A 57,671-nucleotide genomic window follows, 5' to 3' on the forward strand; every position below is an offset into this window, starting at 1 on the left:
GGGGGCGCGCGCGGCCCGGGGGCCGGGGGCCCCCCCCCGGGACCGGCGCCGCGCCCGACGGCCCCCGCCCCACCCCCGGGGACGGAACCGGCCTCGCACCTGCGAGAACCCCACCACCCCGCCTCCCGCCAACGGCAGCCGCCCCCTAGGATGATCCCGGCGGAGCCACACGGCCCCGCCATCGCCGAGGACGGCGACATGGGAGGAAGCCCGGTGCGATTCCGGCGCGGTCCCGCCACTGTGAACCCCGCGGAGCGACCTCCGCGACCGGGGTGAGTCAGGAACTCCCGCCGTCCTCACTGCCCGGGGCGCGGAAACCCCGAGGAAGGCCTGCCGCCGCATGATCCTGCTGCTGTCGACGTCCGACACCGATCTGCTCAGCGCCCGCGCCGCGACATCGGCGGACGGCCCCGTCCCGTACCGGTTCGCGAACCCCTCCCGCCTTCCCCTCGACGACCTCCCCGACCTCCTCGACGGCGTCGACCTGGTCGTCGTACGCCTCCTCGGCGGCCTCCGCGCCTGGCAGGAGGGCCTCGACCTGCTCCTGGCCCCCGGCCAGACCCGCCCGGTCGTGGTCCTGACCGGCGAACAGGCCCCGGATGCCCAGCTGATGGAGGCCTCCACGGTGCCGATCGGCATCGCGGCCGAGGCCCACGGCTACCTCGCGCACGGCGGCCCCGCCAACCTCGACCAGCTGGCCCGCTTCCTCTCCGACACCGTCCTCCTCACCGGCCACGGCTTCGAGCCGCCCGCCGCCTCCCCCACCTGGGGCCCCCTGGAGCGCACGGCCCGACAGCCCGAAGCCCGGCAGACCGAAGCCCAGCAGCCCGACGCCCCCCAGACGACCGCCCCGCAGACGACCGCCCCGCAGGCCACCGCCCCCAAGGTCGCCGTCCTCTACTACCGCGCCCACCAGATGAGCGGCAACACCGCCTTCGTGCACGCCCTGTGCGACGCCATCGAGGCCCACGGCGCCCAGCCGCTCCCCCTGTACGTCTCCTCCCTCCGCACCCCGGAGCCGGAGCTCCTCGCCGCGCTGGCCGGCGTCGACGCGGTCATCACCACGGTCCTCGCGGCCGGCGGCACCCGCCCCGCCACCGCCTCCGCCGGCGGGGACGACGAGTCCTGGGACGCCGGCGCCCTCGCCTCCCTCGGCGTGCCGATCCTCCAGGCCCTGTGCCTGACCGGATCCCGTACCGCCTGGGAGGACAACGACGAGGGCCTGTCCCCCCTCGACGCCGCCACCCAGGTCGCCGTGCCCGAGTTCGACGGCCGCCTGATCACCGTCCCGTTCTCCTTCAAGGAGCTCGACGAGGACGGCCTGCCCGCCTACGTGGCCGACCCCGAGCGGGCCGCCCGGGTCGCGGGGATCGCCGTACGCCACGCGCGCCTGCGCCACATCGACCGCCGCGACAAGAAGATCGCCCTGGTCCTCTCCGCGTACCCGACCAAGCACTCCCGCATCGGCAACGCGGTCGGCCTGGACACCCCGGCCAGCGCCGTCGAGCTGCTGCGCACCCTCATCGCCGAGGGCTACGACTTCGGTCCCGTACCCGAGATCCCCGGCCTGATCTCGGGCGACGGCGACGAGCTGATCCGCGCCCTGATCGAGGCCGGCGGCCACGACCAGGACTGGCTCACCGAGGAGCAGCTGGCCCGCAACCCGGTCCGCATCCCGGCCGCCGACTACAGGCGCTGGTTCGCCGGCCTCCCCGCCGACCTCCGCGCGAGCGTCGAGGAGCACTGGGGCGAGGCCCCCGGCAACATGTTCGTCGACCGGTCCTCGAACCCCGAGGGCGACATCGTCCTGGCCGCCCTGCGCCGCGGCAACCTGCTCATCCTCATCCAGCCCCCGCGCGGCTTCGGCGAGAACCCGATCGCGATCTACCACGACCCGGACCTGCCGCCCTCGCACCACTACCTGGCCGCGTACCGCTGGATCCAGGCCCGCACCGAGGACGGCGGCTTCGGCGCCGACGCGATGATCCACCTGGGCAAGCACGGCAACCTCGAGTGGCTCCCCGGCAAGAACGCCGGCCTGTCCGCCTCCTGCGCGCCCGACGCGGCCCTCGGCGACCTGCCGCTTATCTACCCGTTCCTGGTGAACGACCCGGGCGAGGGCACGCAGGCCAAGCGTCGCGTGCACGCCACCCTGATCGACCACCTCGTCCCGCCGATGGCGCGCGCGGAGTCGTACGGCGACATCGCCCGCCTGGAACAGCACCTCGACGAGTACGCCCAGATCTCCGCGATGGACCCGGCGAAGCTCCCGGCCATCCGCGCGCAGATCTGGACCCTGATCCAGGCGGCGAAGCTCGACCACGACCTCGGTCTGGCCGAACGCCCCGACGACGACGGCTTCGACGACTTCCTGCTGCACGTCGACGGCTGGCTGTGCGAGGTCAAGGACGCGCAGATCCGCGACGGCCTGCACGTCCTGGGCGGCGCCCCGGCCGGCGAGTCCCGCGTCAACCTGGTCCTCGCCATCCTCCGCGCCCGGCAGATCTGGGGCGGTACGACGGCCCTCCCGGGCCTGCGCGAGGCGCTCGGCCTCGACGAGTCGGCGGCCACCCGTACCTCGGCGGACGCCGTCGAGGAGCAGGCCCGCGCCCTGGTCCAGGCGATGGAGGACGCGAACTGGTCCCCCGACGCTGTGGCCGGGGTCGCGCGGGACCACTCCGCGGACGTCGCGGCGGTGCTGTCGTTCGCGGCCCGCGAGGTGGTACCGCGGCTGGCCGGCACCACGGACGAGATCGCCCACGTCGTCGCGGCCCTGGACGGCTCGTTCATCCCGGCGGGCCCCTCCGGCTCCCCGCTGCGCGGCCTGGTCAACGTCCTCCCGACGGGCCGCAACTTCTACTCGGTGGACCCCAAGGCCGTCCCCTCCCGCCTGGCGTGGGAGACGGGCCAGGCCCTCGCGGAGTCCCTCCTGAACCGCTACCGCACGGACAACGGCGAGTGGCCGGCGTCCGTCGGCCTGTCGCTGTGGGGCACGAGCGCGATGCGCACCGCGGGCGACGACGTGGCGGAGGCGCTGTCCCTGCTCGGCGTCCGCCCGGTCTGGGACGAGGCCTCGCGCCGCGTGACCGGCCTGGAGGCCATCCCCCTCGCCGAGCTGGGCCGCCCGCGCATCGACGTCACCCTGCGCATCTCGGGCTTCTTCCGCGACGCGTTCCCGCACGTCATCGGCCTCCTGGACGACGCGGTCCGGCTGGCGGCGTCCCTGGAGGAGCCGGCGGACCAGAACTTCATCCGCGCCCACGCCCAGGCGGACCTCGCCGTCCACGGCGACGAACGCCGGGCCACCACCCGCATCTTCGGCTCCCGCCCCGGCACCTACGGCGCGGGCATCCTCCAGCTGATCGACTCCCGCGACTGGCGTACGGACGCCGACCTCGCGGAGGTCTACACGGTCTGGGGCGGCTACGCGTACGGCCGCGGCCTGGAGGGCCGCCCGGCCCGCGACGAGATGGAGACGGCCTACAAGCGCATCACGGTGGCCGCGAAGAACACGGACACCCGTGAGCACGACATCGCGGACTCGGACGACTACTTCCAGTACCACGGCGGCATGGTGGCCACCGTCCGCGCCCTGCGCGGCACGGCCCCGGAGGCGTACATCGGCGACTCCACCCGCCCGGAGACCGTCAAGACCCGCACCCTGGTCGAGGAGACCTCGCGCGTCTTCCGCGCCCGCGTCGTGAACCCCAAGTGGATCGAGGCGATGCGCCGCCACGGCTACAAGGGCGCCTTCGAACTCGCGGCGACCGTCGACTACCTCTTCGGCTACGACGCCACCACGGGCGTGGTCGCGGACTGGATGTACGACAAGCTCACGGAGACGTACGTCCTGGACCCGGAGAACCGCGCCTTCCTCGAAGAGGCCAACCCCTGGGCCCTGCACGGCATCGCGGAGCGCCTCCTGGAAGCCGAGTCCCGCGGCATGTGGGAGAAGCCGGACCCGCAGATCCTCGAATCCCTGCGCCAGGTCTACCTGGACACGGAAGGCAACCTGGAAGGCGAAGCGGAGTAGCCCCTTCACACTGGCGGGATGTGCCACTACTGCGGCTGCCGCCAGATCCCGCTGATCAAGGAATTCATCGCGGAACACGAGACGGTGACGAACGCGGCGGGCGACGCCCTCCGCGCCCTGGACACCGGTGACGTCCCGCGCGCCCAGGCCCTGCTCTCGACGATGACGGCCGTCCTCCTCGCCCACTGGAAGGGCGAGGAGGACGGCCTTTTCGCGGTCATGTCCATGGACCCCGAATACGCCCCGTACATCGAGGCCCTGATCTCGGAACACCGCGAGCTGGCAACGTTCCTGGCCCGCGCGGACCTCGCGGACGCCGAGGACGCGGAGCTGTTCCGCCGGTCGACGGCGGACCTCCACCACCACATCGCGAAGGAGGAGGACGGCCTGTTCCCGGCCTCCCTCACGGCCCTCACGGGCGAGGACTGGAACCGCTCCATCCAGGCCTGGCAATCAGCCCACCCCGAGTCCGAACTCCACCCGGCGGGCTGACGCGGGCGTCGGGGCAGGTACACCGGTGTACCGGTGTACCGGTGTACCGAGCACGGTCGACGGTGCAGCCCGCCCCCAACGCATCTCACGTCAACGGCAAGCGGCCGTCATCGGGAAAGAGAACGGCCGCTACCAGCATACCCAGCTACCGCAAGACGCTAGCCATTACCCATCGAGAATGTCCTTATAGAACGCGAGCCGACGCGGATCCCGATCTACGATTTCGAGAATTTCGAGCAGCTCACCGATCGAGTCAGATCCCACAGGCTCGAAAAGTTTGCCATAGATAATCAGGATTCCATCACGGATCGCCGCAACACATTCCGAATAAATGGGCACCAAGGTTGAGTCAGGCTCCCCCTCACACCCGAGGATCCAGCCAATAAGCCAGGAAATTCGCTCGACTTGCGATGAGACTGTCGCCTCGGACAGCAACGCCATGGCCCATGAAGCGATGGCTGGAGCAGGCCCTTGCAAATTGGACTGAATAAATGCATGACCCTCGAGCTGCCTGAAGTCCGACACGGGACCTCCCGCCATCGACTGCATCATCCCAATGAGATGATCAGCTGACTGCCCGCAGCCACATCGGATGGATTTCCAGTCATACCTCTGGACTTCCACAGACGACATACTTGACACTTCAGCAACCCTCCAGCACAGGTTAACCAATCCGACTCTTTAATTCACTACACCATCTGCGAAGGATTCATCAGGATAGTCCAACCTACATTCGTCGCACGGAGCCTTGAATTTTGCTTTATAGACTCCCACTTTCTGCTTACCTACTGTAACTTTCCCCACCCGCTCAGCTTCGAACGCTTTACCGAACCTTACCTTTGTCCAGTCTCCGCCAAGGAGCTGCACGACGATTCCTTCAGCGCAGAACGACCTCCCACATCCAGAGATACCGGGACCGGAGGAAGCGACCGCGAGGTCACCAGTGTCAGTCCGGAACCCGGAAACGTACGCGCGACTTCCCGTAGCCGCACTCCGCTGTTCGACTGCTGCATTGCTGGCCAATCTGGTGCCGCGCGCATTTTGCCCGCCAGGCGTCCAGTTAGCCGGGGCAGGTTCAGTGTAGGCGTAAGCAGGCTTGGCGCCCGCCTTCCCTCGGTCCGTCGTCCCACGAGGAGGCGCTGCAGTGTCCTTAGGCGTGCCCACGCTTGGCTCGCTGGGGGCCGCTTCGTCAGGAGTGGTGTGGGGATCGGCCTTGGCCGGTGGGGGTCCCTGAGTGTTGCCCTTGAGTAGATTCTTGACGCTAGTGAATGCCTCCCCGAAGCTGCCGGCCGCTTTGACAAATCTGAACCCCTTTACCAGGGCTATGGCGAGGCCTGCGCCGCCCTCCGCCAGGGATCCGACGATCCCGCCGATGTAACCCATCTGGTAGTTATCAGAGTTCGGGTCGATTCCGAAGAGCTCGGCGGTCGGGTTCGGACCCCACAGGTTGGGTACGCGGTCCTCGGCGCCAGGCCCCTCGTATCCGGTCCATCCGTTGAAGGTCTCATTGTCACCGTTGTAGATATCGGTGAGGTTGCTGAGGAGCCATCCACCGGGATTGAAGAAGTAGTTCCACCATTCGCTCCCACCACCGAAGACGCCGTCGATAAGACCTGAGAGCGCTTCGCCGATATCAGAAATGCTGAGGAGGCCGGACGGGTCACTCATGTTGACCGGGTCGTTGCTGGCGTAGCTGTAGCCCCCCATCTGGTTGGGGTCGCCGGCCAGGAACACGGGGTCCACGGTGAGAAATCGGCCGAGGGCCGCGTCGTAGTTGCGGGCACCAAGCAAATTGAGGCCGCTGGTGGCGTCAACCGGCTTCCCGAGGTAGCCGCGATTGTCGGCCCACTTGGTCGGTACGCTACCTCGAAGGGCGCCGTACGGGTCGAAAGCACGACGCGTGACAGCGAGCGTCACAGCGTCGACCATCAACTGGGCGGTGCTCTGCCGGGTCGTCGGCTGGTAGGTAACCGTTCCGGTCGATGAGCGGGTGATGCGCGTGCCGTCCGGGTTGGTGAAGTGCCTGAGTCCGCTGACGGTGTTCGTCGACTTGGTGAGGGCCAGTTGCTCCGCACCGGCGAAGAGGTACAGGACATCGCTGTCGGGCGACCTCTGCAGGAGGAGCGCGCCGTCCGCGTCGTAAAGGTAGTCGGCGGTCTGATTGCCTCCACCCGCACCGGCCTTCGGGGTGGTGACGCTTTGCGTACGTCCCTGGGCGTTGTAGGTGAAGGTCTGGGTCGTCGCCGCCGCGCTGCCAACCTGGGTGTCGCGGCCGGTCGTATTGCCCGCCGCATCGTAAAGCGGGGTGAGCGTGGTCGTTCCGTCAGGTCCCGTGGTGGTGACGGACGAGACGGCGTTGGGCTGGGCAGCGGGGGCCACCCCATTGCCCGGGTAGACGCTGTTCTGGGTGACGTTCTTGAGCGGGTTGCCGCCGGTGTCGTGCTTGACCTGCTGCGTACGGTCACCCAGCAGGTTGTACGTAAAGGACTGCCAGTACGGGCTGGGCCCACCGATGGTCGCAGGGGACGGAGTCCGGGTGTTGCATCGGGAGACCTGGCCTGCTGTCGGTGCGGTGAGCCCCTTCGTGTCCGTCCACGCTTGCGCCAGGCGGTTCTGCCCGTCGTAGAGGAAGCACTGGGTGTCCGTGCCGGTGACCGCACCCCCGCTGGACTGAACGTTGGTCGTGCCCGTGAGGTTGCCGGCCTGGTCGTAGGCGTACGTGGTGGCGTCGATCGGGGTCGAGCTGCTTGTCTGCAGGCTGATCGTCGTGCTGGCCGGCCTGCCTGTAGCAGCGTCGTACGTCTGCGCCGTGCGAAGTTGCTTGCCGTAGGCGCCGTAGGTGGACTGGGTAATCTGACCGAGCGGGTTGTAGATGGCCTGGGTCAGGTAGGGCGTGGTTGCGCTACCGGTCTCGGTGACGAGCCCCTGCAGGTTGTAGCCGTAGCCGATGGTCTCGGCCGGCAGGCCGCCGTCGGCCCCAAAGGTCGTGGAGGACAGGAGGCCGACGTTGGGGGTGTACTCCGCCGTTGTCGTGTAGCTCCCGGCGAGCTTGCCCTCCGCGGACGGGATGACGGTCGTCGCGCCCGTGGGTTGGTAGGCGGTCGTGTAGCCATTGATCTTCTTGGTGTAGGCGCGGCCGTTCGCTCCGCCGACGAACCGTGTGGAGGACGTGGGGTAGCCCTTCGCGACGGTGTCGTACGTCCACTCGGCCAGCTTCTTGCCCGGATCGGTGGAACTGGTTCCCTCGTACTCGCCAGACTTACGCCCCAGTCCGTCGTAGGTGTAGGACAGGCTCTTGCCCAGGGAGTCCGTGGCAAGGACCACGCGGCCGAACACGTCGTAGGCGTAGGTGCTGGTTCCGGTGTCGGGGTCGGTCTGTGAAGTCTTCTGACCCAACAGGTCGTACTTGTACGTCCACTTGTTGCCGACGGTGTCGCTGACCGACGCGAGGTTGCCCGCAGGTGTGTACGCGTACGTCGTGGTCGTGTCGGCGACAGCGGCCTTTCCGGCCGTGCCGGAAGTCCAGATACTGACACCTGACGCGTTGTACATCTGCACCGTGGCGTCGGCCTTCACCATGGCATAAGCGCCCGTGGCACCGGCATTACCGCTGCCGGAGGACCACAGCACCGCGCCGGCCGTGCTGACGACGGCCAGGCTCCCATCGGCCCGGACAGCACCGCTCGCACCGAGGTTGCCCGCCGTACCCGAGGACCACAGCACCTTGTTGTTGGCTATCCCGGTCAGGACCAGGTTGCCGTCCGCCTGCATGTTGAGCCGGACGCTACTGGAGGTGACGCTTCTCCCGGACAGGATCGTGGTACCGGCGGTCAACTTCTGGTCCGGGGTCCTGTCCCTGGTCTGGCTGGTCGTCGTCTGTCCCAGGGCGTTGGTCAGAGTCGTTGTGGCCTGTCCGCCCTCGGGCGGCACCGTGGACACGCGGTCCGAGCCGAAGTAGTAGTTGGTCGTCTGCCAGAGCTTGGCTGCTTTCGACCACTGCTCGGCCGCGGTAACGCGGCCCTGGCCGTCGTATACCTGCCTCGTCTGGGACGGCACCGTGTTCTCGGTCTCGACCCATAGGGTGGTGCCGGGATACGTACTGGGATCGGCGTACGTGTCGATACTGGACACCGGCCAGCCGTGACTGTCGTACGACGTGGAGGCGATCAAGCGACCCTTGGAATTGTCCGCGGTCGTCGTCTGCTGCTGACGGACCTGCAGCATTCCGTCGTAGATGGTGACAGACTTTCCGTAACTGCCGTTCTCACGGAGAGTCTCGGTGGTCACCGAGGGCGGGTTGGGGTTGTCACCAGCACCGTTCACCTCGTACGTGAACTTGCGGTCTGGACTCTGCGTGTCCTTGTCCCGGCCCGGCGTCCACACCTCGGTGCGTCGGCCGAGCGCGTCATATGTACTCGTGGTGACGCGGTTGTTCGCGTCTGTGGTCCGCTTCTTCAAGCCGCGCCCGGGCGACAGTTCAGACGTGGACGTCCAGCCGAACGGCTGTGGGTACGTCGTGGTGACCTGCGTGGGCAGCGTCAGCGTGGCGGGTGAGTACGCCGTGGTCGTGGCGTTAGACGCCGCATCGAGCTGCTTCGTCACCCGGCCATAGCCGTCATACGTGACCGCGCCGTTGGTCTGGAAGACCGGATTGCCGGATCCGTCGTACCTCGTCGCAACCTGAACGGCGGTCGTATAGCCGAGCGAGTGTGACTTGCCGTCCGAGGCCCAGGTCTGTCCCAGCTTTCCGTGGGTCCCGGGACTGGTGACGGACCCGTCACCGTCGTAGAAGAACCGCTTTTGGCTCAGTGTGGTGGCGGCGCTCGGAGCGGTGGTGCAGGGCCCGGCAACCGAGATGGTCTCGCTGGGGTACACCAGCATCATCGGGTTGCCCGAAGGCGCGGTCGCGTAGCTGGCGGTGGTGCAGTTCTCCTGGGAGGGTTGGTCGATATCGCCCTTCTCGTTGATCCTGTGGACCCGGCCGAGACTGTCGTACGTGGAGATGTTCTTCGTCGTGCGCCACTTGCCGTTCGACAACAGGTTCGAGGTCCGGTTGGTCACCTCGCCTGCCCTCCGCGCCGTCAGCGCCGGAAGGGTCGACAGCTTGGTGGGAGCCGGCTCCTTCGACGTCCAGGCCGTGCGGGAGCGGCTTGCCGTCTCGGTCGAGACGAGCGGACCGTTGAGCGTCTTGGAGGTGACGTTTCCGCCGGCCTGGGTGTAGACCTGCGTCTCGAGCAGAGCTCCCGCGAGCCAGCTGCTGTCCGGTGACGACTCACCGAGGGAGTTGCTCACGGACACCGAACGCTGGGTGCCGTCCTTCTTGTAGTCGCCGTCCATACCTTGCAGGTAGGTCGACACCGACTGGGTGACGGGATCGGGCGCGACACCCGAAGTCGTGGTGACGGTCCGATAACCGCGGAAGCCGTTCCAGGTCCGGTACTGGTCGTCGGTGAGATCCGAGTCGTCGCGATGCCATGCCGCACCGCCGCCGTACTCGAATTTGGTCACCTTGGCAGGGGACCCCGCCTTGGTGAGGTCGCTGTTGACCACCTCGGTGACCAACGTCTTCACGAACCAGTCCTCCACGGGATCCGCAGCACCCGGCGGGTACCAGTAGGCCTGGTAGCAGGCCATGGTGTTCTCGTCGGCCGCCGTCGGCATGGTGTTCCGGGCCCGCGAGCACTCGGGATCCCGGTACTTGACAGAGAGGGACTCGCCCGTCTCGGTCCGGATACTGGAGATTCGCGGGTGGTACAGCGGAGGCGCTGCGGGGGTCAGCCCGTCGACACGGTTGTCCATCTCGATACCGGTAAAGGTGACCGGGTCCATCGCAATGGGCTTGGTGCCGCCGGCGCTGGTGTCGAGTCCGGTGTGCTGGATGGAGGACAACCACATGATCGATTGCAGAAGCCCGGCGTTCTTCGGGTCCCCGGTGAGCCCAGTTACCGGGTCGATGACCCCACCGGCGTCGGAAAAGACATGCGTCAGGGTGTACCTGTCGACGTCCTGCCAGCCCGTACCGGTCTTGACCTGAGTGGTGATGTCTTTGAGGCGATGGGTTGACCAGAACGTCGGCGACCCGACCTTGCAGACGTCGTCACCCTCTCCCTTCGTCTTGTAAGAGGAGGGGCAGTTGATGTCGTAGGGAACGTCCGGCCAGTTGCTCGCCGTGTCCGACGTCAGGTTCTCGGCCTTGCACACGGTGTCGGAGGTCGTGCACCGCTGCTTGGTATCGAAGCTGATGCGCGCGGCGGGATCGTTTCCCGCGGTGGCGTCCGCAAGCTTGTAGCCGTAGGAGATGCGGGTGAGGTAGCCCGAGCGGGTGTACTCGGTCAGGATGCCGCCTTCACCGTCCTTGGCAACCGGCCCGAGCCCCATGTTGTAGAAGTTCGCCTCGGTGGCGTAATCGTACCGCTGGACGTTCCCACTCGGGTCGACGACGAAGTCCAGGTTGAAGCGGTAGCCGAGCTGCTTGTCGCACTGGGATGCGTTGCCCTTGGCGGAGCTGTGGCAGGGATCACCGGACTTCGGGTGATAGACCGGTATGCCCCAGGCACTGTTGGTCGCACTGTCCGCGGTCGTACCCGGAGTGTGGTTGAGGCCTAGGTAGTAGGCGGTGCCATCGGTCGTGGTGACCTTGAAGTACTCGCCCTCCCAGAGCCCGTTCGAAGCGCCGGTCAAACGTTCGATCTTCGTGCCGTCGTCCGACTGAAGGTGGTAGTCCCCGCCGCTGTCACGCACCAGCTCGCCGGTGTGCGCACCGAGAGACAGCGTTGCGTTGAAGCCCGCCCAGCACTGATCACCCGAGTCGTCGATCCCAGCCTGCTTGCAGGGCTTGTAAGCACGCTCGATAAAACCCGGGGTGTAGCCCCAGCCATCGCCGATCCACGACGACTGCGAGTTGCGCGCCGAAGTCTTGCCATCGATGGACTGCGAGTTGTAGCCCAGTGCCACCGAGGGGCCCTTGCCGCCCAAAGACGGCGGAACCGCGATCGGGTAGTTGTACGTGAAGGCGCCAGAAGCCGATTGGGTCCAGGACCCCGAGGTGGACAGCGAGGTAGCCCCGTAGTCGCCCTGCGAACCACCCGTATCAGCTACCGCTGCGACCGCGACGGACTGGACCTGCGCCCCCGCAGCCTGCAGCCTGGATGCCTTCGCCAGAGCCGCGTCCTTGAACGCCACGGCACCGCCTGGCACATCGACATCTGCGGTCACCCGCTGAGCTACCGGGTCGTTGACGGTCCTGAGCGGACTCTGCACACGACACGCCGCAACGTGCGGAGTGGTCAGGGCACAGCCGGGCATCTGCACCAAGTGCAGCCGGGAAGCCCAGCCGCCACCGAACGCGTTCGCCAGCGAGCCGTAGTCCAAGCCGACAGAAACGCGCTCGCCGGCGGTCTTGCCGTCCGCCCTCGAGAGCCCCACGAGCAGGCCGTTCACGTTTGCCGACTGGGCCTGCTGGCGGCTGGCGCTTTCCACTCGGACGGAGGTTGCGCCTCCAGTAGGTGCGGACACACTCATGCGGGCCACACCCGCCTGGGGCCGCTCATCCGAAGCTGCCGGTGCGATCCACACCGGCGACGTACCGGCCCGGACCGGCGCTGCCGCAGCGGGCGCGACCGAACCCGGCGTGTTCATCGGCCCTACACGTGCAGCGCTGCCAAGCTGCGTTGCCGCGCTGCCCACCACCACGGTCGCGGAGCTGGGCGCAGGCCACTTTGGCGCCTTCGACGCATGCGCCCGCAGCTCACGCGCACCTTTGGGCACACTGAGCAGCGCCTGCTCCGCGGCACTGGCCGCAGGGCGCCCTTTCACTACGGGCAGCGTGGGCAGCTTGCCGTCTTCCCACGCCTTCCCCGTATAGCGGTACCCACCGACAGTCTCAGCACTCGCTTGCGGCACGATCAGTGACATCGCCGCCGCCACCGCCGTGATGACGAACGCGTACCGTCCCCACCCCTTGCCGGGCAAGCCGGCAGACCTTCGCGTTGAAAAACGCACCTTGACAGTCCCCACCCCAAGTGCGCGACCCCGAAGGGCCGTACAGAAGCAGGGCCATGACCGACCCTGCAAGATCAAAGAAACCGTATTGCTACAAACGTACGACCGCAATAACCTTTCGGCGCGCCACCCCGGAGGCAAACTCGGCCACTTTGTCCATATATGGACCACCCCAGGGTCAGGCGGTCGCCGACCTGACCGCCAGAATGAAGCATTCAGGTCGGCCCTTCGGGGGGTGGAGCCCAGTCATCCACCGTGGATCGTGACCAGAAATTTATAGTACGCAAAAGCGATATGTGGGGGGAAACCACGAATGCAGATGAAAATCGATCGGCGGCAGGGCCTCAGACGCACGTCCGGCCTGCTCGTCATAATCGGACTGGCCCTCGGAGCCCCAGGAGGCGCCGTTGCCGCCGCTGCTCGGCCTGCCGCAACGCCGGGCACTCCGGCTGCCGCGCCCCATGCACAGCTCAGCCCGGTCCAGAGCGCACTCAAGCGGGCGAAGGCCGACGGAAAGCCAGTGCCCGTCAGCACGCTCACGACGCCGACGGATGAGACCTTCGCACAGCCGAACGGGTCTCTCAGTAGGACCAGTTACCTCAAGCCTGTCCGTGTCCACAAGGGCGGCTCGTGGACCGCCCTTGACGCCACCCTCGGACCGAACGCGGACGGCACGTACAGCCCGCGGGCCACCCCTTCGGGAGTCACACTGTCCGGCGGCGGTACAGGTCCGCTCGCCAGGCTCGTGAACGGCGACGGCCGTCACCTGAACCTCTCCTTTCCTGTCGCCCTCCCACGCCCTCAGGTCACCAAGAACACCGCGTTGTACCGTGACGTCTTCCCCGGGGTCGACCTCCAGACATCAGTGAGCGAGCAGGGGGCGTTCAGCGAGGTCCTCATCGTCCGGAGCGCGGAGGCGGCAGCGAACCCCGCCATCCAGAACCTACGGCTCGCGACAGAGACACAGGGTCTGACCGTCGGCAAGGATTCCGCAGGCAACCTGACTGCGACGGCTCCTGACGGGGCGTTGGTCTACACGAGCGCCACTCCTCTGATGTGGGACTCCAAGACACCCAGCGCAGCTCCTGCCGGGTCGACGGAGAAGTCGGCTGCGAGCCGCTCGGCGGCAGCCGGCCAGGCGGGCGCGAGCACATCGGCACCTGCTACCCCCGCTGCAGGCCACCAGTCCTCAGCCGAGAGCCCCGGGGCAGGAGCGCAAGTAGCCACGGTGGGTCTGACCACCACACATGAGGCTCTGACGCTGACCCCTGACCTCGGCCTGCTGACTGGGCCGAACACCACCTACCCCGTCTACATCGACCCAGTGGTCAACCCGGTGAGCTCCCAGACGGGCCACTATGCCCAGACCATGGAAGGCTGCCCCAACTCCTCAACGTACGACAGCCCTCAGGACTGGGGCGAGGGAGTGGGCTACCAGCAGTACACCGCAAACTGCTTCGGTATGGAGGAGTCCTACTTCGAGATCAACACGAGCGCTCTCAGCCCTGAGATGGTGATCTCCAGCTCCACGCTCTACCTGACCGAGACCTACGGGGCCGACCACGGCTGCTCCAACGAATGGCCGGTTACTCTCAAGTGGACGCACGGGATCAGTAGCAGCACGACGTGGCGCACCCGGCCGGCCCCCATCTCGAACCTCGGCACGCGAAGCGTCTCCAGCGCCAGCCCTGTCTCCAGCTGTGGGTACAAGAACCTGAACTTCGACGTTGTCGGTCAGATCCGGCAGGTCGCCGCCGCCGGCGACGACACCTGGACCTTCGGCCTGTTCGGTGACAGCCGGAAGACCACTGCGAACCTCGGATTCATGCGCTTCAGCACCAATCCGTACCTCGTGACGGTCTTCGACATTCCGCCCCACGCGCCGGATCTGGTAACGACGACTCCGGAGTCAGCGAACCCGAACACCTCGGCCTGTCTCGACGGAACGCCGGGGTGGATCGGTGCGACCTCCACGACCGACGGCAAGAGCAACATCTCGCTCAATGCCCGGCTGACTTCTCCGATGCAGGGAGTGAATCTCCAGGGCATCTACACGGTCTGGGACAACATGAAGAACAACGGAAGCGGAGGAGCCGCCACGGTGTCTTCGCCCAGGAGCTCCTGGGTGGCTTCCGGCACCGTGGCCCGTACCAACATAGGCATCGCCGTGACGGACGGACACAAGTACGGCTGGGGCGTCAAAGCAACGGACGGCACCTTGGAAGGCCCGTGGACGTCCGACTGCAATTTCATGGTCGACCTCACGCCTCCCACCCCCGTCGCCTTCGGTGACTCCGCCGCCTACCCCCCAATCGCTAGCGGCCGCAAGCCCACCGCTCACGCGGGCGACACCGGCATCACCATTCCCGTGACGAGCAAGGACACCATCCCGACGGGATGCGAACTCAACCCATGCCTCAGGAGCGGCATCCGACGCATCGAATACTCCCTCGACACCCCTGTCCCGCCGGTCGGTGCTCAGTCGATCGCAGTCACCCCCGATGCCAATGGCTCCGTCACCGCGAACGTCCCGATCAACCTCACCGCCCAGCAATGGGGCAGTCACACGTTGTACGTCCAGGCCGTAGACGGCGCGAACAACGCCAGGCCCTCCTCCTACAGCTTCTACGCCCCTTGGAACCCGACCGCTCAGGTAGCGGCTGGCGACGTCACCGGTGACGGACTCCAGGACATGTTGAGGCCAGACCCGAGCGGCAATCTGCTGCTCATCCCCGGGAATTCCGACCCGGCCTCCACACCGGCCACCGCGTCGACCCCCGATTCCAGCCCCGATGGAACGAGTTGGGAAAACTACCTCGTAACCCATCGCGGAAGCCTGAGTCAGTCCGGCGTGGACGACATTTTCACTTACAACAAGACGACGCGACAGCTCTACGTCTACCGCAACGACGCCGCACACAACGGCACACCTGGACACTTCTCCCTTACACAGGGCGTCATGTCCATCACCACCAAGCCAGCCTGCAACCCTGCGGCCACGTGCACGGGATACGTCACCAACTGGTCAAAGGTCACACAGCTCCTGGCTCCGGGAAGCTTCGACAACACCCTCGGACTACCTGACCTGATCACCATTGAAGACGGTCGCCTCTGGTACTACCCGGGCGCCTCGTCAGGCAACACCCGCCTTGGCCAAGGCATGCTTCTGGGATCAGGGGACTGGTCGAACACGACCCTGGTCGCGCCGGGCAAAGTCGGCGGCACTCCCACTCTGTGGGCACGGGACGACGCGTCCGGCAGGCTCTACAGCTATCCGCTGCAGTTCAACGCAGGCGGCATCCCCACCAAGGACTTGCTCCCGCCGAAGGCTCAGTCGGCTGCCGCCGCCATCGCCACTGTGGACCCGGTCGCCTATCCCTACGTGGGCTCCCACGGTGACGTCAACGGTGACCACGCGGCCGACCTGTGGGCAGTCAGCGCCGATCAGCAGCTCATGGCCTTCGTCGGGAATGCAGCCGGCACGGGATTCGCTCCCACGCCGGTCTCCGTGGGCAACCTCAACAAGCCGACCGCGCAGTGGAAACTCGCCAGTCAGAGCAACAACATCACTCCGAGTGCGGTCGGCAACTACCCGGCCACCACAGCGGGAGTCTCCTTCCTGAACGAGAGCATCGGCGGTCGCCACACGCCCTATGCCTCCTTCTCGGGCCCCGGCTCGACCATCACCACCACCAGCACGGTTATCGATACCCGCAGCAGCTTCACCATCAGCACCTGGGCAAAGGCGACCGAAGCAGGCAGCGTCGTCCTCAGCCAGGATGGCACCCGATTCAGTTCCGTGCTCCTCTACCCGGACCCCTACCAGAGCTCATGGCGCTTCGCTCTCGCCAATCGTGAGAGCAACGACTGGCCGTTCGACATGACCACGCATAACAGCAGCGCTGCTCCGGTCGTGCTCAACGCGTGGACGCGGCTCACTGCTGTCTACGACGCAGGCACTGGCCGGATGAGTCTTTACGTCAATGGCGTCCTCGCAGGTAGCGGCCACCACAAGGCTGCCGACAGTCCCACTCCGACCGGTCCACTCACCCTCGGCAGATTCCGAGCCAACGGGGCGCTCAACAGCAGCGGCTTCAAGGGGGGCATCAGCAACCTTGCCGTCTACCCCTACGCGGCGCCCGTCACCGCCCCCAGCTCGACCAGCGCCATCATCCTGGCCGCCGCCGCCAACAACTGTGCCGACAACGACTGGAACCTCGCCGTCAACGGCAACAAGATTCAGATCGCGGGCTGCAACGGCACCGAAGCCCAGAAGTTCCAGATCCACAAGGATGGCACTATCCGCATCCAAGCGAAGTGCCTCGACGCCACCAACGCCGGCACGACGAATGGCACGCTCATCATGCTCATGACCTGCAATGAGGGTGGAAACCAGCAATTCATCCCCCGAGCCGACGGCAGCATCCACAACCCGGTCTCCGGGCGCTGCATCGACCTCGGCGACTTCGACACAACGCCCGGGCGCCAGCTCTGGCTCTACGACTGCAACGGCAGCGACGCCCAACGCTGGACCATTCCCGCCTTGAGTACGGCCCCCCTTCCGACACCCAACCCTTAGCATCCCGCCATAGTCGGCAGGGCTCCCGCCCACGAAGCGGGAGTTCCCCTGCCGACCATGGCGCCCCGACCAAGCAGAGGGGGGGGGGGGGGCGGGGGCCCACGCCGCCCGCACCGCCGAGACCGCCTTGCGGGCCGCCACCAGGATCGGGTCCCAGACGGGGGAGAACGGCGGGGCGTAGCCCAGGTCGAGCGAGACCATCTGCTCCACCGTCATACCGGCGGTCAGCGCCACCGCCGCGATGTCCACCCGCTTCGCCGAGCCCGCCGCGCCCACGATCTGCACGCCCAGCAGGCGGCCCGTGCGCAGCTCCGCCAGCATCTTCACCGTCATCTCCGCCGCGCCCGGGTAGTAGCCCGCCGTATTGGTGGAGGCGATGGTCGCCGTCACGAAGCGCAGGCCCGCCTCGCGCGCGTCGCGCTCGCGCAGCCCCGTCCGGGCGATCTCCAGCTCGCAGACCTTGCTGACCGCCGTGCCGACCACTCCGGGGAAGGTCGCGTAACCGCCGCCCACGCCCGAGCCGATGACCTGGCCGTGCTTGTTGGCGTGCGTGCCCAGCGGGATGTGCCGGGTGCGGCCCGCGACGAGGTCCAGGACCTCCACGCAGTCGCCGCCCGACCAGATGTCCTCGTGGCCCCTGACCCGCATCGACAGGTCCGTGAGGATGCCGCCCGAGGGGCCGAGCGGCAGGCCGGCGGCGCGGGCCAGGGCCGTGCGCGGCTCGACGCCGATGCCGAGGACGACCACGTCCGCCGGGTACTCCTCGCCCGCCGCCGTGACCACCGCGCGGGCCCGGCCGTGCTCGTCGGTGAGGATCTCCGTCACCTCGGCGCGGGAGACCGTACGGATCCCCATGGCGTTCATCGCGCTGTGCACCAGGCCGCCCATGTCCGGGTCCAGGGTGGCCATCGGCTGCTCGCCGCGGTGCAGGACGGTGACCTCGTACCCGCGCCCGACCATCGCCTCCGCCATCTCCACGCCGATGTAGCCCGCGCCGACGACGACCGCCCGGCGCTCTCGCGCGCCGGCCGGGCCCTCCTTCCGGTCCAGGTCCGACATCAGGCGCTGGCCGTCGTCCAGGGTCTGGATGCCGTGCACCCCGTGCGCGCCGATGCCGGGCAGCGCGGGCCGGACCGGGCGGGCGCCCGTCGCCAGGACGAGCTTGTCGTAGCCCGTCCAGGATTCGGATCCGGTGTCCAGATCGCGGGCGCGCACCCGGGCTCCGGCCAGGTCGAGCTCCACGACCTCGGTCCGGGTGCGCAGGTCGATGCCCCGGGCCCGGTGCTCCTCGGGGGTGCGGGCGATCAGGTCGTCCCGCTCGGGGACCAGGCCGCCGACCCAGTACGGGATCCCGCACGCGGAGTACGAGGTGAAGTGCCCGCGCTCGAAGGCGACGATCTCCAGCTCCGCCGGGCCCTTGAGCCGCCTGGCCTGTGACGCGGCGGACATGCCCGCCGCGTCACCGCCGACCACCACCAGTCGCTCCCTTGCCGCCGCCATCGCCCGCACCGCCCCTTCGCCGCCGTCCACCGGATGGTGAACACGCTACGGGCGAACGCGCGTTCAGTCCTGTACGCGGGCCTCCGCGGCCCCGTCCGAAGGCGTGGCCGCGGCTGCGGGCGCGGCTTCGGGCGCGGCCTCGGGCGCCGGGCGGGACGCCGGGACCGCGGCCCTCCTCGGTGTCAGGCCCGTCTTCGGCGCGGCCGGGCGCAACCGCCGGTACGCCTTGAACCCGAGCGCCACCAGCGCGGCGGCCAGTGCGAACGGCAGCAGGGCGCCGACGGCCACCGTCAGGTAGCGCACGACCTTGGTGAAGACCTCCCAGCCGCCGCGCAGGGCGCCGAGGAAGGTCGGGTCCTTCTCCTTCTTCTTCTCCTCCGCCACCGGCTTCGCGGGCGGCTCGGAGACCTCCAGCGTGATCGTGCCCAGCGAGGTCTGGTCCTTCAGCGCCGTCTGCTGCGCCAGCAGCGACTCCAGGTCGGACTGGCGGCGGCTCAGCTCGCTCTCGAGCATCACCACCTCGCTCAGCGCCGAGGCCTTGCCCATCATCTCGCGCACCCGGGCCACGCTGGCCTGCTGGGACGCCACCCGGCTGCCGATGTCGGCGACCTTCTCGGTGACGTCCTGCGCCTCGACCTTGCGGTGCAGGAGCTTGCCGCTGCCCTCCATCGCGCCGAGCACCGCGTCGTAGCGCTCGCCCGGCACCCGCAGGGTCAGCGTGGAGGTCATCCGGCCGTCCTCGCCGCGCTTGGTCGACTCGTTGCCGACGTAGCCGCCCGCCCCGTCGGCCGCCGTGCGGGCCGCGGACAGGGTCTTCTGGACCTCCGCCGTCTCGATGCCGAGCGTCGCCGTGCGGATGACGTTCGGGCGGACCGCGACCGGCTGCTGCCCGTTCTTGTCGGCGGGAGCGCCGCCGGTCGCCGCCGGGGCGGGAGCCGCCGCGGCCCCCGGCGCCCCCTCCGGGGCCTTGTTGCCCTGGGCGGGCGCGACCGCCGCCTTGTCGTTCGCGCTGTCCCGGCTCTCGCCGGCGCCACAGCCGGTGAGCGTGAGCGCCCCGGCCAGGGAGAGAGCGGCCGCCAGGGCCGCCGCTGAGCGATGCATCGTGTCAAACCCCCGAGTTTCGGCTGGTGTTGCCGTTTCGACGTACAGGGTCCCGTCGCGGGTTTCGTCCCGGCGGTCCCGGGCCGGTCCCGATGCGGTCACGGTCCGGCCTCGGAGCGCGGCCGGTGATCGGTCTGAGACGATGTGTCCATGCACGAAGCGGACATGCGTACGGATCGCCCCGGCAGCCGGACCCGGCACGTCGTCGTCATCGGCGGCGGCATCGCGGGCCTGGCGGCGGCCCACAGGCTGCTCGCGGAGGGCGTGCGCGTCACGCTGCTGGAGGCCGGCCCGCGGCTCGGCGGCAAACTGCTCGCCGGCGAGCTCGCCGGCGTCCCCGTCGACCTCGGCGCCGAGTCCGTCCTGGCCCGCCGCCCCGAAGCCGTGGACCTCGCCAAGGCCGTGGGCCTCGGCGACGCCCTCCAGCCCCCCGCCACCGCCACCGCCCACCTGTGGACCCGGGGCGCGCTGCGGCCGATGCCGCGCGGGCACGTCATGGGTGTTCCCGGCGACCTCGGGCCGCTCGCCGCCTCCGGGGTGCTCTCCCCCGAGGGCCTCGCCCGCATCGAGGCCGAACACGCGCTGCCGCCCGTCGAGATCGGCGAGGACGTCGCCGTCGGCGAGTACGTCGCCGACCGGCTGGGCCGCGAGGTCGTCGACCGGCTCGTGGAACCGCTGCTCGGCGGGGTGTACGCGGGCAACGCCTACCGCATCTCCATGCGGGCCGCCGTGCCCCAGCTCTTCGAGGCCGCCCGTACGCACACGCTGCTGGGCGACGGCGTACGGGACCTCCAGCGCCGGGCGCAGACGCAGCCCCAGCCCGCCGGCCCGGTCTTCGCCGGCATCGACGGCGGGATCGGCCGGCTCCCGGTGGCGGTGGCCGAGGCCTGCCGCGCGGCCGGGGCCCGGATCGTCACCGGAGCCCCCGTCCGCGAGCTCGTCCGTACGCCCGGAGGCTGGCGGGTCGTGGCCGGCGCGGAGGCCGTCGAGGCCGACGGCGTGATCCTGGCGACCCCGGCCGGGCCCGCCGCACGCCTGCTCGACGGGCTCGCCCCGGCCGCCGCGGCCGAGCTGCGCGGGGTCGAGTACGCCTCCATGGCCCTCATCACCATGGCCTTCCGCCGCTCCGAGCTGCCCGCGGCCGTCGCCGGGGGAGGCGCGAGCGGGTTCCTCGTACCGCCCGTCGACGGCCGGACCATCAAGGCCTCCACCTTCTCGAGCAACAAGTGGGCCTGGGCCGGGACCGATCCGGACCTCTTCCTGCTGCGCACCTCCGTCGGCCGCCACGGCGACGAGGAGGACCTCGGGCGCGAGGACGCGGAGCTGGTCGAGGTCTCGCTCGCCGACCTCGGTGCGGCCGTGGGCCTCGAGGCCCGGCCGGTGGCCTCCACCGTCACCCGCTGGGACGGCGGGCTGCCGCAGTACCCGGTCGGGCACCTCGGCCGGGTGGCCCGGATCCGCGCGGCCGTCGCCGAGCTGCCGGGCCTCGCAGTCTGCGGGGCGCTCTACGAGGGCGTGGGCATTCCGGCGTGCGTCGCCGGCGCGGGCAAGGCCGTGGACGCGGTGATCGCCGCCCTCGGTGCGGGTTCGGCACCCCTGGCGCAGACCACTGATCAGCACACGGGACAATAGGCACATGACTGCACCAGAGAAGATTCCCAACGCGGGGAAGAAGGCGAAGGACCTCAACGAGGTCATCCGCTACACCCTGTGGTCCGTCTTCAAGCTGAAGGACGTCCTCCCGGAGGACCGCGCCGGCTTCGCCGACGAGGTCCAGGAGCTGTTCGACCAGCTGGCCGCCAAGGACATCACCGTCCGCGGCACCTATGACGTCTCCGGCCTGCGCGCCGACGCGGACATCATGATCTGGTGGCACGCGGAGACCGCGGACGAGCTGCAGACCGCGTACAACCTGTTCCGCCGCACCAAGCTGGGCCGCGCCCTGGAGCCGGTCTGGTCGAACATGGCCCTGCACCGCCCGGCCGAGTTCAACAAGTCGCACATCCCCGCCTTCCTGGCCGACGAGGTCGCCCGCGACTACGTCAGCGTCTACCCCTTCGTGCGCAGTTACGACTGGTACCTGCTGCCCGACGAGGACCGCCGCCGCATGCTCGCCGACCACGGCAAGATGGCCCGCGGCTACCCCGACGTGCGGGCCAACACCGTGGCCTCCTTCTCCCTGGGCGACTACGAGTGGCTGCTGGCCTTCGAGGCCGACGAGCTCTACCGCATCGTCGACCTCATGCGTCACCTGCGTGCCTCCGAGGCCCGTATGCACGTCCGTGAAGAGGTGCCCTTCTACACCGGGCGCCGCAAGTCCGTCGCCGACCTGGTGGCCGGGCTCGCCTGATACCTCCCCTGGGGGGAAGGGCCGGAGGAGCGCTCGTGACACAAGAGCGGCCTCCGGCGGATCGGGAGGCCCTGCCCCCGAAACGACGCAGCCGGAGACCCCGCCCGGAAGTTCAGACGACTGGCGGCAGCACTGCCCCGCGGGCACGTGCTGCCCGGTCGTCCAGCGACACCGGTGCGGGCTCCGGATGCGGCGCACACGTGACACGCCACCCCGCTGTGTCACCTGTCAGCAGATACCGCTCCACGTGACGGTCCACGCAGTCATTGCGTCCGCCGAACACCCCGTGGGAGCCGGACCCCTTCTCCGTGACCAGCGCGGCCTCGGCGCCGAGCCGCCGCTGGAGCTCCAGCGCACCCGCGTACGGGGTCGCCGCGTCCCGTTCCGCCGCGACGATCAGCGTGCGGGGCAGCCGGGCCGCGGGTGATCCGCCGACCGCCACCGCCCCGCCGACCGCCACCGGCCGCTGCCGGGCCCGCACCGGCCAGGAGGCGCACGGCAGGTTCAGGAAGGCGTTGGACCAGGTCTCGAAGGGGGCCGTGCGGGCCAGCCCGGTGTGGTCGCGGTCCCAGGTCTGCCAGTCCTCGGGCCAGTCGGCGTCGTTGCACAGCACCGCCGTGTAGACGGCCGTCGCGTTCTCCGCCTCGCTGGCGGCGGCCGGATCCGGCGCCGCCTGGCCGGCCAGCGGCTCGGAATCACCGCGCAGGAAGGCCGCCAGGGCCGCCGCCCGCTCCGGCCAGACCTCGTCGCGGTAGGCGGTCTCCAGGTAGGCCGCATGCAGCTCGCCGGTGCCGATGCTGCCGCCCGCCGGCGTACGGGCCACCGCCTCCCGGACCCGTTCGTAGCTCGCCTGTACGGCCGCCGCGGTGCTGCCGAGACCGTACGCGGCGTGGTGGCGGGCCGCCCAGGCGCGGAAGTCGTGCCAGCGGCGTTCGAACCCGGGTGCCTGGTCGAGGTTGTTGCGGTACCAGACGCGGTCCGGGTCGGGGTTGACCGCCGAGTCGAGGACCATGCGGCGGACGTGGCCCGGGTACAAGGCGGCGTAGACCGCGCCCAGGTAGGTGCCGTACGAGGCGCCGGCGAAGGTCAGCCGCCGCTCGCCGAGCGCGGCGCGCAGCACGTGCAGATCCCGTGCGTTGTTCAGCGTCGTGTAGTGCGGCAGGGCTGCTCCGGCCCGCTCGGCGCAGCCGCGGGCGTAGGCCCGGGCGGCGGCGCGGCGCCGCTCCTTGTCCGCGGCGGAGGGGTGCGCGGGGACCTGGGTGGGGCCGCCGGCTCGGGCGGCCGGGTCCTGGCAGGACAGCGGGGCGGAGCGGCCGACGCCGCGCGGCGCGTAGCCGATCAGGTCGTAGGCGGCGGCGATCCGCCGCCACGCGGGGGCTTCGGCGAGCAGCGGGAAGTACATGCCGGAGGCGCCGGGACCGCCGGGGTTGTGGACGAGCGCGCCCTGCCGGGCGGCGCCGCCCGCCCGGCCGGCCGCCACCCGGCTGACGGTCAGGCTGATCTGCGGGCCGTCGGGGCGGGCGTAGTCGAGCGGAACGCTCAGGGTCGCGCAGCGCACGGGGTCGGGCAGCTCCTCGACGGCCGGGCAGGCCCGGAAGCCGAGGCCCGCGGTGGCGGCGCGGCGGGCGGCGAGGGCGGCGCCGGCCGCCGCGGCGTCGGGGACGGGGGCCGCCGCGGCCGGGGCGGCGGCAGCGGCGGCGGCCAGCAGGGTGAGGGCCGCCGCGGCGGCTCCGTGGCGTGCGGGCGTCGTCCGCATGGCGGCCCCTTCGGTCCGATGGTCCGATGAGACGACCAGGGCTCCGCGCGAAAGTAAAGGATCACCGGACGGTGTCGGGCTCAATGGCCCCGTTGCCGGGGGATCCGCCCCCGGTTGCCGGACCCCAGCGCCGCCCGCAGGCCGGGATCGGGGACCGCCCGGATCCCGCGCACGGCCACCGCGGTCAGCGATCCGCCCGCGCCGTGCTCGCGGTCCAGGGCGCGCAGCAGCTGCTGTCCCGCGGGGGAGGCCCAGCGGGAGTAGGGGTGCGATTCGAAGCGGGCGATGGCCAGGCAGCCGGCGCCCAGCATCAGCGGCAGGGCGAACCAGGACAGGACGACGGCCGTCGTGCTCCCGCTCGTCGGGACGGCGAGCGCGGCCGCGGCCATCGCGAGGACCAGCAGGGTGGCGGCGCGGACCGCCCGGACCCCTTCGCCGATGCCGAGCAGGGCCCCGGCGGGCAGGGCCAGGCCGGCCGCGCCGAGCCGCTCGGAGAGGGCCCGTACGGCGTCGTCCGCCGCCACCGCGGACCGCAGTGCGGGCACCGGGGACTGGCCGTCGGGGCCGAACGCCCCGAGGACGGACCGCTCGTGCGCGTCGCGGCCGACCGGGTCGACGACCGTCGCCCAGCCGGTGTGGGCCAGCAGCAGCCGCCGCTGGCGGTGCATGGACAGCAGCGTCAGATCGGCCACCCGGGCCGGACCGCCGGCGAGGTAGGCGGCCTCGTACAGGTTCAGCTCGTCGTGGTGGTGCGCGGTGGCGCCGGCGGCCGGCTCCGCGGCGCGGGAGGCGGCTCTGAGCAGGAGGGTGCACGACGTCAGCACTCCGGCCCAGGCCACCAGGAGGAACAGAACCCAGAACATGGGTGAGTTCTATAGTCCGTTGATATGCCCGGCCGGAGGTGCTGCCGACGTGTGAGCAGCTTGTGACGCCTCCGTGATGGGACGTCAGGAGCTGCTGGAGCTGGAACAGCTGGAACCGGACGAACTGCTGCAACTGGAACCGGACGAGCTGCCGCAGCTCGAACCGCCGGAACTCCCTCCGGAGCAGCTCGAACTGCCGCTCCCGCAGCCGCCGCCGGCGCCCGCGCACGAGGACCCCGATCCGCAGCCCGACCCCGATCCGCCCCCGCTTCCGCCGTCGCTCCCCGCACACCACAGCACCGGCAGGAGCTCGGCGCCGGAGGAGGACGAGGTGTCATGGCGGCGCACGGGACGGGCCCCCGACTGGGCCGCGGCCAGCCGGGTGCCGCGCGCGGCGGGCACCAGCAGCCCGCGCAGGAACGGGTCGCGCAGCCCGCGCAGCCCGAACAGCGCGGTCTGGACGTGCGGGGTCCGGTCGTTCACGTAGTGGGAGCGGATCTCGCGCAGCGCCCGCCGCCCCGCCGGGGTGACCCGCCGCTTGCCCGCCGCGGCGCAGAGCCCCCCGACGACGACCCCGCCGAGCAGCACCGGAAGCACCTTGGCGATGAACGGCACCTGCCCGTTCGGGCCCATGACGAACCCGACGAAGGTCAGCGGCAGCGACACCGGCACCAGCAGACCGCACACCGTGGCCTGGATCAGGCCCCAGCGCCGCCAGGTCCGCCCCCAGCCGGGCGGCGAGAGCAGCCCGCGGGCCGCCAGCCCGTCCCCGGTCTCCTGGACGGCCGGGGCGGTCATGGCCGCGTACCGCACCTGGTAGAGCCAGCCCGAGGGCGCCCCCGCATGGGCCTGGAGGACGGCGCGCTCGGCGGGATCGCCCGCCCGCGCCCCGGGCCGTACGTGGACGATGCCCGGGCCGCCGGCCACCAGCCGGCCGTCCCCCAGCATCGAGACGAGCGCGGTGTCCACGACGGCGCCGGGCCCGCCCGCCATGAACGCGGCCTCGGACAGGTCGTGGAGGACCGGCGCCGGACCGGCCGACCGGGGCCGGGCCCGGTACAGGCCGAAGGCCAGCAGGCCGCTGGACGCGACGACGGCGAGCCAGATCGCCAGTGCGAGCCCGTTCATGCCGCCCTCCCCACGAGGGCACGGGCCCAGCGCACGACCCGGCCGGGCGGCCGGGCCCCGGCCCGCTCCCGCCACCACGCGGTGAGCCGGCGCCGGGCGGCCGGGTCGGCCGGCAGGTCCTGGATCAGCAGGTGCTCGGCGAAGTCCAGCGCGTCCCGGCGGTATCCGGCCGTCATCGGGCGACCCTTGGCGTAGGCCAGGAACGCCGTGCGGTACGGCTTCCCGCCGCCCAGGATGCCGGGCAGCTCGGGAGCCAGCCGGGCCACCACGTCCGCCCGCTTGGCGGCCAGCGCCCGGGACTGCACCCCGATCCGCTGCCGGTCGAAGCCCTCGGGAACCGGCGTCCCGGCCACCAGCGCCGACAGCAGCGCGGCCTGCCCGAGCCCCAGCCGGGTCCGCGCGTCCTCGCCGGCGACCGGCAGCGGGCCCTCCGCCCCGGCCGCCCGCGGGCCCTCCGCCCCGGCCGCCCGCCGGCCCTCCGCCCCGGCCGCCCGCCGGCCCTCCGCCCCGGCCGTCGGTACGGCCGGGCCGGCCGTGACCACCGCGCGGATCGCCGCCACCTCGGAGGCCAGCTCCGGCTCCGGCGGGAAGTCGTCGTCCCGCTCCAGCAGCACGCCCGGCGGGTCCACCCGGGAGCGGAGCTCGGCCAGCAGGTCGAGCACCACCGGCGGCACCGGGTGCGCGTGCGTGTCGTGCCAGACACCGCCCCGTTCGACACCGCCCGCCACGTGCACGTACGCCAGCGCCTCCAGCGGGATCGCGTCGAGCACCGCGAGCGGGTCCTCGCCCCGGTTGACCCGGTTGGTGTGCAGGTTCGCCACGTCGATGAGCAGCCGTACACCGGTCCGCTCGACCAGCTCCGTCAGGAACTGCCCCTCCGTCAGCTCCTCGCCCGGCCAGGAGAACAGCGCGGCGATGTTCTCCAGCGCCAGCGGCACGGGCAGCGCGTCCTGCGCGATGCGCACGTTCTCGCACAGCACGTCCAGCGCGTCGCGCGTCCGCGGCACCGGCAGCAGGTGCCCGGCCTCCAGCGCGGGCCAGGAGCTGCGGACGAAGGCGATGTGCTCGGTGACCAGCGGCGCCCCCAGCGCCACCGCCCGCTCCCCGAGCGCCGCCAGCTTCTCCGGGTCGGGGCGGTCCGCGCCGCCGAGGCCCAGCGAGACCCCGTGCGGAACCAGGCGGACGCCGCGCTCGCGCAGCCTCAGCAGCGCCTCGGGCAGGTGGCCCGGGCAGATGTTCTCGGCCACCACCTCGACCCAGTCCAGGCCGGGCAGCCGGTCGACCGCGTCCGCGATCTCCGGCCGCCAGCCGATGCCCACCCCCAGGTGTGCCATGGGCTTCATGTCCCTCGCCCCCCTTTCAGCGCGGTTCATCGCACCGTGTCCCGGTGTGATGGCCCCGGCGGAGACCGGCCAACCGCGAACAGGGGACGTTCAGAGCAACATTTGAGGTTCGCCGGTCAGAGCCGCGCGCGCAGCGCCGGGTGGTCGGCGATCACCGTCGCGCTGCCGGGGGCGATCTCCGTGAAACCGGCGTCGCGGACCACCGGCAGCCCGCTGCCGCCCAGCTCCGCCCACCGCTCGCGCGGCGCCGTCCGCACGGCCAGCCGGAAACCGCCGGCCTGCCAGTCGGCCCGCTCCGCGTCCGTCAGCTCCCACCACGCCAGCTGCGCCGCGTGCCCCGCCTGCGCCATCGCCTTGCCGGCCGACATGTCGAGGCCCGGGTTGAACCACAGCACGGGCAGGCCCGGCTCGGTGACCCCGGCGACGGGCTCCGGGTCGTCGAGGTCGGTGCCCGACACCTGGAGCTTGGCCAGCTCCTTGGGCCAGCCGTCCAGGGGCACCGGCGGGAAGACCCGTACCTCCGAGCCGTCACCGTGCACCGTGACGCCCGGCAGGGTGCCGGCCTTGCGCCACTCCGCCCCGCGCGCCCGCCGGACCACCTTGCGGATCCGGGCGTCCTGCCAGTCCCGCACCGCCGCGGCCCATTCGCCCTCGCCGCGCGACCGCTCGTCGGTCAGCAGGACCAGCACGGCGCGGGCCGCCGTCTCCAGCGCGTCCGTCCGGGCGGGCGGCCCGGTCTTCTCGATCCGCACCACCAGCGGCAGGACGAACTGCGGAGCCTCGTCGCGCAGTACGTGCTCCTGCCGGAAGGGGCTTTCCGCGCCGACCGCGGGTACGTCTGAGGTGTCGTTCGTGTGCTGGCTGCTCATCCTGCCAAGGATGCCAGCCTCCCCCTTGAGGATGATGCCGCGGGTGGCCGAGCCGGGCGAGGATCGAAGGCATGAAGAGCGACCTTTTCGCGTCCGAGAACCTGGCCCGGCCGGCCGCCGTCCCCGGCATGACCCTGCAGAACGCCAAGTCCGTGAAGTACACCGTCAACGGCGAGATGCTGGCCCGCCAGGGCTCGATGGTCGCCTACCGCGGCAGCCTGCAGTTCGAACGCAAGGGGCAGGGCATCGGCGGCATGCTCAAGCGCGCCGTCACGGGCGAGGGCCTGGCGCTGATGGCCGTACGGGGCCAGGGCGAGGCCTGGTTCGCCCACCAGGCGGGCAACTGCTTCATCGTCGAGTTCGAGCCCGGCGACGCGCTCACCGTCAACGGGCGCAACGTGCTGTGCTTCGACGCCACCCTGTCCTACGAGATCAAGATGCTGAAGGGCGCCGGAATGACCGGCGGCGGTCTCTTCAACAGCCTCTTCACCGGCACCGGCAAGCTCGCCGTGGTCTGCGACGGCACCCCGCTCGTCATCCCCGTCACCGCCGAGGCCCCGGTCTACGTGGACACCGACGCGGTGGTCGGCTGGAGCGCGCAGCTGGAGACCGGCCTGCACCGCTCGCAGTCGGTCGGCTCGATGATCCGCGGCGGCTCCGGCGAGGCCGTCCAGCTGATGCTGCGCGGCGAGGGCTTCGTCATCGTCCGCCCGAGCGAGGTCACCGAGGCGGCGGCCCACTGACGTCCGCACGCGGGGTACTGCCCGTGTCCCGGGTAGGCTCGTCCGCATGGACCAGCCGGCCGAGAACCCGTCGTACTGCCCCGCTCCCGCCGCCCCGGCCGGGCGGGTCGCCGGGCCGCCGTACGCCGACTGCCTGGAGTGCGGCAAGCCCACCGAGTACGGGATCGCGACCCCGGGAGTGGTGCTGTGCCCGGTGTGCGAGTGGCAGGACGCGCAGCGCTCGGCCTGCTCGGGCTGAGGCCCGCTGCCACCCGGATCCCCGGCCGCCCGGCCTCAGGCCCGACCGGGCTACTTGCCGATGAGCTCGGAGACCTTCACGAACCGGTAGCCGCGCTTGCGCAGCTCCGGGACGATCGTGCGGATGGCCTCCTCGGTGACCGGCGCCGCGCTGCGCGTGCAGTGCATGACCACCACCGAGCCGGGCTTGACCCCCGCCAGCACCTGCTCGGCCACCGCGGCCGGGTCCTTGGCGAAGGCGTCCCCGCTGACCACGTCCCACTGGACGGCCGTGACCTTGGCCGTGGACAGGGCCCGCAGCGCCTGGTCGTCGTAGCAGCCGCCGGGGAAGCGGAAGTAGGGGACGGTGTTGACCGCGCCGGCGGTGCGGAAGGCGGCGAAGGCCCGGTCCACGTCGGCACGGGCGGCGGCGGCGTCGAGCGCGGGCAGCCCGTAGCAGGGGGTCGTGAAGGCGTGGTGGCTGTACGAGTGGTTCGCGATCTCGAAGTTCGGGTCGGTGCCGATGGCCTTCGCCTGGTCCGGGTACTCCTCGGCCCAGCGGCCCGTCATGAAGATAGTCGACGGCACCTGGAGCGTGCGCAGGGTGGCGATCAGCTGGGGGTTGTCGAACCGCTCCCCGCCCGCGGCGCGCGCCCCCTGGTCGGCGGTCATGTCGGCGTCGAAGGTCAGTGCCACGGTCTTGTCGGTGTGCTGCCGGGCCCGCTCGAAGACCGGGGTCAGGCCGTTGGGGCCGGGCGCCATGGTCGGGGGCTTGGCAGGGGCGCCGGCCTGCGGCGCGGCCCCGGCCGCCGACGGCGCGCCGGGTGCGGGAGCGGACGCGGAGGCGGACGCGGACGCCGCCGGGGTCCCCAGACGGGCCTCGCGGCCGGCGTCCGACGGGCCGGAGCCGCCCCCGCATCCCGCGAGGGCGGCGCCGAGGACGGCACTGAGCACGGCTGCGGACGCCGCTTTGCGCACGGAAATGGTCACGCAGGCAAAATATATGACTATGTGGAAAGTAGCCGCGTGCGGCACTCCCCTCCGCCGAAGTCACCCGCGGGACACCTCCGGACGGTGCCGCCCCGGCCGAGGGCGACCGCCCGGCCGCGCGGTCACTGCCAGGGCCCGGTCACCGCGAAGGTGGTCCCCGGCGCGTAGGTGTTGACGTACATGGTCCGCGCGTCGGGGGAGAAGGTGACCCCGGCGAACTCCCCCCACTCCGGCGCACCCGGCCGGCCGATGTCCTCGGCGTTGCGGGCCACCGGGTACACCTCGCCGGCGACCGTCACGCCGAACACGTACTGCGCCCCGCCGCCGTCCTCGCACACCATCAGCCCGCCGTCCGGGGCCAGGCAGATGTTGTCGGGGGAGTCCCCGGGCAGCCGGACGTCGGCGGCCGGGCCGAACAGCACGTCCAGCCGGAGCCGGGCGCGCAGCGGGTCGTAGAACCACACCTGCCCGTGGTGGTCGGCGCCCGCGCCCTCGCCGCGGCGGGCGTAGCTGGAGACGAAGTGGACGCCGGAGCCGCCCCAGTAGCAGCCCTCCAGCTTCTGCGCGTGGGTGATCCCGCCCCGCCCGAAGTCCTGGAACCGGATCGCGGTCCCGGCCGCCGAGGGGTCGGGTACGCGCACCCACTCCACCGGGAACTCCGCCCCGGGCCGGTCCACGACGGCCAGGTCCGCCAGCCCCGGCACGCGCAGTGCCTCCAGCACGCCGCCGGCCCGCAGCGAACCGGGGCCGCCGAGCGGCCGGGCGGGCAGGAAGCGGTAGAACAGCCCGAAGGGCGGGTCGAAGGCGTCCTCGGTCTCGTAGACGACCCCGAGGTACGGGTCCACGGCGACGGCCTCGTGGGCGAAGCGGCCCAGCGCGGTCAGCGGGACGGCGCCCGAGCGGTGCGGGTCCGCGGGGTCCACCTCGAAGACGTAGCCGTGGTCCTTCGCGTAGCCGGAGCCGCCCGCCCGCTCCTCGGTCTCCTCGCAGCTCAGCCAGGTGTTCCAAGGGGTGCGGCCGCCCGCGCAGTTGACGGCGGTGCCGGCGAGGGCGACCCGCTCCCCGGTGACCCGCCCGTCCGCGCCGAGCTCCAGGACGGTGCAGCCGCCCAGCGCCCCGGGGTCGTACGTCAGCCCGGCGACGGCGGGCACGCGCAGGGCGGCCGTGGCGCGGTTCTCGTGGTTGCGGACCAGCCGCACCCGCCCGGCGCCCGCGCCGAAGGCGGCCATGCCGTCGCAGTTGGCCGGGACGGTGCCCTCGCCCGAGCGCAGCGGGCCGCCCGCGCGGGAGAGCACCCGGTAGGAGAACCCGGCGGGCAGGTCGAGCAGTCCGCGCGGGTCGGGCAGCAGCGGCCCGTACCCGCGCGTCGGCCGGGCGGCGCCGGCCCTGCTGGTGAACAGGGCGCCGAGCGCCCCGCTGAAGACGATCCCGCCGGCGGCGAGCAGACTGCGTCGGGTGACGGACATCGGCCCGTCGTACCACAGCGGTCCGCCCGGGTGGGCGTCCCCCGCCGGGGTCCGCCCCGGACGGAGTCCGCGGGGACGCGCGCTCCGCGGACTCCGGCGCGGCGGGTGCCGGCCGTCAGACGAGTTCGGCGCTCAGGGTGATCGTCGTGCCGGTCAGGGCCTGGCTGACGGGGCAGTTCTTCTTCGCGTCCTCGGCGGCGGCGGCGAAGGCGTCCGCGTCGATGCCCGGGACCTCGCCCTTCACCGAGAGGTGGATGCCGGTGATGCCCTCACCGGGCTGGAAGGTGACGTCGGCCTTGGTCTCCAGGCGGCTGGGCGGGTTGCCGGCGCCGGCGAGGGCGTGGGACAGCGCCATCGAGTAGCAGCTGGAGTGGGCGGCGGCGATCAGCTCCTCGGGGCTGGTCTTGCCGTTCGCGGCCTCGGAGCGGGCGGGCCAGGAGACGTCGTACGAGCCGATGCCCGAGGAGTCCAGGGTGACGACGCCCTTGCCCTTGAGCAGGTCGCCTTCCCAGACGGTGTGGGCGTGACGCGTGGTGGCCATGGTGATCCCTTCGCAGAAGTGGAAACGGCCGGACACCCGCCAGGGCGCCCGGCGTTCCCCAACCTACTGCGACACCAGGGGCTTCGCGTCGCGGGCGAGCGCGGTGAGCCGCGATATGGCTCGGAAGTACTTCTTCCGATAGCCGCCGTTGAGCATTTCTTCACTGAACAGCTTGTCGAAGGGCACCCCGGAGGCCAGGACGGGGACCTCGCGGTCGTACAGCCGGTCGGCGAGCACCACCAGCCGCAGGGCGGTCGACTGGTCGGGCACCGGGCCGACGTCGGTCAGGCAGACGGCCGTGATCCCGTCGGTCAGCGCCCCGTACCGGCTCGGGTGGACCCGGGCCAGGTGCTCCAGCAGGCCGGGGAAGTCGTCCAGGCTCGCGCCGTCGGTCGCGTACGCGGTCTTGGCGACCTGTTCGTCGGAGAACGGCGCCGGAGCCTCCGGCAGCCCGCGGTGGCGGTAGTCCTGCCCGTCGATCCGCAGCGGCCGGAAGTGCGCCGACAGCCCCTGGATCTCCCGCAGGAAGTCGGCGGCGGCGAAGCGGCCCTCGCCGAGCTTGCCGGGCAGTGTGTTGGAGGTGGCGGCCAGCGCGACGCCCTGTTCGACCAGGCGGCTGAGCAGCGAGGACACCAGGACGGTGTCGCCCGGGTCGTCCAGTTCGAATTCGTCGATGCACAGCAGCCGGTGCCCGCCCAGGGTCTGCACGGTCTGCTGGAAGCCGAGCGCGCCGACCAGGTTGGTCAGCTCCACGAAGGTGCCGAAGGCCTTCAGCGCGGGCTCGGCCGGGGTGGCGTGCCACAGGGAGGCGAGCAGATGGGTCTTGCCGACGCCGTATCCGCCGTCGAGGTAGACCCCGCGCGGGGCGGCCGCGGGCGCCGGCTTCTTGCTGAACCAGCGCCGCTTGCCGGCTCCGCTCGCGTGCGCCCCGCCCAGGCCGGCGGCGAAGCCGCTGAGGACGGTGACGGCCTCGGACTGGCTCGGCTGGGCCGGGTCCGGGTTGTACGTGTCGAAGCGCACCGAGTCGAAACGCGGGGGCGGCACCATCTCGGCCACCAGCCGTTCGGCGGGCACCCGGGGCTCGCGGGCGCACAGGGCCTGGGGTCCCGCGTCGGCTATCGGGGGCCGACCGGACGTGGCACTGGAGGCGGAGAGTGATGTTGACACAGCACTCAACTCTACGGGGCGTGGCACACTGCACCGATGCGACGCCTGTTCCCTGTGACCGATCAGACATCAGCCCCGTCCCAGCCCCCGGCCGACCGGGAGTGGTCGCTGGACGAGCTCGCGGAGGCGTACGCGTACCCCTCCCTCGGGGACGGGGCCCACTGGCTGCGGGCGAACATGGTCTCCACCCTGGACGGCGCCGCCCAGCACGAGGGACGCTCCCAGCCGATCTCCGGCGCGACCGACATGCGGATCTTCGGGACCCTGCGGGCGCTGGCCGATGTGGTGGTCGTCGGAGCGGAAACGGTTCGCCAGGAGGGCTACCGCCCGGCCCGGGCCCGGGAGGACTTCGCGGCCCGCCGGGAGGCCGCCGGACAGGGCCCGGCCGCGGCCATCGCGGTGGTCACCGCCAGCCTGGACCTGGACTTCGGCCTGCCCCTGTTCACCTCCCCGCTCGTGCCGACCCTGGTGGTCACCGGGGCCGCCGCGCCCGCCGACAGGGTCGCCGAGGCCCTCGCGGCCGGGGCCGAGGTCGTGGTGGCGGGCGACGGGGCCGCGGTGGACCCGGCCCGCGCGGTGCGGGAGCTCGCCGGGCGCGGGCTGCGCCGCCAGCTCACCGAGGGCGGGCCCCGGCTGCTGGGCCAGCTCGTGGCCGCCGACGCCCTCGACGAGCTGTGCCTGACGATCTCGCCGATGCTCACGGCGGGTGACGCCCAGCGGATCGCGGGAGGGCCCTCCGTCACGGTTCCGCACCGGCTCGCGCCGGCCTCCGTACTGGAAGAGGCCGGGTTCCTCTTCACCAGTTACCGTCGGATCTGACAAGGGGCGGAATTTCTCGTTCCGCTTAGCTTCCGCCGGGCACAAACCTGGGCACATATATCTGCGCAAGGCCCCGCGCGAGAGCGGGGCAGGATGGTTTCCGCAGGGGCCGGCCAGCCGGCCTCGGCCCATGAAGGAGAGGGCGTCCGTGTTCACGAGCGTATTGATGATCGAGCAGCCGCTGACCACGGTGGACGTGGACTTCGTCACCACCCTGCACGGAGACGACTCGGTCTCCTTCGTCGTCCTCATGCAACCCCGCGGCGACCAGGACCGGCTGCTGCGCGCCATCGACGACGTAGCGCTCGGTGAGCTCCCCGAGGCCATCCGCGAGGGCGACGTGCCCGAGGGCGACGCCGCCCGGGGCCCCGCCGAGCTGGCCCTCGAGCACTCCATGGCCGCGCTGCGCAAGAAGGGCGCCAACGTCATCGGGCAGATCGTCGAGGACCACCCGCTCGACAAACTGAAGGCCGTCGTCGAGGAGACCGGCGCCGACGAGGTGATCGTCCTGACCGCGCCGCACTTCGTGGAGGAGTTCTTCCACCGGGACTGGGCCTCCCGGGCCCGCCACAAGGTCGGCGTTCCGGTGCTCAAGCTCTTCGCCCACAACGAATAGGCTGGGGCGGTCAGAGCTCGAAGCACATCCTCGATCCTGGAGCGACCTGAATGAAGCCCGGCCTGCCGACCGCCATGGAACGGCCCCACTTCATCGGCATCGGCGGCGCCGGCATGTCCGGCATCGCGAAGATCCTCGCCCAGCGCGGCGCACGGGTCGCCGGCAGCGACAGCCGGGGGGACTCCGAGACCGCCCAGGCACTGCGCGCCCACGGCGCCACGGTCCACGGCGGACACGCCCCCGGCAACCTCGCCGACGACTCCACCTGCGTGGTCGTCTCCAGCGCCATCCGCGCCGACAACCCCGAGCTGGCCCGCGCCGCCGAGCTGGGCATCCCCGTCGTGCACCGCTCCGACGCCCTCGCCGCCCTGATGGACGGGCTGCGCCCGATCGCCGTCGCCGGCACGCACGGCAAGACCACCACCACCTCGATGCTGGCGGTGTCCCTGTCGGCGCTGGGCCTGGACCCCTCGTACGCCATCGGCGGCGACCTCGACGCCCCCGGCTCCAACGCCCACCACGGCGAGGGCGACATCTTCGTGGCCGAGGCGGACGAGAGCGACCGCACCTTCCACAAGTACACCCCGCAGGTCGCGATCATCCTCAACGCGGAGCTCGACCACCACGCGAACTACGCGTCGATCGAGGAGATCTACGAGTCCTTCGAGACCTTCGTCTCCAAGGTCGTGCCCGGCGGCACCCTGGTCGTCGCCCACGGCCAGGAGGGCGCGGCCGAGATCGCCCGCCGGGTCGCCGGCCGCGAGGGCCTGAACGTCGTCACGTACGGTGAGGAGCCGGACGCGGACGTCCGGATCACCAAGATCACCCCGCGCGGGCTGACCAGCGAGGTCACGGTCGTCCTGGACGGGCGGATGCTCACCTTCACCGTCTCCGTGCCCGGCCGCCACTACGCGCACAACGCCGTCGCGGCCCTCGCCGCCGGCGTCGCCCTCGGCATCCCCGCGCACAACCTGGCCTCCGCCCTCGGCAAGTACACCGGGGTCAAGCGCCGCCTCCAGCTCAAGGGCGAGGCGGCCGGCGTCCAGGTCATCGACTCCTACGCGCACCACCCCACCGAGATGACCGCCGACCTGGAGGCCATCCGCGGCGCCGCCGGGGACTCCCGGATCCTCGTCGTCTTCCAGCCGCACCTGTTCTCCCGCACCCAGGAGCTCGGCAAGGAGATGGGCCAGGCCCTGGCCCTCGCCGACGCCTCCGTGGTCCTGGACATCTACCCGGCCCGCGAGGACCCGCTGCCCGGCATCACCAGCGAGATCATCATCGCCGCCGCCCGCGCCGCGGGCGCCGACGTCACGGCCGAGCACGACAAGGGCGCCGTCGCCGAGGTCATCGCGGGAATGGCCAAGCCCGGCGATCTCGTTCTCACGATGGGCGCGGGCGACGTCACGGACCTCGGTCCGGCCATCCTCGCCCGCCTGTCGAACTAAGGGAGCGGGAGACATGTCGTACGAGGTCGAGAAGACGGACGAGCAGTGGCAGGCGGAGCTGACCCCGTCCGAATACCAGGTGCTGCGCCTCGCGGGCACCGAGCCGGCCTTCCGCGGTGAGTACACGGACACCAAGACGGAAGGCGTCTACTCCTGTCGCGGCTGCGGCGCCGAGCTGTTCCGGTCCACGGAGAAGTTCGACTCGCACTGCGGCTGGCCGTCCTTCTTCGATCCGAAGGACACCGACGCGGTCGAGCTGATCGCCGACACCTCGCACGGCATGGTCCGCACCGAGGTCCGCTGCGCGACGTGCGGCTCGCACCTGGGCCACGTCTTCGAGGGCGAGGGCTACCCGACCCCCACCGACCAGCGCTACTGCATCAACTCCATCTCGCTGCGCCTCACCCCGGCCTCCGACGGGGCCTGACCGGCGCGCCCCCGGCGGGCTCCTCCCGGCCCCGTGCGGGCCGGGAGGAGCCCGCTCCGGTGTCGGGGACGTCGCGGTCGGGTACCGATCAGGCCTCCCGACCGCGATGATCCGCCGCCAATAGCACGCTTTGGCCGCGGAAGACACCTATCTGTTTCCTCGGGATGGCTGGTTATGATCGGCACCCTCATATCCCGCCGCAATCCGACCGGTTGTGACCGGCCCGGCTGCCCGGCTGCCCCCGCCGCCCCCGTTCCCGAGGTCCGATGTCTCCGATAGAACCCGAAGGCGTACCAGGGCAGTCGACGGCCCGCCGCCGGCGCAGGGTGCGCCTGCGCACGCTGCTGATCTGGCTGGCGGTGATCCCCACCGCGGCGATGGGCACCCAAGTGGCGGTGACCGCCGAACGGTTGCTGGCGCAGTCGGAGCTCCTGCGGGCCGATGTCGCGGACGCCGAGCGGATCGGCCTACCCCTGTACACGCTCATGGTCGACATGCAGGCCGAGCGGACGATGACCGCCGGGCTGTGGGCGGGCACCGCCGGCGCCGAGGAGGAGCTGCGGATCCGGCGCGACGCGACCGACCAGGGCGTGGCCGGATTCCGCGGGCTGGCCGAAGCCTCGAACACGTCGTTCGACGACGTGAACCGGCGGCTGGAGGGCCTGGCCGCGTACCGTCAGCGCGCGGATGCCCGCACCGGCGGCGCCGACGGCACCCTCGCCTACTACACGGGCGTGATCGACGCGGTCATCCAGGCGTACCAGCGGGAGTTCAGCCACGCGGACGACGCCGACATCGTCCAGGAGAACCGGCCCGTGGTGTCCATGCTCGCCGCCACCGAGATGGTGGCGCGCGAGGACACGATCCTGTCGCTGGCCGGACCGTCCAGGCAGCTGAGCGCCGCCGGCTTCGACCAGTTCATCAGCGCCGTGGGCGCCCACCGGCACCTGTACGAGACCTGGATCGTGCCGTACCTGCCCGAGCGCGACCGGCGGTTCTACGAGCGGATCGTCGCCTCCCCGGACTGGCAGGCGAAGCTCCGCATCGAGAACGCGATCATCGCCGACCACACGGACGTCGAATCCGGCGTCAGACTGCCCGCCGAGGTCGCCGGCTGGCGGTCCGCGCACGCGAACTTCTCCGTGCAGATGGCCTCCCTCAACATCGACCGGGCGCGGAAGGTGCTCACGCTCGGCGAGGCCAAGGCCGCCGAGCTGGAGACCGAGGTCGCCTGGCTCATCGGCGGAAGCGGCGGCGGGCTGCTGGTCGTCGTGACCGTCGTCGTGCTCACCACGCGGTCGCTGCTGCGCCGCCTGCACGACCTGCACGAACGCACGGTGACCGTCGCCGAGGAGACCCTCCCCGACGTCGTCGACCGGCTCCAGCGCGGCCGGCCCGTCGACGACGCGGTCCTCCCGGCGGTGCGCGGGGACGGGGACGAGGTCGGACGCATCAGCGACGCGTTCGCCCGGGCCGTCGCCGTGTCCGTCGACGGGCACCGGCAGCTTGCCGCCGAGCGCCACGGGTTCGGCCTGTTCGCCACCGGCATCGCCTCGCGCACCGGGAACCTGGTCAGCCGCCAGCTGAGCCTCACCGAGGACCTCCAGGACACCTTCGGCCACGACGAGGCGCTGCTCGCCCAGTTGATGCGCGCCGACCAGCTCACGGTCGGCATGCGGCGGCAGATCGAGAACCTGCTCATCCTGGCGGGCGGCGAGGTCCCCGACCCGCACACCGAGCCCATGCGCATCGCCGACCTGCTGCGCGAAGCCGCCGCGGAGGTCGAGGACTTCCGGCGCATCGAGCGGCAGGCCCTGGACGAGACCAGTGTGGAGCCGCAGGCGATCAGCCAGGTCAGCCACCTGCTCGCGGAACTACTGGACAACGCCACCCGGTTCTCCCCGCCGCGGTCGAAGGTGGTCATCCGCGCCGAGATGGTCGCGGACGGGCTGTCGGTCGAGATCGAGGACCGCGGACCGCGGGTGAGCCCCGAGCGGTACGAGGAGATGAACGGGCGCCTCCACCAGGCACCGCCGTACTCCGTCCTGGCGCAGAACGCGCACCGGCTCGGGCTCTTCGTCGTCGGCCACCTCGCCGACCAGCTCCGGGCGACCGTCACCCTGCGCCGCTCGGTGTACGGGGGCACCTCCGCCGTGGTGATCCTGCCCGGGGAGCTGCTGGTGGCGACCGAAGGGGAGACGCCGCGCGCGCCCGCGGCGTCGGCCCCGGTCGCGGTCGCGGTCCCGGCCCGGTCCCCGGAGCCGCCCGCCGCCCTGCCGGCGCCCCGTCCCGCCGTGGAGCGCGGACCGGAGCCGGTCGAGCACACGGCCGCCGGGCTGCCGAGCCGCCCCGTGAAGCTGCCCGCGCGCGTGCCGGTGTCCGCGCCCGTGCCGGCGCCCGAGCCCGAGGTCCGGCCGGCCCTGGCCGCCGCCCCCGCCCGGCCGGCGCTGCCCGAGCGCGTCCCGCAGACCCACATCGCCGAGCAGCTCCGGGAGCCCCGCGCCCCGGAAACAGCCCTCCGGCCGGACACGGAGACACCCGAAGAGGTGGCCGACGCCTGGGCGGACTACGAACGGGGGACCCAGACAGTGGAAGAAGAGCTCCGACGGGATCGGCCATGACTACCTCATCGAACGCAGCGACCGACAACGCCATCTACAGCGTCCTGGACAACAACCTGAACCGGATCGCCGGCATCCAGGGAGCCGTCCTGCTGTCCAACGACGGCATCAAGCTCAGCGCCTACCTGCTGGACGAGCCCCAGGCCGAGCGCATGGCGGCCGCGGCCTCCGGCATCGCGGCCACGATGAAGGCGATATCACGGGAGGTCGACGGCGGCCGCGTCATCCGCCAGCTGATCGAGATGGACGACAGGTACCTGTGCATCGTCGGGTGCGGCGAGGGCAGCACGCTCATCGTGGTGACCTCCCGCAAGGCCCGCCTCGGGGAGCTGGGCGGCGAGGCCGTACGGACCGCCCAGGCGCTCGGCGAATGGCTGGGCACCCCGGAGCGCGGCCAGGTGCCGACCGCGTAATGCCGCAGGACGAGCCCCAGCCCCCGCCGCGCCGCCGCCGTACGCGGCTGTACGCCCTGACCGACGGGCGTACGGCCGCTCCGCACACCGTCCTCACCATGGACACCACGATCACGGCGGCGGCCGACGGGGACGCGCAGGGCGGCCTGCCCACCGAGTGGCGGGCCATCCTCGCCATGTGCGCCTCCCCGGGCGGCCTGGCGGTCGCGGAGATCGCGGCGCGGATGCACATCCGCCTCACCCCGATGACGCTGCTCCTGGGCGAACTCGCGGACCGCGGGCTGATCCACCACCGGCCTCCCCTGGACGGAGCCGAGACCACCGACGTCCACCTGCTCATGAGAATCAGGGACAACCTTGCCCGGATATGACATTCCCGCCCCGCGGGGAGCGGCCCCCGTCAAGATCCTCGTCGCCGGGGGATTCGGAGTCGGCAAGACGACCCTGGTCGAGACGATCTCCGAGATCGAGCCCCTGCGCACGGAGGAGCGGCTGACGGCCGCCGGTGTCGGCGTCGACGACCTCGACGGCATCGAGTCCAAGACGGTGACCACCGTGGCGATGGACTTCGGCCGCCTCACCCTCACCGACGCCGGAGTCGTCCTGTACCTGTTCGGCACCCCGGGCCAGGAGCGCTTCTGGTTCATGTGGGACGACCTGCTGAACGGGGCCCTCGGCGCGATCGTCCTGGTCGACACGCGCCGCCTGGACCGCAGTTTCGCCGCGGTCGACTTCTTCGAGAGCCGCGGACTGCCCTTCGTGGTCGGCGCGAACTGCTTCCACGGCGAACAGCCCTACACCGCCGAGGAGATCGGGGCGGCGCTGCACCTGCGCGACCCGGCCACCCCCGTCCTCATGCTGGACGCCCGTTCCCGCCCCGACGTCCGCGCCTGCCTGCTCGCGCTCCTCGACCGGCTCATCGTCCGCGCGGGCGCCCCGGCGACGGCCTGACCCGCCCGCCCCGGCCCGCACCGGGCACCACCGAGGCCAGGTAGTCCGCCAGGGTCCGGCCCGGGGTCCAGCCCAGGGAACGGGCCCGGGCCGTGTCCAGGACCACCGGACGGGCGAGCTGGTCCACCGCGTAGCGGCTGAGCACCGGTTCGGCCGTCGGCAGGGACTCCGCGAACCGGGCCGCCGCACGCGCCACCGGCAGCGGCAGGTGCCGGATCCGGGCCCGGCGGCCATGGGCCCGCAGGACCTCCCGTACGGCCAGGTCACGGTCGTACGGCTGCGCGTCGGCCACGTTGTAGGCGCCCGGGGGCCAGCCGGCCGCCGCCAGGCAGGCCTCGGCGAGGTTCTCCACCGCCGTCAGGCTGAGCCGCACGTCCGGCCCCGGCAGCAGCAGGGTCCCGGCCCGGACCCGGGAGAGCAGCCGCGGCAGCAGCTGGGTGTCGCCGGGGCCGTAGACCGCCCTCGGCCGCAGTACGACCGCACCGCCGGCCAGCGCGAGGGCCTCGCCCGCCGCCTTGGTCCGGCCGTAGGCGTTCAGCTGGCCGGTGCGCGGATGGTCCTCGGTGACCAGGCTCCGGTCGATCCGCGGGTCGTAGACGCTGGCGCTGCTCACCCAGACCACGGGCCGGCCGCCCGCCGCCCGCAGCAGCCGCTCCGTCCCGTCCACGTTGACCGCGCGCATCAGCGCCTCCGCCCGGGAGCCGGGCGCCGGATCGCCGACCGCCGCCGCGCAGTGCACCACCAGGTCCACCCCGGTCAGGTCCGGATCGTGCCGGGCGGCGTCCCAGAAGCGGTGCTCGCCGAGCGGGCCGGGCCTGCGGCCCACGCACACCACCTCCGCCCCGCCCGCGACCGCCGCCCGGGCCACGTGCCCGCCGCAGAAGCCGCTCGCCCCGGTGACCGCGATGCGCGGGCTCGTACGAGGGCTGGTGCGCGGGCTGGTACGCGAGCTCATGCGCGGGCCTCCACCAGCAGCGTCCGCCAGCCCGGCAGGGCCGCCCGCCGGTCCACCCGGGCCCGCGTCACCACCGGCCGCGCGGGGGCCAGGGCCGCCAGTACGTCGGCCAGCTGCACCTCGGCCAGCCGGGCGCCGGGGCAGGCGTGCGGCCCGGAGCCGAACACCAGCCGGGCGGTCCCCGGCCCGGCCGGCCGCCGGGCGTCGGGATCGCGCCGGTGCGCCTCGGCGGCGTGCCGGGCGACCAGCAGCAGCCGGTCGCCGCCCCGCACCGGGCAGCCGCCGACCGTGCCGTCCGCGGCGGCCACCCGGGGCAGCAGCGGCGAGGCCGCCGTGACCCGCAGCAGCTCGGCCGCCAGCGCCGGGCGCAGGGCCTCGTCGGCGGCCTGGTCCCAGAGCCCGGCGTCGGCGCACCAGGCCACCGCCCGCGGCAGCGCGGCCACGGTGGTGTTGACCGCGGCCACCGCCACCATCGCGGCCAACGCGCCGTCGTTCGCCGGCCCGTCGTTCGCCGGCCCGTCGTTCGCCGGCCCGTCGTACGGGATCCTGCCGTGCGGGGTCCCGCCGTCATGGGCCGTGTCGTGCGGCGCCCCGGCGTCGAGCGGCCCGTAGCCCCGACGGCCCTCGTTCAGGGCCGCCGGGGACAGCAGGGCGCGCAGGCGGGCCGCCGACCGGACCGCCGCGGACTCGGCGCCCGGGCGGCGCGGACCCGGCAGGTGGCTGCGTACGGAAGCGGCCGCCGCCTCGGCGGCCGCCGCGGCCACGGCCCGCGGATCGGCGTCCGTGCCCAGCAGCGCGCAGACCACCGAACCCGCCAGCTCCCGGGAGAGCCCGACCAGGTCCACCGCCCCGCCGTGCGCGAGGGGTTCGAGGCCGCGTACGAGCAGCGGCTGCCACCGCTCGCGCAGCCGTGCCACCCCGGCCGCGGAGAGCTGCCCGGCCAGGTCCCGCCGGTCCGAGCGGTGCCCGCTGCCCTCCTGGTCGAAGAGCACGCCCCCGTCGCCCGCCAGCGCGGAGCGCGCCGCGCCGCCCGTGGTGCCCTCGGCGGTCCGGTCCAGCGGCAGCCGGGTCAGCGCCTGCCGGTAGGCCTCCGCCCCGTGCACCAGCAGGGTGCCGCCGATCCGGCGGACGGGCCGCCCGCGCGTCGCGGCGAGCAGCCCGAACAGCACCGGGTGGCTGCCCAGGTAGACCCGGCGGTCGCGGCGCCGGGCCTTGGCGTGGGACGTGTCGCTCATCGGTACGCACTTTCTCGAGGTTCGGGACTACGGGAACCGCACGCGGGCGGCCCCGGCGGGCCGGGCGGGTGCCCGGCGGGACGTCACGCCGTCGGGCCGAGGCGTTGGGCCGCCATGGCGGAGGTGGCCGCCCGGTCCGGTTTGCGGGAGCGCCCCGACAGGGGGATGCGGGCGAAGAGGAGGGCGTCGGGGCGGGCCGTGCCCATCCGGTGCAGCGGGCCCGACAGGGCGCTGCGCAGGCCGTGTTCGTCCGCGCCGCGCCCCGGCTGTACGACGGCGACCAGCCGTTCGTCGCCGTCGCCCGCCGGGACCCCGACGAGCACGGCCAGTTCCACCCCTGGCACGTGCAGGGCCGGCTCGTACAGCCCCGGGTAGATGTTCTCCGCCCGGCGCAGCACCATGTCCTTGCACCTGCCCTCCAGGACGATCCGGCCCGTGCCGTCCAGCCGCGCCCGGTCGCCCGTGCGCACCCACGCTTCGGGTTCCTCGCCGAGGTAGCGGTCGCGGGCCGCGGCCCCGGTCAGCAGCAGCTGGCCGTCCGCGTCGGTCCGGGCCAGGACGCCCGGCAGCGGGGCGCCGACCAGGTCCCCCGGGCCCTCGAAGGCGGACTTCTCCCGTGCCTCGACCGCGGCGGCCGGGAAGAGCTCGGTGAGTGCGTACACCCCCCAGGCCCGGGCCGCGCCCGCCGCCCGTACCCGCTCCAGCAGCGCGGCGTCGGCCGGGGCCGAGCCCGTCCAGACCCGGCCGTGGAAACGGGCTCCGGCGTCCAGCGCGTCCCGCAGTCCGGGCGGGGTCAGATAGGTGTCCCGGGGGCGCAGCCGGTGGAGCTGGCGGGCCAGCACCTTCGGGTCGCGGGCCGGGAGCGCGACGGGGGCGCCGCAGGTCAGCGAGGGGACCAGGACGAAGAAGGTGCCCCCGAGCACGGGCTGGTCCGGAGCCGCGTCGAAGAGGGCGGCGACCGTGGCCATCCCGGCGGCCAGGCTCGACCGGGTGTGCACCACGGCGCGCGGCCGGGAGGTGGTCCCCGAGGTGAACACGATGACCGCGTCCCCGTCGTGGTCCCCGTGCACGGGCACCCCCGCCCGGGGGGCCGCCAGGTCCAGCGCGGGCGCGCAGCCCGGCAGCCGGGGTCCGACGGTGGCCACCGGGCCCAACTCGGCCAGGTCGGGCAGCGCGAGCCCGGCCCGGCGGGCCAGCGGCCGGGCCCAGCCGGCCACGGCCTGCGCGGCCGCGTCGGCCAGCACCAGCGCGGGCCGGGCCAGGGACAGCCGGGCGCGCAGCACGTCGGGCCCCGCCCCCGGGTCGAGCACGGCCCCGCGCAGCCCGAGCCGCCACAGGGCGAGCAGGACGGCCAGGGCCCGCGGGCCGGGCCGTACGGCGACCCCGACGGTGTCCCCGGCGCGCAGCCCGCGCGCGTGCAGGGCGGCGGCGAACGCGTCGGACAGCTCGGCGAGTTCCCCGCGGGTGGCCCGGACCCGGGGCGCGCCGGTCCGGGTGGCGGTGAGCACGGCGGGTTGTTCGGGGCGGCTGCGCAGCGCGTGGTCGAGGCGGTCGAGCATCAGCGGGGATCCGTTCCGTGCGTGCCGCTGCCCTGGTCCAGGTACCAGCGGGCGGTGCCCGCGATCCCGTAGGCCCGCAGGCGTCGCGTGGAGTTCTCCACGACCATCTCCCGGCAGTGCGCGATCCGGTCGGTGTGGCGGCGTACGGCGTTGAGGAAGAGCCGGTCGGTGGGGGAGGGGCGCCGGGGCATGCCGCCGACGGCCAGGTACAGCTCGGCGGTGATGGCCATGTTGTTGCCGGCGTGCATGCGGTACGGGGCCCGGAAGCCGTTGCGGCGCGCGTGGCCGGGCCGCAGCCGGCCGAACAGCGCGGCGAGCGCGACGAGCAGGCCGAAGCCGGCCCGGCCGAGCGGGCCGTGCTCGTCGCGCCGTGCGACGATCCGCCCGCACACCAGTCCGGGGCTCCGCGCGAGGGCGGTCCGCGCGGCGTGCGTCCAGCCGGGCCGGGGCAGGCAGTCGGCGTCCGTGCGGGCGAGCAGGGCGGCGCCGCGGCCGATCGCGTACCGGAAGCCGGTGTCGACGGCCGAGCCGACGCCCTTCTGCGGCTCCTCGATCACCTCGACCGGGAAGGGCGCGCGGGCCGCGAACTCCCGGGCGATCTCGGCCGTCCGGTCCGCCGAGGCGTTGTCGACGACGAGCAGGGTGAAGTCCCGGTCCCGCTGCTCGGCCAGGGCGCGCAGGGTCTGCGCGAGGCGGGCCTCCTCCTCGTGCGCGGGCACGACCACCCACAGGGACCGGTTCACGACTTCTCCCAGACCATCGTCATGATGCTGATGCCACCGCCGAGGCCGACGAACAACACCCGCTGCCCCGGCTCCAGTTCCGCGAACACCCGGTCCAGCTGGATCCCGATGCTCGCGCTCGCCACGTTGCCGAGCTCGGGCACGGTCACCACGAGCTTCCCGGCCGGCACTCCGGTCAGCTCCGCGAACCGCTCCAGGTACGGCACGGTCACCTGGTGCACCAGCACCTTGGCGAAGCCGTCCCAGTCCATCCCCGTCCGGTGCAGGGTCCGGTCGATGACGGCGGTGCCCACCTTCTCGAAGACGCCGCGCAGTTCGTGCCCGTCGCCGCGGAAGTAGGTGTACCCGTCCCCGCGCGGGTGGCGCGAACCGCCGCCCGGGATGCCGCCGACCTCCCAGTGCTCCGAGTGGGTCTCCGTGTCCACGTCGAGGATCCCGCCGCGCTCCACGGCCTCCACGACCACGGCGGCCCCCGCGTCTCCGAACGTGTACCCCGCGAAGCCGCTGCGGAACTCGGCGATGTCGGCGGGGTCCTTGCGCACCGCGCGGCTCGGCGTCTCCCCGGTGACCACCAGGGCCCGCCGGGCCCGCCCGGCCAGGATCATCGACCGGGCGAGGTCGATCCCGTTCACGAAGCTGTTGCAGGCGTTGGTGGCGTCCAGGGCGTGGGCCCGCGAGCCCAGTTCCGACTGCACGATGTGCGCGGTGGCGGGCTCGACCATGTCCCGGGAGGCGGAGGCGAAGAGCAGCAGGTCGATGTCGAGCGGGCCCAGCCCGGCCGCGTCCAGCGCCCGGCGGGCGGCGCCCACGGCGAGGGTGGAGGCGTACACCTCGGGGCCCGCGACGCGGCGGGAGACGATCCCGGTGGCCTGCCGCAGCAGCGTCGGCGGCAGCGTGAGGCCGCTGAGCCGGGCGACCTCCCGCTGGAGGGAGTCCGAGGAGAGCACCTCGGCGGGCAGCATGCTGCCGACGGCGGTTATCCCGGCGCGCGGCCTTCGGTCACTTGGCTGAAAGGGCATGCCCACACGATGACAAGCCGCCATCTCCCGGACCTGAGTACGGATGCTCAGATCGGTGCACGGGCCGGATGAGTATCCCCGTACGGGCGGGCCGACCTCGAAGTGGAGTGACTCCGGGGGCTGTTGCGCGGCGGGTGGTTCGCCTACCGTCTTCGCCAGACGCGCGGGCCGTCGGCGGTGACCACTGCCGTTCTCCGGCTGTACGGCCGGCTGTCAGGCAGGGATCTCCGTCCGGTACCCGGGGGGCGCTGTCCTTGGGGCGCCCCTCGCCTCCCCCTCCCCCCTCACCCGCAGAGGTCGTCACGCCATGGCAGAACTCAACCGCCGCAGGTTCCTGCAGATCGCGGGCGGCACCGCCGCGCTGACGATGCTGAACGACAGCATCGCGCGGGCCGCCGCCATCCAGGCCCAGGGCACCACCGGCACGATCCAGGACATCGAGCACGTCGTCGTCCTGATGCAGGAGAACCGGTCCTTCGACCACTACTTCGGGGCGATGAAGGGCGTCCGGGGCTTCGGCGACCCGAGGCCGGTCCTCCAGGACAACGGCAAGTCCGTGTTCCACCAGTCCAACGGGACCAAGGACATCCTCCCCTTCAACCCGCAGATCGCGGACCTCGGCATGCAGTTCCTCGAGGGCCTGAACCACGACTGGGCGGGCGGCCACCAGGCCTACAACAACGGCAAGTACGACAAGTGGGTCCCGGCCAAGACGGCCACGACGATGTCGTACATGACCCGGAACGACATACCGTTCCACTACGCCCTGGCCGACGCCTTCACCGTGTGCGACGCCTACCACTGCTCCTTCATCGGGGCCACCGACCCCAACCGCTACTACATGTGGACGGGTTACACCGGCAACGACGGAACCGGCGGCGGCCCCGTCCTCGGCAACCAGGAGCTGGGCTACGGCTGGAAGACCTACCCCGAGCGGCTGGAGGCGGCCGGGGTCTCCTGGAAGGTCTACCAGGACATCGGCGACGGCCTGAACGCGGCCGGCCACTGGGGCTGGATCGACGACGCCTTCCGCGGCAACTACGGCGACAACTCGCTGCTCTACTTCAACGCCTACCGCAACGCGCAGCCCGGCAGCCCCCTGTACGAGAAGGCCCGCACGGGCACCAACGTGAAGGCGGGCGGCGGGTACTTCGACGGGCTGCGCGCCGACGTCGCGGCCGGCACCCTGCCCGAGGTGTCCTGGATCGCGGCCCCCGAGGCGTTCAGCGAGCACTCCAACTGGCCGACGAACTTCGGCGCCTGGTACATCTCGCAGGTCCTGGACGCGCTGACGTCGAATCCGGCGGTGTGGGCGAAGACCGCCCTGTTCATCACCTACGACGAGAACGACGGCTTCTTCGACCACGTGGTGCCGCCGTACCCGCCGGCCTCCTCGGCCTGGGGCCTGTCCACCGCGAGCGTGACCGGCGACCTCTACAGCGGTGGCGGCGGCTACGCGGCCGGCCCCTACGGGCTCGGCCCGCGCGTCCCGATGATCGTGGTCTCGCCGTGGAGCAAGGGCGGCTACGTCTGCTCCGAGACCTTCGACCACACCTCGGTGATCCGCTTCATGGAGAAGCGCTTCGGGGTGCAGGAGCCCAACATCTCGCCGTGGCGCCGTGCGGTCTGCGGTGACCTGACCTCGGCGTTCGACTTCACCCGGGCGGACGCCGCGCCGGCCGCGCTGCCCTCCACGGCCGGGTACGTCCCGCCGGACAAGAACCGCCACCCGTCCTACCACCCCACCCCGCCGGCCACCGGCGCCCTGCCCCGGCAGGAGGCCGGGTCCAAGCCCACCCGCGCCCTGGGCTACAGCCCGTACGTGGACGGCGCCCGCACCACCTCCACCGGCAAGTTCACCCTGACCTTCGCCTCCGGCCCCACCCTCGGCGCCCACTTCCACAGCACCTCGGGCAACCGTACGGACGGCCCCTGGCCCTACACGGTCGAGGCGGGCAAGACCCTCTCGGACACCTGGAGCACCAGCAGCTCCACCGGCAACCAGATCAACCTCACCGTCTGGGGTCCGAACGGCTTCCTGCGCACCTGGAAGGGCCCGACGAAGACGGCCGGCCCCGAGGTCACGGCCCGCCACACGGCTTCCACCGGCAACCTGGCCCTCACCCTGACCAACCCCGGTACGGCCGCGGTCAGCCTCACGGTGACCAACGCCTACGGCGGCGCGGCCCAGACCATCGCGGTCAGTCCCGGCGCCACGGTCTCCCACACGGTGAACCTCGCCACGACGGCGCGCTGGTACGACGTCAAGGTCGTCTCCGACAAGGACGCCACCTTCCTGCGCCGCTTCGCCGGCCACGTGGAGACGAGTGCGCCGGGCCGCTCCGACCCGGCGATCAAGACCGTCTGACCGGGTCCCGCCCGCGTCGGCCGGCGGACCGGTGTGACGCGCGCCACCCCGGCAGGCCGCCGCCGAGGCGGGGTCTGCCGGGCGGGCCCGGGCCTCGGCGGGACAGGCCCTCGGCGGAACGGGGAAACGCCCGTGAGGGGTACGAGGAAACCTCGTACCCCTCACGGGACCCACAGGGTGAGTGACGGGACTTGAACCCGCGGCCACCTGGACCACAACCAGGTGCTCTACCAACTGAGCTACACCCACCACGAAGGGCGGCGGACCACCCGTTCGACGTGCATGCACAGCATAGCCGATCAGAGGGGTGCTCCCGCGACGCCTTATTCCGCGACGCCTTATTCCGCGGCGGCCGGGGCCGCGCGGGCGCCGGCCCGGCGCGGCCCCTACCCCCGCCGCGCGGCCCACGGCAGGATCACCCGCATGACCCGTGAACCCGCACCCTTCACGTCCGAGGACTACGCCGCCCGGATGGCCGCCGCCGCGCAGACGGCCGCCGACGCCGGACTGGCCGGGCTGCTGATCGCGCCCGGGCCCGACCTCACGCACCTCACCGGCTACCGCCCCACCGCCGAGACCGAGCGGCTCACCCTGCTGGTCCTGGCCACCGGGCAGGAGCCGGTGCTCGTGGTGCCCGCACTGGAGGCCCCCGACGCCGCCAAGGCCCCCGGCGCCGCCGCGCTGACCCTGCGGGACTGGGCCGACGGGAAGAACCCGTACGCGCTGAGCGCCCCGCTGCTGGACGCGGCCGGGCGCTTCGGGGTGAGCGACAACACCTGGGCCCTGCACCTCCTCGGACTGCAAAGGGAGTTGCCCGCCACCTCCTACGTGCCCCTCACCGACGCCCTGCCCATGCTGCGCGCGGTGAAGGACGAGCGGGAGCTGGAGCGCCTCGCCGCGGCGGGCGCCGCGGCCGACGCCGCCTACGCGCAGATCCTCCACGTCCCCTTCGCGGGCCGCCGGGAGACCGAGGTCGCCGAGGACCTGGCCGCGCTGCTGCGCACGCACGGCCACTCCCAGGTCGACTTCACCGTCGTCGGCTCCGGCCCCAACGGCGCCAACCCGCACCACGAGGCCGGTGAGCGGGTCATCCGGCACGGCGACATGATCGTCCTCGACTTCGGCGGCCTGCGGTACGGCTACGGCTCCGACATCTCCCGCACCGTGCACGTGGGCGAGCCGACCGCCGAGGAGCAGCGCGTCCACGACGTCGTCCGCGAGGCCCAGCGGGCCGGGGTGGCCGCGGTCCGGCCCGGCGTCTCCTGCCAGGAGGTGGACCGGGCCGCCCGCGCGGTGATCACCGAGTTCGGCTACGGCGACCGGTTCATCCACCGCACCGGCCACGGCATCGGCGTCACCACCCACGAGCCGCCGTACATGGTCGAGGGCGAGGAGCAGCCCATGGTCCCCGGCATGTGCTTCTCCGTGGAGCCGGGCATCTACCTGCCCGGCCGGTTCGGCGTCCGCATCGAGGACATCGTGACCGTCACCGAGGACGGCGGGCGCCGCCTCAACAACGCCCCGCGCGAGCTGGCGGTCGTCGAGTAGCGGCCCTCACGGCCCGAGGACGACCGCCGACTCGCCCGGCAGGTGGATCCGCCCGTCCGGGCCCGGGTGTTCGAGCGGCTCCCAAGCGGCCAGCACCCGCACCCCGTTGCGGCCCAGCGCGATGGTCACCGGCTCCGGGGACAGGTTCACCGCCACCCGTACGTCGCCCCGCCGGAAGGTGAGCCAGCGCCGCTCCTCGTCGTGCGCGACCCGGACCGCCGCCAGGTCCGGATCGCGCAGGTCCGGATGCGAGCGGCGCAGCGTGACGAGGGTGCGGTACCAGGCCAGCAGGCGGGCGTGGTCCGCCCGGTCCGGCTCGGCCCAGTCCAGGCAGGACCGGTCCCGGGTCGCGGGATCCTGCGGGTCGGGAATCTCTTCGGCCTTCCACCCGTGCGCCGCGAACTCCCGGCGCCGGCCGGCCCGCACGGCCTCGGCCAGCTCCGGGTCGGGGTGGTCGGTGAAGTACTGCCAGGGCGTGCCCGCACCCCACTCCTCGCCCATGAACAGCATCGGCACGAACGGCCCGGTCAGCGCGACCGTCGCGGCGCACGCCAGCAGCCCGGGGGAGAGCGAGGCGGCGAGCCGGTCGCCGAGCGCCCGGTTGCCGATCTGGTCGTGGGTCTGGGTGTAGCCGAGGAAGTGGTGCGCCGGGGTCCGGCGGCGGTCCACCGGGCGGCCGTGGCTGCGGCCGCGGAAGGAGGACCAGGTTCCGTCGTGGAAGAAGGCGCGGGTCAGGGTCTTGCCGAGGGCGGCCAGCGGGGCCCGGGCGAAATCGGCGTAGTACGCCTGGGACTCCCCGGTCAGCGCGCAGTGCAGGGCGTGGTGGAAGTCGTCGTTCCACTGGGCGTGCAGCCCCAGGCCCCCGTCGGCGCGCGGGGTGGTGGTGCGCGGGTCGCACCGGTCGGACTCGGCGATCAGGAACAGCGGGCGGCCGGTCTCGGCCGCCAGCTCGTCCACCGCGGCGGACAGCTCCTCCAGGAAGGTCAGCGCGCGGTCGTCGGCGAGCGCGTGCACGGCGTCCAGCCGCAGCCCGTCGATCCCGTAGTCGCGCAGCCAGGCCAGCGCGCTGCCCAGGAGGTAGGCGCGCACCTCGTCGGAGCCGGGCGCGTCCAGGTTCACCGCCGCGCCCCACGGGGTGTGGTGGGTGTCGGTGAAGTACGGGCCGAAGGCGGGCAGATGGTTGCCGGACGGGCCGAGGTGGTTGTGGACCACGTCCAGGACCACGCCCAGCCCGGCGGCGTGGGCCGCCGCCACGAACCGGGCCAGCCCGGCCGGGCCGCCGTACGGCTCGTGCACCGCCCAGGGGGCGACCCCGTCGTACCCCCAGCCGTGCCGTCCGGGGAAGGGGCAGACCGGCATCAGCTCCACGTGCGTGACCCCGAGCGCGGTGAGGTGGCCCAGGCGCGCGGCGGCGGCGTCGAAGGTGCCCTCGGGGGTGAAGGTGCCGATGTGCAGCTCGTACAGGACCGCGTCCTGGAGCGGGGTGCGCGGGGCCGCGGCCGCCGGCTCGGGGAGCGCCGTGAAGTCGACCACCGCCGACAGGCCGTCGGGGCCGTCCGGCAGCCGCCGGCCGCGCGGGTCGGGCCGCGGGTCCGGCCCGCCGTCGAGCAGGAACCCGTACCGGCTTCCGTCGGCGGCGGGGGCCCGGACGGTCCACCAGCCGGCGCGCTCCGGATCGCGTGCCATGTCGTACGTCGCGTCGTCGAGTCGCATGGCGACATGACCTGTCAGCGGTGCCCACACCTCGAACTGCACGGACGTTCCCCTCGTCTGCGGCGCTGTTCAGCATGCGTATCCTGCCCATCATTCCGGGCTCCGCGGGGGAGTTCTGGACACTCCGGCCCCGACGGGCCGACAATCACCCTGTGACGTCGAGTTTTGAGTTCCCCGCCTACCCGGTACCGCGGCTTTCGGATGCCGAGCGCGACCGGGCGCTGGGCCAGCTCAGGGAGGGTGCGGCCCTCGGGAAGCTGTCCCACGACACGTTCCTGCGCCGGATGGAACTCGCCCTGGTTGCCCGCCGTTCCGAGGACCTCGCCGTCCTCACCGCCGACCTCGAGACGAGGGAGGGGCCCGAAAGCCCCTGGACCCGTCGGCTGTTCGGCTGGGTCGGGCGGGTGTCCGCGGTCTCGGTCGGGGTGCGGCGCGCCTGGGCCGCGGAGAAACTGCCCAAGCTGCTGCTGCCGCACCCCGGCGCGGGCGGCCTGCGGATCGGCCGCGACCCCGGCAACGGGCTGCGGCTCAGCCACGAGACCGTCTCCCGGGCGCACGCGGAGCTGAGCCTGCGCGACGGGGTGTGGGTGCTCAAGGACCTCGGCTCCACCAACGGGACCACGGTCAACGGGCGCAGGGTCACCGGATCCGCGGTGGTCCGGGACGGCGACCAGGTCAGCTTCGGGAAGATGGCCTTCCGGTTGTCCTCGAGCTGAACCCGGCCCGCGGTCCGGCCGGGCCGTGGTGCAGGGTGGAGGGCATGGAACACATGCCTGTCGTGCGCCGCGCACGCGTCGGGGACCTGCCCCGCCTGGTCGAACTCATGCGGGAGCACATCGCGTACGAGAAGTCCGCGCCCCGGCCGCCGGACCTCGCCGAGCGGCTCGGGCCGCAGCTCTTCGCCGAGGACGCCCGGATGTGGGTGCTGCTCGCGCAGACGCCGGACGGCGGGGTCGCCGGATACGCCGCCTGCTCGGCGGAGTTCTCCTTCTGGGACGCGGGCCACTACCTCCACATGGACTGCCTGTACCTGGCCGAGGAGGCCCGCGGCCACGGGCTGGGCGCCGCCCTGGTGGACGGCGTGCGGGAGCTGGCCCGCGAGCTCGGCCTCGGGCAGGTCCAGTGGCAGACCCCCGACTGGAACGAGGGCGCGATCCGGTTCTACGACCGGCTCGGCGCCACGGGCCTGCCCAAGCGGCGGTACGGCCTGTCCGTGGACGCCGGTTAGGGCGCGATCAGGCGTTCGTACGCGGCCAGGACCGTACGGGACTGGTGCTCCACCTGGGTGGCGACCGGGACCCAGCGGGCCTGGAAGCGGGCCGCGAAGTCCTCGCACCACCCCGTGACCAGCCGGTCCAGCCCGGGCGCCGACGGATGGCCCTGGGTGCGCAGCACCCGCAGCAGCATCGCGGCGGCGCGCAGCGACAGGCGCCGACCGAAGGCGTCGATGCTCGCGACGTACGCCGAGGTGGCCTCGGTGGGGGCCCCGTCGCCGGTCCACTCGGCGGTGATCCGGGGGATCAGCGCGAGCGTCCAGTCCACCGCGCGCAGCAGGGGCGCGGCGGCCGGATCCTCGTACGGCAGCCGGCCGCGGCGGATCCCCTCCCGTACGGCGGCCACCCGCGCGGTGTCCTCGCCGAGCCGCGCGGCCAGCAGCCGCAGGGCGCCGCGCGGGTCGGGGTGCGGGGTGGGGTCGTCCACCAGGTCCGAGGCCCACATGGGGACTTCGACGATCGCGGTGGTGCCGGCGTAGCGGTGGGCGTGGTACCAGGTGCTGAGTCTGGTGTCCTCGGGGTGGAAGGCCCCGGCGGCCTCGCTCCCCGGCTGCGGGATCACGAAGATCCCGGGCCCGGGGGAGGGCCAGCCGGCGGCGTCCGAGGCCCCGTTCTCCACCGGGATGCGCAGCTCGGCGGCCGATTTGCCGAAGGGCTCGGCGAGGCCGGATATGTCCCGGGTGAGCTGCACCCAGGAGCCGCCGAGGTCGGTGGCGTGCAGCGAGACCTGGAGCACGGGCCGCAGCTCGTCGATGAGCGCGGTCAGGGCCAGGGTCTCGGGCGGCAGGCGGTCCGGGGGCAGTAAAGACGGCGCCCACTCGGGCTGTTCGGGGCCGGGGGGCCGGAAGAAGTGCCGGTGGTAGTCGAGCAGGGAGTACGGCCGGGGCGTGCGGTGCAGGTCGGCGCCGTCGGGATCGGCGCAGAGCAGGAAGTGCCAGCCGCAGCCGGTGCGCGGGCCGGGCTCGTGGAGGAGCCGGCGGGCGAGGGAGAGCACGGTGGCGCCGCCGACGGGTTCGTTGGCGTGGGCCCCGGCGACGACGAGGACGTCCCGGCGGGGGCGGCCGGTGGCCGCGAGGGAGAGCAGCCAGAGGGGCTGCCCGCCCCGGGAGCTACCGGCCTGGCGGAGCCGGGCCGAGGCGGGGTGTTCGTCCGCGAGGGCCCGGGCGGCCAGGGCGAGCTCGTGCGGTGTGGGGTAGCGCGTGTCGCGGAGGAGGGTCACAAGGGATGCCATGCCCGCCGGGCCCCACCCCTACTGCTGCGCAGCCCGCACAGTTCCCCCACCCAACCCGAACGACGGGCGCTCGGCCGAAGGACCGGGGCCCTGCCCCGCCCCCCGCGCCTCAAACGCCGGCGGGGCTGAACAGATCGGGGCTCGGCCCCGGCCCCCGCGCCTCAAACGCCGGCGAGGCTGAACAGATCGGGGCTCCGCCCCGCCCCCCGCGCCTCAAACGCCGGCGGGGCTGAACAGATCGGGGCTCCGCCCCGCCCCCCGCGCCTCAAACGCCGGCGAGGCTGGATGTGGCCCCTGCCGCCTGCCAAGTGCGGCTGGCGTTAGCCGCAGGCGCCCGCCGAGCGCGGCGGGATCGCCCGCAGGGGGCAACCCGGCAAGCTGACCTTGACCACACCTGCTGGATCGCCCGAAGGGGCACCTCGCACGGCGGCGGGGGCAACATCCAGCCTCGCCGGCGTTTGAGGCGCGGGGTCCGGGGCGGAGCCCCGGGTCTTTGACCCGCACCCTGCCCCGGTGCGTCGGGACACTCCAGCCTCGCCGGCGTTTGAGGCGCGGGGGCCGGGGCGGAGCCCCGGGTCTTTGACCCGCACTTGGTCCCGGTGCGTCGGGACACTCCAGCCTCGCCGGGGTTTGGGGCGCGGGGGCGAGGCGGAGCCCCGGGTCTTTGACCCGCACCCGGTCCCGGTGCGTTGCCGGGCTCCGCCCCGTTCGGGGGCCTGGGGCGGAGCACCGGTCGGGTCAGGGGGTGCGGAGGAGGAGGCGGGTGGGGGAGTGGGGGAGGAGGGCGGCGAGGGGGGTCTCGGCCTCGTGCTCGGTGCCGTCCGGCAGCCCGGCCCAGCGCCCCGGCGGCAGGACCAGCACCGTGTCGCGCCAGCCACCGGCCCCGGCCAGCCGGTGGGCGAACCGCGTGGCCACCACCACCAGGCCCGGGGAGCGGGTGAAGGCCAGGCAGTGGTCCGCCGCCGGCCCCCGCGCCGCCAGCGGGGCGTACCCGCTGAACAGCTCCGGCCGGTCCCGCCGCAACCGCAGCACCGCGGCCGTGAGCGCCAGTTTCTCCTCGGCGAGCCCCTCAGGGCCGGCCCCCGCGTCCAGCCGGGCCAGCGCCTCCCGCGGGAAACGGGCCGGGCGCCGGTTGTCCGGATCGACCAGGGCCCGGTACTCCGTCTCGGAGCCCTGGTACACCTCTGGCACCCCCGGCATCGCCAATTGCAGCAGCGCCATGCCCAGCACATTGGCGCGGGCCGCCTCCGCCAGCTCCGGCGGCAGGTCGAGCGGTCCGGGCGCGTACCCCGCCACCGCGGCCTCGTACGCCTCGTCCGGCTCCGTCCAGCTGGTCCGCAGGCCCGCCTCCCGGACCCCCTTGAGCAGCGCCTCGGCCAGCCGGGGCACGGCCTGCGGCGCCCGGCCCAGCCCCAGCGCGGTCTGCCGGGCCGTCCACGCCAGTGCCGGGTCCGCCCCGGCCGCCGCGGCCCCGTCCATCGGCCCCGGCGCCTGCGACAGCACCGAGATCCTGGCCCGGACGTCCGCGCTGCGCTTGGTGTCGTGGGTGGACAGGACCGTCCCGGACCGGGGCCAGTCCCGCTCCAGCCGGTCGCAGTACGTGTGGAACTCCGCTGCGGAGACCGCCGGCCGGCCCGGATCCCCGCCGACCTCGGTGGCCGACAGCAGCGGCGCGTACCGGTAGAAGGCCCGGTCCTCCAGGGACTTGGCCCGCAGCGCGGCCGAGGTCTGCGCGAAGCGGGCCGCGAAGGCGGGATCGTGCAGCAGCAGCTCCCGTACGCCGGCCACCGCGCCGGGACCGGCGGCCGCGGCCGCCCGCTCCACGGCCCGCGGATCCGGTTCGGGATCGCCGGGGTAGGGCCGGTAGACCGGATAGGCGATCAGCAACTCCCGCACCGCCGAAGCCAGTTCCGGTCCGGCCCGGCGTTCCAGCGCACCCAGCTCGGCGGCCAGGTCGCCGGTCAGCACCTCCCGCGCGCACGCCTCCGCGATCCGCTCCCACGCCGGTGCCGCGGTGGACTCGCCGAACCGGCGGGCCAGTTCGGCCGCGCCGTCCGGGTCGGTGAACACCCCGTCCACCCGGTGCAGCGCGTCGTAGCCGGTGGTGCCCGCCACCGGCCAGGCGGGCGGCAGCCGTTCGTCCCGGGCCAGGATCTTCTCCACCACCACCCAGCAGTGCGGCCCCGCCGCCGCCCGCAGCCGCCGCAGGTAGCCCTCCGGGTCCGCCAGCCCGTCCACGTGGTCGATCCGCAGCCCCTCCACCACCCCGTCCCGGACCAGCTCCAGGATCTTGGCGTGGGTGGCCGTGAACACCTCCGGGTCCTCCACCCGGACCCCGATCAGCTCCGAAATGGTGAAGAAGCGGCGGTAGTTGAGTCCGGTGCGGGCCTCGCGCCACCAGGCCGGCCGGTACCACTGCGCGGCCAGCAGCTCGGGCAGCTCCAGCCCCGCGGTCCCCTCCCGCAGCGGGAACTCCTGCTCCCCGTAGCGCAGTACGTCCCCGTCGGCCGTCAGCTCGCAGGACTCCGCCGGACCGGCCAGCACCGGCAGCAGCACCTGCCCGCCGCCCGCCTCCCAGTCGATGTCGAACCAGCGGGCGAACGGCGAGGACGGCCCCTCGCGCAGCACCTCCCACAGCGGCCGGTTCAGCCGCAGCGGCGCCGGCACCGCCATGTGGTTCGGCACGATGTCGAGCACCAGGCCCAGCCCGTGCGCCCGGGCGGCGGTGGCCAGTGACCGCAGGCCCGGCTCGCCGCCGAGCTCCGCGCGCACCCGGGAGTGGTCGGTGACGTCGTACCCGTGCGCCGAACCGGGCGCCGCCTCCAGGACCGGCGACAGGTGCAGGTGGGACACGCCCAGCGAGGAGAGGTACGGAACGGCTGCCTCGGCCGCCGCGAAGGGGAACTCGGGACGCAGCTGGAGACGGTAGGTCGACGCCGGAGTGACAGGTGTCGGAACATCAGATTCCGATGGGATGGGTGTCCGCGGCAGGCTCATGAGAACGTACGTACCCAGCCTGCCGGATTCCGTGCCATTACCCAATGCATACGAGTGACTGCATCGGGTTAGCGTTGCTCAAGTGGTTGGAACCGTCAACACCTATCGAAGAGTCATCGCCCTGACCGGGCCCCTTCTCCCCTTCGTCTCCTTCTTCGCCCGACTGCCCGTCGCGATGTCCCAGTTCGGCAGCGTGGTGCTGGTCGCCCAGACCAGCGGCTCGATCGCCACCGGCGCCGTCGTCGGCGGCACCCTCTCGGCCGGGCAGGTGGTCTTCGGACCCGTCCTCGGCCGGCTCGCCGACCGGCACGGCCAGCGGCCCGTCGTACTGACCGCCGCCGCGGTCAACGCCGTCGCGACCGCCGCCCTGGTGGCCGGGGCCCTCGGCCACCTCGCCACCCTCCCGCTCGCCGCCGTCGGAGCCGTCGCGGGCGCCTCCATCCCGCTGATCGGGCCGCTCGCCCGGACCCGATCCGTGGCCCTCGCCCACCGCGCCAAGTCCGACGAGGGCGTGGTCGGCGCCGTGCACTCGCTCGAAGGCACCCTGGACGAGGTCTCCTTCGTCCTCGGCCCCGCCTTCGTCGGGCTCGCCTCGA

40 protein-coding genes, 1 tRNA gene, 1 pseudogene and 1 riboswitch (1 of these 43 running past the window's edge) are annotated in these 57,671 nt (G+C 72.5%); of the genes and pseudogenes, 20 read left to right on the plus strand and 22 right to left on the minus strand.

Annotated elements, in window-relative coordinates:
- Positions 1 to 202 precede the first annotated feature (202 nt).
- A riboswitch (cobalamin riboswitch) is annotated at positions 203 to 287 on the plus strand.
- Between the two features lie 53 nt (positions 288 to 340).
- Positions 341 to 4,033 (plus strand): cobaltochelatase subunit CobN, encoded by a 3,693-nt coding sequence (gene cobN / locus ACFWP3_RS14860; protein ID WP_384220467.1) that lies wholly within the window; start codon positions 341 to 343, stop codon positions 4,031 to 4,033.
- An 18-nt stretch (positions 4,034 to 4,051) separates the two neighbouring features.
- Positions 4,052 to 4,525: a hemerythrin domain-containing protein gene (locus tag ACFWP3_RS14865; protein ID WP_384220469.1), complete on the plus strand. Its 474-nt coding sequence runs from the start codon at positions 4,052 to 4,054 to the stop codon at positions 4,523 to 4,525.
- Between the two features lie 165 nt (positions 4,526 to 4,690).
- On the opposite strand, the gene ACFWP3_RS14870 is transcribed toward ACFWP3_RS14865, so the two are convergent.
- Together ACFWP3_RS14870 and ACFWP3_RS14875 are read right to left on the minus strand one after the other, a co-directional pair.
- A complete protein-coding gene (locus ACFWP3_RS14870) occupies positions 4,691 to 5,050 on the minus strand; it encodes a hypothetical protein (protein ID WP_384220472.1) in 360 nt (119 codons plus the stop codon).
- A 156-nt stretch (positions 5,051 to 5,206) separates the two neighbouring features.
- On the minus strand, positions 5,207 to 12,496 hold the full coding sequence (locus ACFWP3_RS14875) for an RHS repeat-associated core domain-containing protein (RefSeq protein ID WP_384220474.1): 7,290 nt from the start codon (positions 12,494 to 12,496) through the stop codon (positions 5,207 to 5,209).
- 343 nt (positions 12,497 to 12,839) lie between these two features.
- Here ACFWP3_RS14875 and ACFWP3_RS14880 point away from each other — a divergent pair, with 343 nt between their 5' ends.
- On the plus strand, positions 12,840 to 17,105 hold the full coding sequence (locus ACFWP3_RS14880) for a ricin-type beta-trefoil lectin domain protein (RefSeq protein ID WP_384220476.1): 4,266 nt from the start codon (positions 12,840 to 12,842) through the stop codon (positions 17,103 to 17,105).
- Positions 17,106 to 17,207: 102 nt separating this feature from the next.
- Here ACFWP3_RS14880 and ACFWP3_RS14885 read toward each other — a convergent pair.
- Positions 17,208 to 18,605: pseudogene (locus tag ACFWP3_RS14885) on the minus strand (FAD-dependent oxidoreductase); the annotation flags it as partial.
- Positions 18,606 to 18,668: 63 nt separating this feature from the next.
- Entirely contained in the window at positions 18,669 to 19,706 is a 1,038-nt protein-coding gene (locus ACFWP3_RS14890) for a DUF4349 domain-containing protein (protein WP_384220478.1), read from the minus strand.
- A 150-nt stretch (positions 19,707 to 19,856) separates the two neighbouring features.
- Between ACFWP3_RS14890 and hemG the strand changes: the two genes are divergently transcribed.
- Positions 19,857 to 21,338 carry a protoporphyrinogen oxidase gene (gene hemG, locus ACFWP3_RS14895; RefSeq protein ID WP_384220481.1) on the plus strand — a complete coding sequence of 494 codons (1,482 nt, stop codon included), beginning with the start codon at positions 19,857 to 19,859 and terminating at the stop codon, positions 21,336 to 21,338.
- Positions 21,339 to 21,342: 4 nt separating this feature from the next.
- On the plus strand, positions 21,343 to 22,056 hold the full coding sequence (gene hemQ, locus ACFWP3_RS14900) for a hydrogen peroxide-dependent heme synthase (protein ID WP_030651599.1): 714 nt from the start codon (positions 21,343 to 21,345) through the stop codon (positions 22,054 to 22,056).
- A gap of 112 nt (positions 22,057 to 22,168) precedes the next feature.
- Here hemQ and ACFWP3_RS14905 read toward each other — a convergent pair whose 3' ends face one another.
- The 5 genes from ACFWP3_RS14905 to ACFWP3_RS14925 form a co-directional block, all read right to left on the minus strand.
- Positions 22,169 to 23,812 (minus strand): alpha/beta hydrolase, encoded by a 1,644-nt coding sequence (locus ACFWP3_RS14905; protein WP_384220483.1) that lies wholly within the window; start codon positions 23,810 to 23,812, stop codon positions 22,169 to 22,171.
- 80 nt (positions 23,813 to 23,892) lie between these two features.
- Positions 23,893 to 24,675 carry a TIGR04222 domain-containing membrane protein gene (locus tag ACFWP3_RS14910; RefSeq protein ID WP_384220485.1) on the minus strand — a complete coding sequence of 261 codons (783 nt, stop codon included), beginning with the start codon at positions 24,673 to 24,675 and terminating at the stop codon, positions 23,893 to 23,895.
- 84 nt (positions 24,676 to 24,759) lie between these two features.
- Positions 24,760 to 25,803, minus strand: coding sequence for a TIGR04222 domain-containing membrane protein (locus ACFWP3_RS14915; RefSeq protein ID WP_384220487.1), 1,044 nt, complete (start codon positions 25,801 to 25,803; stop codon positions 24,760 to 24,762).
- Positions 25,800 to 27,146: a DUF692 domain-containing protein gene (locus ACFWP3_RS14920; protein WP_384220489.1), complete on the minus strand. Its 1,347-nt coding sequence runs from the start codon at positions 27,144 to 27,146 to the stop codon at positions 25,800 to 25,802. The genes ACFWP3_RS14915 and ACFWP3_RS14920 overlap by 4 nt, the downstream gene beginning before the upstream one ends.
- Before the next feature lie 116 nt (positions 27,147 to 27,262).
- Positions 27,263 to 28,015: an aminoacyl-tRNA hydrolase gene (locus ACFWP3_RS14925; protein WP_384220491.1), complete on the minus strand. Its 753-nt coding sequence runs from the start codon at positions 28,013 to 28,015 to the stop codon at positions 27,263 to 27,265.
- 71 nt (positions 28,016 to 28,086) lie between these two features.
- On the opposite strand from ACFWP3_RS14925, the gene ACFWP3_RS14930 reads away from it, so the two are divergent.
- Both ACFWP3_RS14930 and ACFWP3_RS14935 read left to right on the plus strand, forming a co-directional pair.
- Entirely contained in the window at positions 28,087 to 28,758 is a 672-nt protein-coding gene (locus ACFWP3_RS14930; protein ID WP_384220493.1) for an AIM24 family protein, read from the plus strand.
- A 46-nt stretch (positions 28,759 to 28,804) separates the two neighbouring features.
- A complete protein-coding gene (locus ACFWP3_RS14935; RefSeq protein WP_384220496.1) occupies positions 28,805 to 28,996 on the plus strand; it encodes a hypothetical protein in 192 nt (63 codons plus the stop codon).
- Between the two features lie 50 nt (positions 28,997 to 29,046).
- Here ACFWP3_RS14935 and ACFWP3_RS14940 read toward each other — a convergent pair whose 3' ends face one another.
- The 4 genes from ACFWP3_RS14940 to zapE form a co-directional block, all read right to left on the minus strand.
- On the minus strand, positions 29,047 to 29,964 hold the full coding sequence (locus ACFWP3_RS14940; protein ID WP_384220498.1) for a polysaccharide deacetylase family protein: 918 nt from the start codon (positions 29,962 to 29,964) through the stop codon (positions 29,047 to 29,049).
- Positions 29,965 to 30,086: 122 nt separating this feature from the next.
- Positions 30,087 to 31,430: an alkaline phosphatase PhoX gene (locus ACFWP3_RS14945; protein WP_384220500.1), complete on the minus strand. Its 1,344-nt coding sequence runs from the start codon at positions 31,428 to 31,430 to the stop codon at positions 30,087 to 30,089.
- A 115-nt stretch (positions 31,431 to 31,545) separates the two neighbouring features.
- Positions 31,546 to 31,971 (minus strand): OsmC family peroxiredoxin, encoded by a 426-nt coding sequence (locus ACFWP3_RS14950; RefSeq protein WP_384220502.1) that lies wholly within the window; start codon positions 31,969 to 31,971, stop codon positions 31,546 to 31,548.
- Between the two features lie 63 nt (positions 31,972 to 32,034).
- Positions 32,035 to 33,138, minus strand: a complete 1,104-nt coding sequence (gene zapE / locus ACFWP3_RS14955; protein WP_384220505.1) for a cell division protein ZapE — start codon at positions 33,136 to 33,138, stop codon at positions 32,035 to 32,037.
- Positions 33,139 to 33,174: 36 nt separating this feature from the next.
- On the opposite strand from zapE, the gene ACFWP3_RS14960 reads away from it, so the two are divergent.
- From ACFWP3_RS14960 to ACFWP3_RS14995, 8 genes are all read left to right on the plus strand, one after another.
- Complete coding sequence (locus ACFWP3_RS14960) at positions 33,175 to 33,957, plus strand: pyrimidine reductase family protein (RefSeq protein WP_384220507.1); 783 nt, start codon at positions 33,175 to 33,177, stop codon at positions 33,955 to 33,957.
- Between the two features lie 148 nt (positions 33,958 to 34,105).
- Complete coding sequence (locus ACFWP3_RS14965; RefSeq protein WP_384220509.1) at positions 34,106 to 34,573, plus strand: indole-3-glycerol phosphate synthase; 468 nt, start codon at positions 34,106 to 34,108, stop codon at positions 34,571 to 34,573.
- A gap of 50 nt (positions 34,574 to 34,623) precedes the next feature.
- Positions 34,624 to 36,021, plus strand: coding sequence for a UDP-N-acetylmuramate--L-alanine ligase (murC, locus tag ACFWP3_RS14970; protein WP_384220511.1), 1,398 nt, complete (start codon positions 34,624 to 34,626; stop codon positions 36,019 to 36,021).
- Positions 36,022 to 36,034: 13 nt separating this feature from the next.
- The gene (gene msrB / locus ACFWP3_RS14975; protein WP_384220513.1) at positions 36,035 to 36,448 is read left to right on the plus strand and encodes a peptide-methionine (R)-S-oxide reductase MsrB; all 414 of its coding nucleotides are present in this window, start codon (positions 36,035 to 36,037) and stop codon (positions 36,446 to 36,448) included.
- Positions 36,449 to 36,714: 266 nt separating this feature from the next.
- Positions 36,715 to 39,069: a nitrate- and nitrite sensing domain-containing protein gene (locus ACFWP3_RS14980; protein WP_384220515.1), complete on the plus strand. Its 2,355-nt coding sequence runs from the start codon at positions 36,715 to 36,717 to the stop codon at positions 39,067 to 39,069.
- Positions 39,066 to 39,482: a roadblock/LC7 domain-containing protein gene (locus tag ACFWP3_RS14985; RefSeq protein WP_384220517.1), complete on the plus strand. Its 417-nt coding sequence runs from the start codon at positions 39,066 to 39,068 to the stop codon at positions 39,480 to 39,482. The genes ACFWP3_RS14980 and ACFWP3_RS14985 overlap by 4 nt, the downstream gene beginning before the upstream one ends.
- Positions 39,482 to 39,853, plus strand: a complete 372-nt coding sequence (locus ACFWP3_RS14990; RefSeq protein WP_384220519.1) for a DUF742 domain-containing protein — start codon at positions 39,482 to 39,484, stop codon at positions 39,851 to 39,853. Before ACFWP3_RS14985 ends, ACFWP3_RS14990 begins: the two co-directional genes overlap by 1 nt.
- Positions 39,840 to 40,433: an ATP/GTP-binding protein gene (locus tag ACFWP3_RS14995; protein ID WP_384220521.1), complete on the plus strand. Its 594-nt coding sequence runs from the start codon at positions 39,840 to 39,842 to the stop codon at positions 40,431 to 40,433. Before ACFWP3_RS14990 ends, ACFWP3_RS14995 begins: the two co-directional genes overlap by 14 nt.
- Here ACFWP3_RS14995 and ACFWP3_RS15000 read toward each other — a convergent pair.
- The 5 genes from ACFWP3_RS15000 to ACFWP3_RS15020 form a co-directional block, all read right to left on the minus strand.
- On the minus strand, positions 40,399 to 41,388 hold the full coding sequence (locus ACFWP3_RS15000) for an NAD-dependent epimerase/dehydratase family protein (protein ID WP_384220523.1): 990 nt from the start codon (positions 41,386 to 41,388) through the stop codon (positions 40,399 to 40,401). The two genes, ACFWP3_RS14995 and ACFWP3_RS15000, sit on opposite strands and share 35 nt — an antisense overlap.
- On the minus strand, positions 41,385 to 42,623 hold the full coding sequence (locus tag ACFWP3_RS15005; RefSeq protein ID WP_384220525.1) for a cytochrome P450: 1,239 nt from the start codon (positions 42,621 to 42,623) through the stop codon (positions 41,385 to 41,387). Before ACFWP3_RS15005 ends, ACFWP3_RS15000 begins: the two co-directional genes overlap by 4 nt.
- A gap of 83 nt (positions 42,624 to 42,706) precedes the next feature.
- A complete protein-coding gene (locus ACFWP3_RS15010; RefSeq protein WP_384220527.1) occupies positions 42,707 to 44,182 on the minus strand; it encodes a class I adenylate-forming enzyme family protein in 1,476 nt (491 codons plus the stop codon).
- Entirely contained in the window at positions 44,182 to 44,925 is a 744-nt protein-coding gene (locus ACFWP3_RS15015; protein ID WP_384220529.1) for a glycosyltransferase family A protein, read from the minus strand. The genes ACFWP3_RS15010 and ACFWP3_RS15015 overlap by 1 nt, the downstream gene beginning before the upstream one ends.
- Entirely contained in the window at positions 44,922 to 45,944 is a 1,023-nt protein-coding gene (locus ACFWP3_RS15020; RefSeq protein WP_384220531.1) for a 3-oxoacyl-ACP synthase III family protein, read from the minus strand. The genes ACFWP3_RS15015 and ACFWP3_RS15020 overlap by 4 nt, the downstream gene beginning before the upstream one ends.
- A gap of 307 nt (positions 45,945 to 46,251) precedes the next feature.
- Between ACFWP3_RS15020 and ACFWP3_RS15025 the strand changes: the two genes are divergently transcribed.
- On the plus strand, positions 46,252 to 48,312 hold the full coding sequence (locus ACFWP3_RS15025; protein WP_384220533.1) for a phosphocholine-specific phospholipase C: 2,061 nt from the start codon (positions 46,252 to 46,254) through the stop codon (positions 48,310 to 48,312).
- A 176-nt stretch (positions 48,313 to 48,488) separates the two neighbouring features.
- Here ACFWP3_RS15025 and ACFWP3_RS15030 read toward each other — a convergent pair.
- Positions 48,489 to 48,561 (minus strand) — tRNA-His (locus ACFWP3_RS15030).
- Between the two features lie 174 nt (positions 48,562 to 48,735).
- Between ACFWP3_RS15030 and ACFWP3_RS15035 the strand changes: the two genes are divergently transcribed.
- Entirely contained in the window at positions 48,736 to 49,860 is a 1,125-nt protein-coding gene (locus ACFWP3_RS15035) for a M24 family metallopeptidase (protein WP_384220535.1), read from the plus strand.
- A 6-nt stretch (positions 49,861 to 49,866) separates the two neighbouring features.
- Here the strand turns inward: ACFWP3_RS15035 and treZ are convergent, their stop codons facing one another.
- Positions 49,867 to 51,615, minus strand: coding sequence for a malto-oligosyltrehalose trehalohydrolase (treZ, locus tag ACFWP3_RS15040; RefSeq protein WP_384220537.1), 1,749 nt, complete (start codon positions 51,613 to 51,615; stop codon positions 49,867 to 49,869).
- A 110-nt stretch (positions 51,616 to 51,725) separates the two neighbouring features.
- On the opposite strand from treZ, the gene ACFWP3_RS15045 reads away from it, so the two are divergent.
- Positions 51,726 to 52,289 (plus strand): DUF1707 and FHA domain-containing protein, encoded by a 564-nt coding sequence (locus tag ACFWP3_RS15045; protein ID WP_384220539.1) that lies wholly within the window; start codon positions 51,726 to 51,728, stop codon positions 52,287 to 52,289.
- A 44-nt stretch (positions 52,290 to 52,333) separates the two neighbouring features.
- Positions 52,334 to 52,801, plus strand: a complete 468-nt coding sequence (locus ACFWP3_RS15050) for a GNAT family N-acetyltransferase (protein ID WP_384220541.1) — start codon at positions 52,334 to 52,336, stop codon at positions 52,799 to 52,801.
- Here ACFWP3_RS15050 and ACFWP3_RS15055 read toward each other — a convergent pair.
- Together ACFWP3_RS15055 and treY are read right to left on the minus strand one after the other, a co-directional pair.
- A complete protein-coding gene (locus ACFWP3_RS15055) occupies positions 52,798 to 54,066 on the minus strand; it encodes a M14 family zinc carboxypeptidase (RefSeq protein ID WP_384220581.1) in 1,269 nt (422 codons plus the stop codon). The genes ACFWP3_RS15050 and ACFWP3_RS15055 overlap by 4 nt on opposite strands.
- Positions 54,067 to 54,816: 750 nt before the next feature.
- On the minus strand, positions 54,817 to 57,075 hold the full coding sequence (gene treY / locus ACFWP3_RS15060; protein WP_384220543.1) for a malto-oligosyltrehalose synthase: 2,259 nt from the start codon (positions 57,073 to 57,075) through the stop codon (positions 54,817 to 54,819).
- An 82-nt stretch (positions 57,076 to 57,157) separates the two neighbouring features.
- Here treY and ACFWP3_RS15065 point away from each other — a divergent pair, with 82 nt between their 5' ends.
- Positions 57,158 to 57,671, plus strand: the start of a protein-coding gene (locus ACFWP3_RS15065) for an MFS transporter (RefSeq protein WP_384220545.1). Its footprint extends 785 nt past the window's final position; the window shows 514 of its 1,299 coding nt (coding positions 1-514); its start codon is at positions 57,158 to 57,160; its stop codon lies off the right edge, out of view.

The organism is Streptomyces sp. NPDC058525 (assembly GCF_042719495.1).
Taxonomy (GTDB): Bacteria; Actinomycetota; Actinomycetes; order Streptomycetales; family Streptomycetaceae; genus Streptomyces.

Excerpts from the sequence above, each read along its gene's own strand:
- cobN (WP_384220467.1), top strand. The coding sequence starts at position 341 with ATGATCCTGCTGCTGTCGACGTCCGACACCGATCTGCTCAGCGCCCGC.
- ACFWP3_RS14865 (WP_384220469.1), top strand. The coding sequence starts at position 4,052 with ATGTGCCACTACTGCGGCTGCCGCCAGATCCCGCTGATCAAGGAATTC.
- ACFWP3_RS14880 (WP_384220476.1), top strand. The coding sequence starts at position 12,840 with ATGCAGATGAAAATCGATCGGCGGCAGGGCCTCAGACGCACGTCCGGC.
- ACFWP3_RS14890 (WP_384220478.1), bottom strand. The coding sequence starts at position 19,706 with ATGCATCGCTCAGCGGCGGCCCTGGCGGCCGCTCTCTCCCTGGCCGGG.
- hemG (WP_384220481.1), top strand. The coding sequence starts at position 19,857 with ATGCACGAAGCGGACATGCGTACGGATCGCCCCGGCAGCCGGACCCGG.
- hemQ (WP_030651599.1), top strand. The coding sequence starts at position 21,343 with ATGACTGCACCAGAGAAGATTCCCAACGCGGGGAAGAAGGCGAAGGAC.
- ACFWP3_RS14905 (WP_384220483.1), bottom strand. The coding sequence starts at position 23,812 with ATGCGGACGACGCCCGCACGCCACGGAGCCGCCGCGGCGGCCCTCACC.
- ACFWP3_RS14910 (WP_384220485.1), bottom strand. The coding sequence starts at position 24,675 with ATGTTCTGGGTTCTGTTCCTCCTGGTGGCCTGGGCCGGAGTGCTGACG.
- ACFWP3_RS14915 (WP_384220487.1), bottom strand. The coding sequence starts at position 25,803 with ATGAACGGGCTCGCACTGGCGATCTGGCTCGCCGTCGTCGCGTCCAGC.
- ACFWP3_RS14920 (WP_384220489.1), bottom strand. The coding sequence starts at position 27,146 with ATGAAGCCCATGGCACACCTGGGGGTGGGCATCGGCTGGCGGCCGGAG.
- ACFWP3_RS14925 (WP_384220491.1), bottom strand. The coding sequence starts at position 28,015 with ATGAGCAGCCAGCACACGAACGACACCTCAGACGTACCCGCGGTCGGC.
- ACFWP3_RS14930 (WP_384220493.1), top strand. The coding sequence starts at position 28,087 with ATGAAGAGCGACCTTTTCGCGTCCGAGAACCTGGCCCGGCCGGCCGCC.
- ACFWP3_RS14935 (WP_384220496.1), top strand. The coding sequence starts at position 28,805 with ATGGACCAGCCGGCCGAGAACCCGTCGTACTGCCCCGCTCCCGCCGCC.
- ACFWP3_RS14945 (WP_384220500.1), bottom strand. The coding sequence starts at position 31,430 with ATGTCCGTCACCCGACGCAGTCTGCTCGCCGCCGGCGGGATCGTCTTC.
- ACFWP3_RS14950 (WP_384220502.1), bottom strand. The coding sequence starts at position 31,971 with ATGGCCACCACGCGTCACGCCCACACCGTCTGGGAAGGCGACCTGCTC.
- ACFWP3_RS14960 (WP_384220507.1), top strand. The coding sequence starts at position 33,175 with ATGCGACGCCTGTTCCCTGTGACCGATCAGACATCAGCCCCGTCCCAG.
- murC (WP_384220511.1), top strand. The coding sequence starts at position 34,624 with ATGAAGCCCGGCCTGCCGACCGCCATGGAACGGCCCCACTTCATCGGC.
- msrB (WP_384220513.1), top strand. The coding sequence starts at position 36,035 with ATGTCGTACGAGGTCGAGAAGACGGACGAGCAGTGGCAGGCGGAGCTG.
- ACFWP3_RS14980 (WP_384220515.1), top strand. The coding sequence starts at position 36,715 with ATGTCTCCGATAGAACCCGAAGGCGTACCAGGGCAGTCGACGGCCCGC.
- ACFWP3_RS14985 (WP_384220517.1), top strand. The coding sequence starts at position 39,066 with ATGACTACCTCATCGAACGCAGCGACCGACAACGCCATCTACAGCGTC.
- ACFWP3_RS14990 (WP_384220519.1), top strand. The coding sequence starts at position 39,482 with ATGCCGCAGGACGAGCCCCAGCCCCCGCCGCGCCGCCGCCGTACGCGG.
- ACFWP3_RS15000 (WP_384220523.1), bottom strand. The coding sequence starts at position 41,388 with ATGAGCTCGCGTACCAGCCCGCGCACCAGCCCTCGTACGAGCCCGCGC.
- ACFWP3_RS15005 (WP_384220525.1), bottom strand. The coding sequence starts at position 42,623 with ATGAGCGACACGTCCCACGCCAAGGCCCGGCGCCGCGACCGCCGGGTC.
- ACFWP3_RS15010 (WP_384220527.1), bottom strand. The coding sequence starts at position 44,182 with ATGCTCGACCGCCTCGACCACGCGCTGCGCAGCCGCCCCGAACAACCC.
- ACFWP3_RS15020 (WP_384220531.1), bottom strand. The coding sequence starts at position 45,944 with ATGCCCTTTCAGCCAAGTGACCGAAGGCCGCGCGCCGGGATAACCGCC.
- ACFWP3_RS15025 (WP_384220533.1), top strand. The coding sequence starts at position 46,252 with ATGGCAGAACTCAACCGCCGCAGGTTCCTGCAGATCGCGGGCGGCACC.
- ACFWP3_RS15035 (WP_384220535.1), top strand. The coding sequence starts at position 48,736 with ATGACCCGTGAACCCGCACCCTTCACGTCCGAGGACTACGCCGCCCGG.
- ACFWP3_RS15050 (WP_384220541.1), top strand. The coding sequence starts at position 52,334 with ATGGAACACATGCCTGTCGTGCGCCGCGCACGCGTCGGGGACCTGCCC.
- treY (WP_384220543.1), bottom strand. The coding sequence starts at position 57,075 with ATGAGCCTGCCGCGGACACCCATCCCATCGGAATCTGATGTTCCGACA.